Here is a 57,671-nt window from a genome sequence, read left to right as displayed (position 1 = left end):
ATGCTGGTGATGTGATTTATGCAGCTACATTAGCTGTAAAATTTGGTCTAACGGTGGAAGATTTGCGGGAATGCCTTGCACCATATTTAACGATGGCAGAGGGATTGAAATTGGTTGCCTTAACATTTGATAAAGATGTTAAAAAATTATCTTGTTGTGCTAGTTAAAGCTCCTTTTCATAAACATATAGGATTTTTGATTATTCTAACTGTACTTGAGCAAATTTACAATGAAGCAGAAAAAGAGATACGAACCGATTCCTTGGTTAGAATAGAATGTACCATCAAATTCCCCAATCAAGGACAAGGAGGGAAGATGGAAAATTGGAAGGGAATTTTTTATGGGAACAGAAGCTCTCCAACTGATTGGAGAGACGTTTACTTGATAAACACTCCAAATTAAAACATTTTCATTAGCATCATTGTCGATTTCTATTAGAATCGAAACAGTATGATGGAAATCATATGAACAAAAGGAGTATATAAACATGGATTCAACTGTTTCAAAGAAAGTAACGATGATTTCATATATCATTAGCATTACATTCATTATCGCGATGATTACGGCTTCGGTGATGTTGAAAGATCACGAAATTATTTTGCCGGAAGTTGCGGCAATGGCGATTGCCATGTGGGTGTACCGAGAAGCAGGATGGATCAGGCAACCATCGAAAATTTTTCTTGCGCCGTCCATCACGGCAGTGATCGGTTTCGCAGTGAATCAACTACACATTTCTTATTTAGGAAAAGTAAGCCTTACCCTTATACTTTTAATGCTCTTTTTACGTATCATTCAATCAAATTTGGGACCGTCCATTGCAACGGGCTTACTGCCAGTGGTGACAAATGCAAATGAATGGTCATTTATTATATCCGTTTTTATTTTTACCTTTATATTGATGCTTGGAGTTCTCAAATTTGGATTGAATAAAGGACTTGAAAAGAAAGTGAAGATACAGTACAAGTACATGCTGGTATTCTTAGTGCTGATTTTCGTGTGGATGGGTTTATGCTGGCTCGCTGGCTACCCACTGGCAGTGATCCCGCCGATTCTCGTTGTTGTGTATGAGTCACTTCAGAAGCCGATGTACAACGGAAAAATGGCTTTTAAACAAGGGCTTGTATTGACCATATCTGCGACTGTCGGAACGCTGTTGTACTTTGCTATTGATTCGTGGATATTGGTCACCCTGTTAGATATGATTTTAATGCTTATTCTGTTACGTATTGTTGGCATCCGTGTCCCGGCTGTGTACGCCTTTCCACTGCTCCCGTTTGTCTTTCCTGATCATATCGTAGCCATGTTGCCGCTAGGTTCGTTGATTACATGTGTATTCTTGTTTACTTCGGTGTTAGCATATAAAAAGATGGAGATGAAGCGAAGTAGAAAGGTAATGCAAATGTAAAGGAGATAAAAGAATTCATGTACTCGAAGAGAGGACCTATTTTCTATTCTTCGTAGGCATCTCGTTTATCCGCATAAAAAGATTTGGTGACTAGGTTATAAAGTTAAACGTCATGTTTTAGGCTATCGGAACGGAAAACCACCGATAGCCTTTCTATTAGCGTTAAAACCTATTGAATTTATATAAATTTAATCAAAAATTATTCAATAAAAAATAATTGTAATTTATGTTGATAATTTGACTGTTATTTTGTACAGAACCCGTTACTTTAAAGAACGAGTTCCTTTTGTATCGATACAGATTTAAACAGAAAATAATTGAATAGATGTACGTTACTCTGATTCAAAATAGGAATAAAAAATTACACATAGAAAATCATACATTAAGTAAGATATCATTTGCATTTTATACCCAATACCGGTATAATGTATTCGAAGACAACTGTTATAAACAAATGAGGTGGTAGCAATGAATCAATATGAAGATGACAATATAAATGCCAAAATGGTTCCGCGAACCGAAGAAGAGATCGAAAGCATCGTCAAGCGCTTGAAGCGTATTGAAGGGCAAGTACGCGGGGTACAAAAGATGGTCGAGGACAATCGGTACTGTATTGATATTTTAGTGCAAATTTCCGCGATTCAAGCTGCGTTAAACAAAGTCGGGTTGAATTTGCTGGAACGCCATGCCAATCATTGCGTTTCCAAGGCGATCCGCGAAGGCAGCGGAGAAGAATCCATCCGGGAATTGATGGATGTGATTAAGCAATTCTCAAAGTAAAGGAGAGGAATGCTTTATGAGTGAGCAAAAGCTCGTTACACTTAGAGTGACCGGCATGACATGCGCCGCTTGCTCCAATCGTATAGAGAAAGCGTTGAACAAGATGGATGGAGTAGAAGCCAATGTCAATTTAGCCATGGAAAAAGCAACGATTAAATATGATCCATCGAAACAAAGTGTAGCCGATATCCAAACGAAAATTGAGAATTTGGGGTATGGTGTCGCGACAGAAAAAGTGACGCTAGATATTGAAGGGATGACATGCGCGGCATGTGCGACACGGATTGAAAAAGGGTTAAATCGTATGGAAGGTGTTACGAGCGCTACTGTAAACTTGGCGACAAACAGTGCCGTTGTAGAATACAATGAAGGCATTGCATCTGTAGAAGATATTTTAGAGAAAATCAAAAAGCTTGGGTACAAGGGGCAGATACGAAACGAAGAACAAGATCATGTGGGGCGGAGAGAAGAGCTGCTTAAACAAAAACAACGGCAGCTTGCCATTTCTATTATCTTATCACTGCCTTTGCTTTATACGATGATTGCTCATATGCCGTTTGATATAGGCTTACCGATGCCGCACATGTTGATGAATCCGTGGTTCCAGCTTCTTTTGGCTACACCCGTTCAGTTCTACATCGGCGGTCCCTTCTATGTAGGGGCGTACCGGGCATTACGAAACAAGAGTGCGAACATGGATGTACTAGTGGCGCTTGGAACATCGGCAGCTTACTTTTACAGCTTGTACGAAGCTTTCAAAACATTAGGAAATCCCGAATATATGCCAAGATTGTATTTTGAAACGAGTGCTGTGCTGATTACGCTTGTACTTGTCGGAAAATACTTTGAATCAGTAGCGAAAGGAAGAACAACAGAAGCCATCTCTAAACTGTTGAGCCTGCAGGCAAAAGAAGCTACTGTCATCCGCGATGGGGAAGAAATAAAAGTTCCGCTCGAGGAAGTAGTGATTGGTGATACCATTCTCGTCAAGCCGGGAGAAAAAATCCCGGTAGACGGAACGGTCATCGCCGGAGTATCCTCCGTGGATGAATCAATGATTACCGGTGAATCCATTCCGGTTGATAAGAAGGAAGGCGATTCTGTCATCGGAGCAACCATTAATAAAAATGGTGTACTCACCATTCGGGCAGAAAAGGTTGGGAAAGATACCGCACTTGCCAATATCATTAAAATCGTAGAAGAGGCACAAGGCTCGAAAGCGCCTATTCAGCGTATGGCTGATGTCATTTCAGGTATTTTCGTACCAATTGTTGTAGGAATTGCTGTCATTGCATTCATTACATGGTACTTCTTTGTGGCGCCAGGCGACTTACCGAAGGCGCTTGAGGTGGCCATCGCGGTTCTTGTCATTGCGTGTCCTTGTGCGCTTGGTCTTGCCACACCGACATCCATTATGGTCGGTACAGGCAAAGGTGCAGAAAAGGGGATCCTCTTTAAAGGAGGTGAGTACCTAGAGGGAACGCATAAAATCAATGCAGTATTACTGGATAAAACAGGAACAGTGACAAAAGGAAAACCAGAAGTAACCGATGTACTTAAGTTCCGTGAAGACATGCTCGATTATGCCGTTTCTGCCGAGAGTGCTTCGGAACATCCGTTGGCTCATGCCATTGTGGAATATGGGAAGAAACGATCGATTTTGGTTAAGCCACTGGAGCATTTCTCCGCCATTACCGGTCATGGAATTGAAGCTGTCATTGATGGCAAAAATGTCCTTGTTGGAACGCGAAAACTTATGAAGGAACGCTCTGTAGAGATTGCCATGCATGAAGATAAAATGATAGAACTTGAAAAACAAGGAAAAACTGCCATGCTAGTTGCCATTGATGGGCAGCTTGCCGGCATCATCGCTGTCGCGGATACGGTAAAAGAAAGCTCCAAAGAAGCTATTCAAACATTAAAACAAATGGGTATCGAAGTGTACATGGTAACGGGAGACAACAAACGTACAGCGGAAGCCATTGCAAAGCAAGTGGATGTGGATCGCGTCTATGCAGAAGTACTTCCTGAAGAAAAAGCGAATATCGTTGAAGAACTGCAAAAACAAGGAAAACGAGTGGCGATGGTCGGTGATGGAATTAATGACGCTCCAGCTCTTGCGAAAGCGGATATTGGCATGGCCATCGGCACAGGAGCGGATGTCGCCATCGAAACGGCCGATGTTACCTTGGTCGGCGGAGATTTAGCTCATATCCCGAGAGCGATTGAGTTAAGCCGTAAAACAATGAAAAACATTCGACAAAACCTGTTCTGGGCTTTGTTCTATAATACCATTGGCATTCCTGTAGCCGCTGCTGGATTATTGGAGCCTTGGATTGCCGGAGCGGCAATGGCATTCAGTTCTGTATCAGTTGTGACCAACGCGCTTCGTTTGAAACGCGTGAAAATATAAAAAATGAAAATAAATGAAGGAGGAATAAAAAATGGCGATTACATTACAAGTAGAAGGAATGACTTGCGGACACTGCAAAATGGCGGTGACAAACGCTCTTAAAAAGTTAGACGGGGTAAGAAATGTAGAAGTACATTTACAAGAAGGCACTGTGGATGTAGATTATGATGAAACAAAGGTAAGTGTAGAAAAACTCAAAGAAGCGATTGAAGAGCAAGGTTACGATGTGAAGTAACATACATGGATTTATACTCCCTGATATGATCCCCTCCAAGTAGAATTGGAGGGGGTCTTTTTTATAGTGTGGGAAGGGCAACTTAATTGCTTATACCAAATCTGCTATATGAACTTCTCCACCGGGCTTTAAAATTCGAAATTTCCTATGGAATGTAGATTTTTTCTTTGTGGAATCAAGATGGTAGTCGAAAGTACGTGTTCGAATGTTGCGAAATCGAAGAGAAGAGTTGTGAAGAATCCTTGAATAAAGATTTATGTTGTTTGTACTTTCGTTTTTTGTCTAACTATTTCTATATTTTAAGATTTTCAACAAGTTCATAAAGCGTTTGTTGAGGATACAATCGGTAGCAAAGAAATGTATACACACAAAAGAATATAATATCAGCATCTATCTCCATATTTTCTTCAAAATTTTTTAATAAGATTAATCATTGTAAAAATCAACGAAAAATAGTGATAGAAGGTGTACGACTTCTTTAATCAAATTATTAATATTTTGAGTCAGCCTTTTATGATACGGCTCATCGTTTCGAAGGAATACCAGTTTTATTTGCGTTTTTGTTGGGGATAGCCTTTTACATTACTTAGGAGATCATTTTTTGCGCTCATATGTTGGAACAATTGTTAATTTATATAGTTTTACCACCTTTACTGCTGTTAGGTTTGCCAAATCGAATGATGGTATCAATTCTTCATTTAGGATTAAGATACAAATGGATCAATTTTTTAAAATAACCGTTGATCCCGTTACTTTTATTTAATGTGTTGTTTTCGTTTTATCAAGTCCCATTCATATTTAATACAATCTCATATTTAATACAATCGTTTCACATAATATCTTGCATAACTTAACCCATATTATATTAACCATCTCCGCATTGTTCATGTGGATCCCTTTAATTCCGGTCACTAAGGAATTAGATTGTTTATCAAATATCCAAAAAATTTACTATATTTTACATCAGGAATGTTACTGACTACAGCTTGTGCCTTAATTATTTTTGCGAATGAACCGTTTTATACCGTCTATTACGACGCACCACAATTGTTTAAAACACTTTCACCGCTTGTGGATCAACAAGCAGGTGGAGTTATCATGAAAGTGGTTCAAGAAATCGTATATGGGACGATGATTGAATGTGTTTTCTTTAACTGAAAAAATGAGAGGTTAAAGGACAAACAATTGACCGGATCATTTATTAACAAATTATAACAGGGATTGTGATATAAGGATGAAGAAAGAAAGAGTATTAATCGTTGATGATGAATGGAACATGAGGCATTTACTAAAAATCAATCTTTCTCCATATTTTCACTTAACTGAAGCGGCAAGTGGACAAGAAGCATTAACCTTATTGACAAAAGGAAGAATCGACGTAGTGATTTTAGACATCATGATGCCCGATATGGATGGATGGGAGGTATGCAAAAAGATAAGGGAAATGAGTCAAGTGCCCATCCTTATGCTTACGGCACGTGGTGATGTAAAAGATAAAGTACAAGGATTTGATGTTGGAGCCGATGATTATCTTGTAAAGCCTTTTGAACCCGAAGAATTAGTGGCAAGGGTTAAAGCACTAATAAGACGTTCAGCTGCTTCTTCCAATCCTATTCAAACGGAAGGAATCATTAAGATTGCAGATTTAAAAATCGATCAAAATGAAAGACAAGTTTTTGTAAACGATCGTCCATTAGAATTGACACCAAAAGAATTTGATATTCTCTTGCTATTAGTGTTAAACCCAAAAACGATATTTACAAGGGATATGTTACTAGATCGGGTATGGGGAGTTCATGACGTTTTAGATATTCGTACAGTTGATACCCATGTGAAAAATATAAGGGAAAAGTTTAGAAAAAACGGGCTTTCCTTTAATCCGATTAAAACGGTTTGGGGAATGGGCTATAAATTCCAAGCTCCTGAAGAAGACCAATGAAATGGAATAGTATCGTTGTAAAATTAGGGGCAAGTATTCTAGTCATTGTGTTAACCATTTTGCTTCCACTTGGTTTTATTATCAATGAAATATTTTCTGGCTTTTATTACAGTAAAATGAAAGATCAAATTTACGATTTATCCAATCGTTATGCGAATTCCATCACATCGTTAGAGGATAAAAATATCCTCCGTATGTTTGAATTACTTGCCGATATGATAGATCAGGAAATTGTAATCGTAGACGAACAAGGTATCGTTGTTGCAAACTCTGGGATCCCAAGCTTATCGAAAGGAGAAAGAATCGATGCAAATGACATTTCTCTTTTAAGGAGAAATTCCGTCATTGAAAAGGAATATTACGATGAAATCTTAGATAAACGTTTTCTAAGCGTTGGAAGACCTATTTTTGCACAAAATCGCTTTATCGGCGGAATTTTTGTATTGGCTTCCATCGATGAGATACATCAATCAATTCATCTAATAAGGAATTTAATTGTTTGGGCTGGCATTGGTGCCATTCTTTTAGCCCTTGGCTTTACCTTTATTGTATCACGCAAGTTAGCCAATCCACTTTTAGAAATGGAAAGAGCAACCCGCAAAATGGCTGAAGGTGATTTAAATACAAAAGTTTTGGTTGAAACAAAAGACGAAATTGGCTCCCTAGCCAAGGCGATTAATGATTTAGCCGTTGAATTATACAGGTACCGGTCAAACCAGCGGGAATTTTTTGCAAACATTTCCCATGAATTGCGAACTCCTCTTACGTATTTAGAAGGGTATGCGAGAGCATTAAAAAACCAACAGTATCAAACAGAGGATGAAAAAGAAATGTATATACAAATTATCGAGCAAGAAGCCAATAGAATGTCCAAGCTAGTCAATGACTTGTTTGAACTGGCAAAGATGGAGGAAGGAAAGTTACCATTACATTTGGAGGAAATTGATCTGATTGAAGTGATTGAAAATGCCGTATTAAAAACAAAAGTGAAAGCAAAGGAGAAAGGGTTACAGTTATATTTTCATAAAATTTATCAATTGCCGAGTATTTATGCGGATGGTTTAAGAATGGAGCAAATTGTCATTAATTTAATCGAAAACGCCATTCGTTATACAGAAAAAGGGTTTATAAAAATAGAATTGTCTTATGATCAAGACAAAGTAAAGATTTTGATTGAAGATACGGGGATAGGGATACCGAAAGAAGATCTTCCATTTTTATTTGAACGATTTTATCGTGTGGAAAAATCAAGATCAAGAGAATTCGGGGGTACCGGGCTTGGACTGGCAATCGTCAAACAACTTGTGAAACTGCAAAATGGGACTATACATGTAAGTAGTGAAGTGGGAAGAGGGACAAGCTTTGAACTTACATTCCCGATTTATAAGGGGGATGCCCAATGAAAAAATTTGAAATCATTGTGCCTGTTTTGTTGATCATGGCTGGATTGTTATGTTTGACGATGTCCGGTTCGTTCATGTTCCGGCCGGAATTAAGGGTATATATGAAAACGTTTGTTCAAATTTGTCTATGGATGGGAGTTCCCATTCTTCTTGCGGGAATTTTCTATCTTTTACTTTATAAGAAAAGGGGAGAATAGGATTGAAGTTAAAACTTTTTACTTTTTTGATCTCAGCATTATTTATGATTCCGGTTGGTGTATTCGCGCATGGTACTGAAGAAGAACACCAACGGGAGATGTTGACCGCTACTTTGTTAAATTATAGCTTTATTGTGTCGTCGATTTTGTTGGGGTTAGGAATCATTTTATTTTTCCTAATCAGAAATCAATTAAAAACTGTTAATGTGAAAAAACAAGAAGGACGCTTAAAACGGGACAAGCTGCAAAGATGGTTAAAATTAAGCCGATGGGTATCAGTTTTAGCTTTACTAGCCTTAGCTGTTTCTGGAGTATTTGCATTAACAAATGGGACAGGAGAAGAAGAGGACATTGATTTTATGCATATTCACGGGTTAGGTTTTACGAATGATGGGACTGAAATTTATGTACCGGCGCATGATGGATTGAAGGTCTATAAAAACGGTAAGTGGAAAATTCCAGAAGGAGAAAAACATGATTATATGGGATTCTCTATGGTTGATAACGGGTTTTACAGCAGTGGACATCCAGCTCCGGGTTCTTCTATGAAAAATCCATTCGGTGTAGTGAAAAGTACAGATATGGGGAAAAACCTACAAACGCTTGATTTATATAGATTCAGATTAATTTTCCGACATAACTATCTGTCCAATGCGTTGGAGCACTTTTTCTGGAAATTGAGTGAGATGCTCCAAGAACGAAACAATCGATTCCCGCAACTCTTTTCGATTGGCATGTAACGGGCGCTTGGCCCGGCAATGCGGACACTTTTTCAGAAGAGGGAAGTCGTTTTCTTTTCCACGCTCTGCATACGTTTGGACGTCAATGCCAAAGTCATGAAATTGAATCACGTCCTCCTCCCCCTCCTATGAACCGATGGATTTTCTCTTCCGAAATAATTCACAAAAAATTTAGCACATTCTTTCAGAAAAGGGGAGAGGGCTTTCTGAAGGAATGTGCAAAAAAATGGCTCTTTTGTTCCGAAATAAAGTGATAATTTACACCAGAGACCATGAAGTTTTATCCGGCCCCTTTTAGCATTCAGCAAACCCAAGACTGGATTAAACGAAATCAAGATAGATATCGGAATGATGGTTATGGATTATGGGCTGTTTGTTTGAAGGAAACGAATGAATTGATCGGTGATTGTGGTCTTGTTAAACAAAAAATAAATGACAATATAGAAGTGGAGATTGGATACCACATTAATAAACAATATTGGTCACAGGGGTTCGCAACAGAAGCTGCCAAAGCGTGCAAGGAATATGCGTTTGATACATTGGGTTTAAGTAAGCTGATCAGTATTATTGATCCAAGAAATGTTCCATCCATTCGTGTGGCAGAGAAGATTGGTTTTACTAAGGAAAAAGAAGTATTTATTTTCGGTAAGAACCATTATATATACTCGGGAGTTAAAGAAAGTAACGAAGAGTTATTGAACGAATGGTGCGATAGTTAAATAAAATATGTACAAAAACGCTACCTTACATCATAAGGTGGCTTTTTCATTTGGTCGAAAATCAACCATTAACGATAATAGAGCCTTTTAGAAAAGGGATAATAGCATGGATTGTTGAATTCTGTAAGATAGGGGGGATATATGTTACAAAAGGTGTCGCTGACAGGAAAAAGAATATCTCTTCGGACACCAACGCAGGATGATTTGCCAATTCTATATAATCTGATATATGGTGTGGAGAATCCAGAATAGAAAAAGTATGATGCTCCTTATTATCCGCTTGAATTTTGTACCTTTGAAAAGTTTTCTAAGAGAATGGAAGAAAGAATGAATGTTACGGATGTACCAAGTCAAATGATTATTGAACATCAAGGTCAAATTATAGGTATGGTTAGCTATTATTGGGAGGATAAGCGTACACGATGGCTTGAAATGGGAATCGTCATCTATTCTCCTGAGCATTGGAATGGTGGATTTGGAACGGAAGCATTATCTTTATGGATTGACTATCTCTTTGAAAATCTAACCATCGAGAGAGTAGGGCTTACAACTTGGTCTGGAAATCCACGAATGATCAGATGCGCGGGAAAATTGGGAATGCGATTAGAAGGGAGAATGAGAAAATGCCGCTACTATAATGGCGAATACTATGATTCGATTCGGATGGGTATTCTTCGTGAGGAATGGGATGAGTTTAAAAAGAATAATCCTTTATTCACCCCCCATGGAAGAACAAGTTAACTTCTATCATCTGTGGTGCCACGGAAGTGATGAATGAGTAGATTTTTGTATAATTTTGGTAGACAAAAATTAATTTAAGGAGAGAATGAAATGTTAATCGGCCATATCAAGGAAATTGTCCGTTACCCTGTGAAATCTTTCCATGGAGAGCGTGTACAAAAAACTAAAGTAATGGAATATGGTTTGTATGGCGACCGTAGTCATGCTTTTTTAGATGAAACAAGATCAGGGAAGTTTTTAACAATAACACAATTCCCAGAAATGGTTCGATATAAAGCAAGATTTGTTGGGGAAGAGTTAATGGAAGAATACCCCGGAGTCGAAATAACGACACCTGAAGGTAAGGTTGTTGATTGGGGGGATGAAGACCTAATTAGAGAAATAGAAAACAAATCGAAACGGAAAGTTTCTCTTGTAAAATATACTCCCTCTTATGTACCTTTAGGGGCAATTGAAGAAGAACACATTCAATTGGTAACGGATGCTTCTTTGCTTAAATTAAAAGAAATATGGGGAAAAGAGGTCAATTATCAACGTTTTCGCCCTAATTTACTTATATCATTAAAAGAGAAAGTCCCATTTATTGAAGAAACGTGGTTTGGCAGAAGGATTAAAATAGGACGAGAAGTGGAGATTCAATTAAAAAGACATTGTGAACGGTGTATGATTATTACTGTTAATCCTGATAATGCAGAACAAGATTCGTCTTTGCTTAAAACTCTTGTACAACAAAGAAATAATCATTTTGGCGTTTATGCTTCTGTTATAAAAACAGGTGAAGTTCATGTAGGCGATGAAGTCTTTCTTCTTGAATGATATTTTGCTAAATCATCATCAAACCAAATGTCAACTCTACTAAGCTCCCGTGGAAGGATAGAACTTCTTGCATAATCTGTGGGGAAGCTCGCTTTATGGCTGGATAACAGGACAGATTGAAGAAGAGTATATTAAGTAAAAGGGCTAAGATTTTGGGGAGGATATTTAATGGAAATTGCAATTGTAGCTTTTGATGATTTTACCGATATTGATGTGTTTTTGCCTTGGGATTTATTAAATCGTGTTAAAGAACCTGAATGGACCGTCAAAATTGTAAAGTTCAAGGATTTTATGAAAAATTGGGTTTTAAAACGAATGAATTAATATTCATGGAAAAGTGGATTTAGTCATCTTTTGTGAAAGTATGTTTATTCCGCTAATGGGGTTCTGTAGTTGAATAGTGGCAATGACTTTAAAAGTTTGAGGAAAAATTCTACAAGCTTTTTTGCAAGATGAGAAAATATAAAAAATGTTCTTGTTCAACTTCCATGAAAGAAAGAATTAACTTCCATCATCTGTGGAGAAGCTTGCTTCATGGTTGGCTAACGAGTTAGTTGAAGAATAGTACTAAATTTGCCTTTATGATAGTCATACTTTTACAAATGAAGGGGGATTAAGATGGAAATTCGTTCAGTGAAAGGGTCAGACTACTATGTAATATCTCCACTAATCAATGAGTGGTGGGGCGGAAGACAAATGTCTGATAAGTTGCCAAAATTATTCTTCGACCATTTTAAAAATACAAGTTTCATTGCCGAAAAAGATGGAAAAATCGTTGGATTTTTGATAGGTTTTCTATCCCAAACATATCCAGAAGAAGCATATATACACTTCGTTGGGGTTCATCCAGATTATAGGAAACACGGTATCGGAAAACGGCTTTACAATGAATTTTTTAATATTGTTAAAAAGAATGGTCGGAATATCGTCCGTTGTGTAACTTCACCAGTGAACAAAGTTTCCATTGCATTTCATACGAAAATGGGATTTGAAATTGAAAAAAACGGAGATAAAAAAGTAGACGGAGTTTCTGTATATACTGATTATGATGGACCAAATCAAGATAGAGTTTTATTTGTGAAGAGGTTAATTTAATGATGAGCTTGTTCAACTAACGGTTGGCGATAGTTGAACAGGACATACAAAAAAAGACCGATTGATTTCGGTCTTTTTCTGTGGTCTAAAAATCAACATTGAAATTGAACAGAGACATTTATTAAAAGATAACACTCTAATGATTTCACTTTTCACTAAACGCAATCTGTATACCAATCAGCCCTAATAACAAACCTTTTACAATGTTCATTCGCTTCGCTATGAACGAATTGGTAAGCAGGACATGGCGCAGTTTCTCTGAAAACACGCTGACAGCGATAAAAATCACTAAAGCCTGAACCAGAAAAATAATCCCCAAAATAAACATCTGCAACGTAATGTGTCCCATCGATTTATTCACAAATTGAGGCAACAATGCCAAAAAGAACAAAGATACTTTTGGATTAAGCAGATTCATGAGAATTCCTTTTTTATACAATGATAGATACTTTAAAGGCTTGTTATGGTTAAAAGCAAAGCCTGTTTCTTTTTCCTTGAATGATTGCCATGATAAATACAGCAAATACGCCGCACCCGTATATTTTATGACGGTAAAAGCCAGAGCGGATTGATAAATGATTGTGGAAATCCCAAGCGTTGCAGCCGTGATATGTACAATAAGACCTGAACAAAGTCCCAGTGCCGTGGCGATTCCCGCTTTTTTGTTCTGTGAAATGCTTTGAGCAATCACAAACAAAATATCTGGTCCGGGCATTAACGTCAGCAATATCGCCACTCCTAAAAAAGACATGGTTAGTGCAAAATCCATTTACAACACCTCTCTTGGATGGAATGGACACCATTCTTTGCTTCCTTTTCCTTCATTTGTCTTCCTGATTTATTTCGAGGGAAACCGCTTCATTCCTTCTTAATGGGCGATAAAAAATATAAATTGGTGTTTATCGGAATTAAACATCGCTATCAAGCATGCATAGGCGCATCCGCATTTGTTAACATGTGAGGGGCAATTTCTCCTTCTTTAAAGGTTCTGTTGAGGAATGATGTTGATTTTCTTGTTAATCTATGGTGAAGATCGTTTGGTATAACACAAGATTAATGTTTTTAATCAAAGAGCCATTTTATGTGTGCTAAATTATGTATATTTGGTATATTATTTACAGAGCTTGGTTCAGATTAGTTAAGAAAGGTGAGTGAAGATGAGTAAAGTTGAGTCAGTTAACAAGTGGGATCTAAATCACATTGTCTTTATTGGTAGGACTTGGGATGAATACATGCGAATGTTTGGCCTTACCAAAGAAGATTTAGTGGGGCGTAAGATTCTTGATTGCCCTGCTGGGGCATGTTCCTTTACGGCAGTATCCAATCAACTTGGAATGGATGTTACAGCATGTGATATTGCTTATTATCTTCCTATTAAACAATTAGAGCAAAAAGGTTTACAAGATATTGAAACCACCATGTCTAACATGGAAAGGGCTGATATTCAAAAAAATTTTTTGTGGGATTATTTTAAATCAGTTGATGAGTTAAAACAGATAAGAACACAAGCAATGAATCAATGTATCTCAGACATGAAACGGAATAAGAATCGTTATATTCCTGCCGTTTTACCGACCTTACCGTTTGATGATAAGCAGTTTGACTTGACACTTTCAGCAAATTTTCTATTTCTTTATGAAGATAAACTGGACTATGAATTTCATTTACAGACTATAAAAGAACTTATGCGTGTAACCAAAGATGAAATAAGGATTTTTCCTACAACTAACTTTGCTTGTGAGAGATATAAATACTTGGATGAACTAATCCGTGATATACGCAATTTAGGATGGATTACAGAAGAAATTAAAGTTCCTTATGAATTTCAAAAGAACACCAATACTATGTTAAAAATTATGAGGTGAAAATAACTAAAAGGGGGTGTCCTGAAAGGGATTGCTTTTGGGACACCCTCAGTTTTATACTTTACAAAATCAACATTAAACATTGACAGAGACACTCATGCTAATTTTTTGGTACAACGATGCATTAAAATAAGCTGTTTCGTCCATACTATCAGGTTCATATCTTTGTATACCGTTTATTTTCAGGGTAGCCTTTCATTAAGAAAGAAACTCCCAGCAATCCTGAAAAGACCCACTAGGGGTTTCTTTTGTATATCCAAGTCTCAGCGAAATTTCATTGTTTATTTTTGACACCGATTGAGTATAAAGGTGATCCATATTATGTTTTTGTCAAATTTCGAGATAGTCTTTATTTCATTTGATTTTTCATGTTTTTTCTCGCTTGCCCGCGCTTTCTTTTGATGACACAATCCTCCATTGTCCCAATAAGGTCACTAATATTAGACAACCGGCAGCAAACGGAAGTCGGGAAGGTGCCAATCCGGCTAGCATCACCATCCCCCCAAGTGTGGAACCTATCGCACTACCTAAATAATTAGCGGAACTGTTTAACGCAACGACAGCTGCGCCGTGATCAGGTTGTAAGCGAAGTAGTTCATGTTGTTGCGGAGCTTGCGAGGCCCAACCCATCGCCCCCCATAGAATGAAAGGAAGGAATGATAGTATCGAAAATGAAAGTACTAATGGTAAGCTGAACATGGCTAAAGCCATTATGGCTAAAATGCCAGCCATAAGCAAGTCTGGTCGCCCCATTCGGTCAATTAAAGTGCCAATGGAAAAGCTCCCGACTACGCCACCAATGCCCCATGCCCAAAGATAAGGTGTAACGATAGGAATGTCTGCCAGATTATCCAAAATGGTTGCGATATATGTATAGAGACCCAAGCTGGCAATGCTGGTCATAAAAGTGATGCCAACAATTGCTGCCACCCGTCCATTGGTCATCATGGCAACACGTTGACGTAGTGATGGTGGCGCCGAAACTGGAAAACTTGGAAACCATATGACAATTCCTATCATGGCGATAAGACCTAGTGCGGTGATGAACCAGAGAGTTGCGTGCCAATCTAGATGTTCAGCAATGATCAATCCAAGTGGAACCCCTACGACCGTTCCCGTACTCATACCGCCCAGCGTCCTATTTCCACTTTACAAAACCTACTGTAATATGTCTAATATATATTAATCTAATATTAATCTAATATATATTTATAATCATATTAATATATAATAAGTATTAATAAGTTTAAAAAGGAGAGGCAACGCGTTGGAACTACGTCATTTGAAATATTTCATAACAGTGGCTGAAGAATTACATTTTGGTATTATGATACAGTGATGAATGGTTGTTATCAGGCAGGATTCTATCCAAAGGTAGTACAAGAAACACAAGAATTACCTACTGTCATCTCTCTTGTTTCAGCAGGAATGGGCGTAGCTCTTGTACCAGCTTCGATGCAATATGTATTCAAAAATAAAGTTGTTTATCGTGACATTCAGAATAATCCATTTACCACTACGACGGCCCTTGCTTGGAAAAGTGACAATCTATCACCAACTGTACATGCGTTTATTGATCTAATGAAAAAATCTGTCATTCCACTCTTTAACCAGCATGATTGGAATGATCTCTTTTAGGTCAAGCAAACCGTTAAATGTGGGGGACACCAACATGAGTAAAGCGAGAACTCATTGGTGAACCATACAGAGTTTGAGTTCCATTTTAAGTCCAAATAATTGTATAAACATGAAAAGACTGATCTGGCATCAAAAATTTCAAAGAGGACAAATATAATTTCTATCTTTAGCTCAGTAAGTGCCTATATAATTCCTAGAAGAGAGTTAAATAATGTAGAGGAACAAGAACTTATCTTAAATCAAAGTTAACACACATTGAGAAAGAAACAGTAAGGTAAAAAAGAATTGATACTTCTGCCACAAAAGGAATCAAAAAGAGACATCATTCTTAATATTTTCATTCTTCTGATGGTGCCGTATAGATGCGGCATGGTTGTCTCTCATGGAAGAACGAATGAACTTCCATCATCTGTAGTGCCGCGAAATGCAGCATGGGTGGCTATGATTCAAAAAGTTATTATCAACAAAAAGGTGGGGGTAATAGTGTTAGACAAGAAAAAAGTAGGAAATATATTAGGTGTCACGTCTTTGTTTCCTGTAATCATAAGTATCATTATTTTCTATGTTGAAAGAGGTCCAGATGCTGATGTTTATTTCGTGATCACAATTTATGGCATCTTATCAATTATTGGTATTTTATTCGCTGTGTTCTCGTGGTTGATGACGAAACGTTTCTTTCTGCCAATTATCAGCTTGATAGGAAATGGAGCGGTTTTGGCCATTGCTTTTCTTTTGCTATTGGCAATGGGGATTAGTGAACCATAAAAAAAATATTCTTATTCAAAGATTCTGCCCGTAGTTGCAATCTTTCTTTTTCTCCTGTAAATACACAAAAGTAGGTGGCATATAAAAATGGAAATGAGTAAGTTTATACTTCTTGGCGATATATTGATTATGAAAGTAAAGATTGATGGCGTTGATTATACATTTAGCATTAGGTGGAAAGCACCGAAGAAACCTTATGATGAAACTTGGGAACTTGTATCATATGCGAAAAATTCGACTGGTGAAAAAGATTTAAGTGAAGAACAAATTAAGAAGTTTATGGATACAGTTAATCCTAAAATGAATTGGAATATAGCAGATTTTCAAAAGTAAACTTCTTGAACTAACGGGTGTTTAGTTTAGTAAAAGATAAAAAGAGCATACATATTATACATGACTAATATGTACGTTCCTTTATTTTTTAAGGCTTTTTATAATTTAGGTCTTGATAAGCAATGGGTTCTTTTTTATTTGCTAAATTATCAACATTATTGTTTAACAGAGCTTAAATTTTAAATTAAGTCTTAAATATTATAAGTGAGCCACAAATGTAAATAAGTTTAGATTGAAAAATAGACATAAGTAAGCTTAAAACTCTGCAAAACATGCTTACTCCCTCGAATACGCTCCTCTTTTCATACGAATCAAAATCCTCTTCATTTGATCGCTTCACTAATAAAAAATAACCTTATCCAGTGTTCAAGAAGGGCTATCATAAAAGTCTAGCGATAACCGCTTTATATAGTAATTAAAGTATGTATAGATGCTGTTTCAACATGATGTCCGATGATTTTTCCAATTCATGCATATGTTTCATAAAAAAATTTGGAAAAACAGAAACATTTTTGTTTTTTATGCGTCTTTTATAGCGGAAGGAGGGTGGAAACCATTGCCAATAAATTTGAATTGGATATACTTATGCGCTTGTATTCAAAATCCCTTTTTCGCTATCTGTACAGATTAACCAATGATTATCATTTGGCAGAGGATCTTCTGCAGGAAACATTTTATAAGGCTTATTTACATGTAAGCGGCATAAGCGACATAGCACAAATAAAGTCATGGCTTTACCGGATCGCTTATCATACCTTCATCGACCACTGCAGAAAAGCAAAAAAGATACAGGTTGTACAAGTGGATGATTTCTTTGCGTTGTTAAAGCTAGATCCATTATTAGAAACGGAAAATGCGTTTTTGCAAAAATATGAGCTGGAGTTGATTTATAAACATTTGTCCAACATGAAAGAACTGCAACAAAAAGCCATTATGCTCGTCGATTTAAAAGGATTTAGCTACAAAGAAGCGGCGGAGCTGTTAAACGTAAAACTCCCTTATTTAAAAAGCCTTGTGTTTCGGGGCAGGCGGGAATTAGAAAAACGATTACGCAATGAGGTGAAGGGATGAGAAAAGACGAGTTAAAACAATTATTGCAGAAATATCAAAATGGCACACTAAGCAAAGAGGAAGAGCAGAAAATAGAGGAGCTTCTAGAAAGTTTTGACGTATACCATGAATTTCTCCATGAAACCCTTCATGATGAAGGCATGAAGGAAGCCGATCTTACAAAAATGATGAAAAAGGCCCAACAAAAATTCTTTTTTAGAAATACGCTGCTTGTTGTATCGTTTATACTCACGATTGTTCCCTTATTGACTATGTTTACTTTTGTTTATTACGGCTGGGGGCGGGATCATAACAGAGGGAACGAATTGATTGAAACCATTCAAACGGTGAGTGAAATGATGTCTCCAAATGTGTATGTAGATTACGATACGGTGGATGTTGAGATCAAGCCCTTTACCATGACTGTCACGGCCGACAAATATAAATGGATGGATGATAAAAGAAGTTATCTAGGCAAGGATACTTACAAACTATTTTTCAATGATGTGTTTGCTAAAGAATCGAATTATCGAGCGATTGGGTATTCACTTCATCACATTGGAATCAACTTTATTCATCCGAAAGCCAAATACTTTTTACCTGACGAACGAAGAAAAATTGAATCTCTCCCAAGCGATTGGCCGGTTGAAATCTATATTTCCCTGAATCAGTCCTATTCCTTAAAAGAAATAAATGAAAAATTCAAAGGATATCATATGACATGGCTTGCGTTGGACACAGGTGTAGAGGAACAGATGAGGAATGATTTAGATTTCATCCAAACACCGGCAATTGGCTTTCCGTACAAAAAAGTGCATGTAGATTCTGTATTCCATCGCTCGTTTACTGATTACGAAGAAGTAGTCAAAGGGCTCGAGCTATTGAGCAAAAACGAAAAATGGGCAACACAACTAACGGAATACAAAGACTTAAAGATGGCCGAGCGGCTAAAATGGATAAAAAAACATAAGGAATTGAAGATTTATGGAATCGCTATGACAGGAACCGCCAAAGATGTTTTGTCTCTAGAAAAGATGAAGGAAGTCAACGTAATTCGATTAGGTCAGATTAATTTGCCGTAGCAAAAGGAGGGAATAGTCGAAAATGATGATGGTAAGAATCAATATGCTAAATACATTGGTGGCTATATTTTTGCTTATTTTGTTAAATGTACAAATTATAGCGGAAATCCCTGTTTTTGATATCAGTTACATTTGGATTTCAGTGTTCGGAATGCTTATATGCTTGCTTGGCCTCCTAAAAGAAGATCGATTCTACTCCTATTTAGGCGGCATCCTTCACTTCATCCTAATCGTTTCCTGTATGGGAATGATTTGGTTTGGTATAGGTATTAACTACAAGCCGTAACTTTACTGCAGCAAAAGCGAAAAGGACAGTCCAAATAAGGCTGTCCTTTTTCAATATAGGAACGTGTTGCAAAAGACATAGATGCATACATATAAAACAAATACCAAATATCCCAAATTTATCTTGATATATTTTATTAGAACATTTAGATTATTCTGATTATTCTATGGATACAAAAGTGAAATTAAATTCGTTAATCGAGCGAAAGCAACCGTGTTGATATTCATAATGGGGAAAGGTGCTTGAAATGACAAGTTTAAATGAAATGGTTGTAGTTTTGAAAGGGTTTATTTTACACGAAGGAAAAGTATTAATTGTACAACGCGCTAATGATGACGAAGTGGGCGGCGGAACGTGGGAGTTAGTCGGAGGGCAAATACACTTTGGAGAAGATTTAGAAGCGGCGCTGTTGCGCGAAATCCAAGAAGAAGTCGGATTGGATGTGACGGTGGAGCGGATTTTATATGCGACGACGTTTCAAACGCACGCAACGCGGCAAGTCGTCATTCTTACATACTTATGCAAAAGCGATCATCATGAAGTTGTTCTTTCGGAAGAGCATATCGATTATTGCTGGTCGATTAAAGAGAGAGTGCGTGAACTGCTGCCTCCGGCCATTCTTCACGACTTTGAAAGAAATGACGTGTTTTCGTTGGAAGAATGGGTATAGAGTAGAGATGGAAGATAGCTAAATGAGTTCAGTTCATGCCCGCGCTATCCAAACAAGATGGTTTGACGGATTGATAAAAGATCAGGTGCTTTTTGTCGGGTCACAATCTCAACTTCCAACACACAAACCATATCTACCAATTGCTTAATAAAATATTAATCGGGAGCTGATTCAGATGAGGGCATCACAGGAATTTATAAAGAAATTAGAAGAATTGTATCAAATCTATGAGAATGAGGTAAAAGAAAAATGGAAAGAAGGTCTGTTAGCTGATGACACGGCAAAAACATATCTGTGTCATTCGAGAAACTTTGTAAAATGGTGCCGAAATGAATTTGTTCCAGGTGGAAGAAACGAAAAGAAATAGTTGCAGTCACCATTGAAGTTGAAAAAGATTTCATTGCATCTGATGATGAACAATTTGATGAATAGTAAAATGGGAAGCTTCAGTTAATACAAGCTAAATTAGTATCTGCATATATCTCTATAAAATTTAGGTGAATCGTAATCTGATGTTGGATAACGAATATACGTTTCTGTAATATCGTTGAGCTGTACAGAGTAACCATGTTGAATTTAAGAAGTTCTCCAAACGGCGGAAAAGCCTCATTATCGGGATCGGGATTAAACTTGAGCAACTGTTACCCAGCCTGATTCTGCCTGCTACCTGGCTGAGCTACCGAATCGAACCCTAGGAAACAGATCGGGAGAAAGAGTGGCAAGCCATTCTGGAGCATAAGGAATAAAGCGGCGTGATGAGACAGTACTTGCACTTTACTGTCTCTTTTTTGTTTTGCGATTTATTTCCATTCATTAATTAAAGTGGGGAAGGGATTATTACGAATATTTTAATTTATATAGACAATAGGAACGTTTGTTCTTATAATATATTTTAAATAAATATGGAAGGGGTTTTAAAGATGACAAGAAAAAATATAAAACGAACGTTGGAGATAGACGAAATTATAAAACTTTATCTTGAAGGTGCTAGTACCACCGAAATTGCAAAGCTTTCCAATGTGTCCCCAAGATATATAAGAATGATTTTGTCTGATCATAATATTGAAAAAAGGCCGTTTGGTAGTTGGAAGCGTAAGTATAAGTTAAATGAAGATTATTTCAAGACTTGGTCTAAAAATATGGCTTATATCTTAGGTTTTTTTATAGCGGACGGTTTTGTCTCCAATGATTTTCAAACGATCGGATTCGCTCAAAAAGAAAAATATATTTTAGAACAAATCAGAGACGAATTAGGGTCTAATCAACCACTTTATCAAAATAAGCAAACCGGCGTTTATATGTTATATCTCAATAGCAAAGTTATGAAAAACGATTTAATGGAGATACATGGTATCACACCAAATAAATCACTGGATATAAAATTTCCGTATGTTCCAGAAGTGTATTTAAATCATTTTATAAGAGGCTATTTTGACGGTGATGGAAATATTTATTCTCGTGGCTATTTAGTCAGTTTTGTTGGCGGTTCTCTCGATTTCATGACGGTATTAGAACATCATCTAAAAGCGCGAGGATTTGACGTGTACTTAACCAAAAAAGAAAAACATATTCGTTTATATATGAGCGGCAGAAAAACGATTAAGGAATTTTATGACTGGATTTATCACGATAAAGGATTATATTTAAAACGCAAATTTGAAGCGTTCCCAGATAAAAATATGGATGCAGAAACATTGCAAAATGCGAAATTAAAAAGAACAAAACAAGCTGTTGCAGCAAGAAAAAAAGCTTTTATCGATGAATATCGAAAAAGCTATTGCGTTCATCAAGCATGTGAAACAGTTGGAATTACATTAGGAACTTATTTTAGATGGTTGAAACAAGACAAACAATTTAGCGAAGAATTTTATCAAATAAAGAAAGAGTAGTGGTAATCAAACGCCACTCATATATTTTTTACATTTTAGTAGACATAATATAAATTATAGGCAGTTATAAAACGATTTGTTTCAAATTCAAGTAAACTTGTTATATTGAGACGAAACAAAAAATAATGGTTCGACCTAAACATTTTACGTCATACACATTCATTACCATAACCATATAAAAAAACAACCATATAAAAAAACCATATATAAAAATTGTCAAACAAACAAAGGAGTGTAATTCATTTGAAGATACGCCCGTATTTAATTACGAGAAGTCTGGTACCGGAAAATCAAGAAACACCGATTCACTTTTTCACTTTTTACGTCATGTGTTATTTGAAGATCGGTAATTTTTTTCGCCGCAACCATTTTCCATATCCATCTTCAGCCCATCAGCCCCTAATGATCGGTGGCTTGGTATAATCTTCCTTTTTTCTTTCTCTTGATCAGCTAAAAAGAATGCCTTCAACAACGTTGATCGTCCCTTTGGAATGTGCTGGAAATCAACGGGCGAAGTTTACCCCTCCTACCTTCGGCGAACAGTGGGAATCGGGAGCGATAAGTCAAGGAAAATGGAGACTGGAATTCCGCTAAAAGACATATTAACATTAGCGAAAATCCACAGGAAGGCAAAGGAAGTAATATTTATCGGGGCAGATGCCGGAACAAGGGATGATATGAACGGTCTTTTTTACTATGCAAGAAGCTTGCCGCTTCATAAAGCAATGCACCCAGATACGATCATCGCTTATGAGTATAATGGCTCCCCCCTTCCTTTAAAACGCGGATTCCCGTTTCGCCTCATTGTTCCGCAATGGTATGCGATGGCATCGGTAAAATGGCTAAAATACATCATCGTAACGGATCAACCTTTTACAGGGCCATTTCAATCCATTGATTATGTTTATTATCCCCATCCAAACAATGATGAAGGAAAAATGCCTATAACAACAATGAACGTAAACTCATTGATTCAATTTCCGCTTCCATACTCTCTCCATCGGGTTGGAACGATTTCGGTTACGGGAATCGCCTGGACTGGAGAAGGTGTGATCCAAAAAGTAGAAGTCAGTGTAGATAACGGATAAACATGGAACAGAGCGACGTTAAAACGTTTAAAGGAGCGATATGCATGGGTGCAATGGGAGTGGAGATGGAAAGTTCACAAGAAAGGAGAATATACGATTTTAGCAAAAGCGACGGATTCTAGCGGCCGTACACAGCCTTTCACACCGATGTGGAACCGCAAAGGATATGGGTATAATGCGATCCAAAAGGTGCACATAAAAATCGAATAAATAAAACATGCAGCGGTTACTTTTTGATTGATTAATGATTAATGACCGCTGCATGTTACCCCTTACCATATTTGGAGAAAGACATGGTACCATCCTTCCATGTTAGTTACGTCAGTTATGCGATATCGATGTGGCGATAGCGTACGCCTTTGTATTGAACACGGATCGGTACTCCTTTTTCTCTCTTATATTTCTCCATTAACATTTTCACTTTTGAAAAGGCTTCCATCATCCCGGACGCCAAAATCGTTTCTTCCCACACAACTGGTTTTGCCTGTTCCGTATGATCTGTATAAAAAGAAAAGATGTACTGTTTCATACTTTTCACCTCCCTGATTATAAATTATAATCAAAATCTGTCCTAGTTAAACATTTAAACTGTTACAATTATGTTAACATTTTATAAAGATTACGAAAGCATTTTTCCCAAAGGTGATTGCGGATCAACGAGTTTTTCTACATCGTATACGGAAATCGGAAAATATGGGAACCCGAATGCGTAAGCCGTTAATTCATACAATTGATAAAATAGCACAAGCGCTTTATCAGCAATGTAGAAATCTTGTTCCGGTGAGATGCTTTTGAAAGAAGGATTTAAAAGAAGAATGCCTCTCTCTTTAATTTGAGTCGACACCATCGTAGACAGTACTTTCACGTAATCGCTGTTGTCTAAAAATAATTCAGAAAGCGAATATTTTTTTCCTGTCATAATATTAAATGTTAATCCTTTCATAAGTGTAAGTCCATGGGCACCGCCGGAATAAGCGTAATTGATAATGGTTAAGCTTAAAACGCCTTTTTCATTTGTTTTCAGCTCAAAGTGTCCCGTAATTTCAGTCAGCGGATTTTCGTAAAACCCTTGTGTCATAAGAAGCTGTTGAACAGCCGATCGTATCTCATAGTTTATTTTTCTCTCTGCTTCTTTATTTGACAATCCGTATATAACCGGATAATAAAGTTTAAGTCGTTTTTGCTTTATATATTCCGTATGAATGTTAACCGGCAGTTTGATCATATTTTTCTTCCTCCCTTCCCCTTTACGATATTCGCTCATGGTTAAAACGTGCATTTTGGTTAAGGGAGGAAACAAATAAGTAGCATAAAAAACCGATACCGTTATTTGGTACCGGCTTTTTGTTTGTATTGTTGCAGGGCATTGATATACTCATCTTTGATCTTTTCTTTTTCTATACATAGCTGTTGCTGCAAAAAGTCAATCACCGCTTGATCGTCCGCCAGTCCCGCTGCGAATTGACGTTTTATAAACCGTTCCGCCTCTTCTTGGCTCGAAAACGATTGTACTTCCTGTTCTTGATGATAAACGCCCCATTTGTCATCGCTTGGATGAAAGAAAAACCATTGTCCTTGATGATTCGTAAAAAAGAACCCTTCTGTTTGATCTTTTGTATTGAGCTGGTTTTGTTCCACATCATGATATACCGGCGGAAGCGAGAACACATCGACGACAAAAAGCGGGAATGTTGTTTCATTAACAAAGCATCCGGATGCTTTCGGATGGCCTCCTCCGCCGAACTGTTTCGCAAACTCCGCAACATTCACGTTGTCGTGAATCGTTCGAAACCCAATATGTTTCGTGCCGAGATTAACCATGGCGATTAAATCTAAATGAGGACAACGTTTGGATAATGCATTACCTAGTTCAGACATATGTTGTTCGGCAAAAACAATACCGACACAATAATCATCAAACCAGCGCTGGACAAGTTGTTTTTGTTTCATTCGGATGTAGCGCTGAATTTTCTTTTCTTCCATATCCAAAATAAGTTCTTCCGTTTCGGTTAAAGCAAATGGACCTCCTTCTGTTAACCGTTCACTCATGCGATCCCAAAATTCGTCCAGGCCTAAAATCGTCAGCAAATCATTTAGCCGCTTTGCCCGCGTGTTGTCTGTTTCTTCCCATTCCCATGTATCGTATTGGCGGACAAGCTCTACAAATTCATCGAGCGTTTCGTTTCGTTCCAGTTTTTGTTCACGGATTAAATATTCATAAAATAGCGAGGTTGCGCACGTTTTTTTGCCTTGTTCATCCGTTGGCTGCACCCACCCCCACGGATACTTATTAAAATGGAGGGCAGTGACATGGTGGTCGATAACTTGAACGTGTTTTCCTGCTTCAAATCGTTCCGCCAGTTTTTTCTCCACCTCTTCACTGACCGCCAGATCGGTAATAAATACACTTGCTTCGTTATGCTGTTCATCTTCAATAAATTGTTTCACTCGTTCATCTAAGTTACGGTAGGAACAAAATGATATGTTTACTTCTTTAAACGCAATTTTCGCCAACAGTCCGCACCCAATTCCGTCTAAATCGCTGTCCGTAAACAATTTGATCATCGCCAATCCATCCTTTTCTTTATAAACTTTTATACAATAGTTTTTTCAATAGCGGGAATAAGAAATCTGGAAGTTGCTCCACGTTTGGAACAACAATGCTATGTTTTCCATAAATATTTCGAATCGTCTCTCTCTGTCCTTCATCAATTTCACCATTGGCCAAAAAGACGTTAATCACTTCGATATGATGTTTGCGCGCTTCTAACACCGCTTCATGCGTATCGATAATACCGTTTTGTTCATAACCAAACGCCGCTGGTTCTCCGTCGGAAAACACCAATAAAAATTTTTGTTTTTCCGGCCGCTTTAAAAGTTGTTCCGTTATGATGCGAATCGCAAATCCGTCGCGATTATCTTCCTGGGCCTCCAGCTGCATAATCGCAGGGCCGCTTTCTTTTTTATGTGATTGTGCAAATGAAATTACCGTTTGAAAATAGTTTGGCTGCTTCGTTTCCGTCACCTCATTTGGATCTTCCCAAAATCCAACGATCTGATGGGGCACAAGCAACGATTTTAATGCTTCATGGAACAAAATAATACCGCGTTTCGTTTCTTCCATTTTGTCATACATCGACGCTGAACAATCGACTAGCAGCGTAAAAACGGCATCAATACGAGAAGATGGCTGATGTTTTTTATAAAACAAGCGCGGCTGTTCGTCTGTCCATAGACGAAGCAGTTTTTTATGCAGCCGGCCAAAATGTAAATCGGTGCGTGGAAGTGTCTTTTTATGTTCTAATGTTTTTTCCATCATTTGTTTTAATTTTTTTTGATATGGTAAAATATCGATTTTCTTTTGTTCATATTGTGCTATTTGTTCAGACGAAGGAGAAGTTGGAAAAAGAAAAATTGCTTCAGCATACCGGTTATCTTTCCCGTAGCGATCCCCTTTACCTGCTTGTTTGCTTTCCCGTTTCTGTTCATAGGCATTTAGCTTCCTATAATCGTTTCGATTCGATTTTCGCGCAGATCCTTGCACCATCGCAAGTGCCTGATCCCCGTCTTCGCCTTCACGCGCTCCATCTCCCAATAAATCGGTTCGCGAGCCTTGTTCAAGTTCAAAACGCAAGAAACTTTTCGTCATGTCACTCGTTTCACGGTGCCACGTTGGCAGTTCTTGATCATGGACATCTTCGTCCCCACATTTTTCTTTATCCAAGATGTCACAGTTATTGAGCGGGTCGATCCGTTTTAAGTCTTCTAGCGTCAGTCCCATCTCTTCATTATAACTTTGTTCTGGTAAATAAAAATACGTGTTTAACATATCATTTTCCAATACGTCATCGAATGCTTCTGTAATCATCCACGTGATACGGGCCACTTCTTTCGTCGAAGCAGCGTCAAAAAATTGGGGAAGCGTCTGGCGAAGCCAAGGCATCATTCGGTCAATTGGCTCATGAATAACTGGAACGTCCTCTAGCGGCGAATCGGATGTTAATAACAAATAGATAACAGAAAATAATGCATCCGTATATACGCTTCTTGTCAAATTGGCGTTCGTTTGACTGTAAAAATAACGGCGGTACACATCGCGGCGGATGCGAAACCATTTTTTCGTGCCAGGACGCTCTTTTTTACAAATTTCCTCAAGACGCAAATCTTCTGCTAGTGTAAATAGTTGCTTTGCAAAACTAGGGATCGATATGTTTTTCGTTTTGTTAAGAAATGCGGTGACTTCAGAAAAATCAGTATGAAAAAGCGTTCCGACGGCTCGTAAACAGACATCGCTTTTTAATCCGTTTTCTTTTTCTTCTTTCGGTCGATTGTCCCAAAAATGACTGACATATAATTTTCGGTTTGGAAAGTCAACATAAGACTGAAAGCCGAACTCTACTTCCCAATCGCTATGTTTCGCTAACGTTTTCGCTAAATCGGACAGCTGCATAAACAAAAAGGAATCAATCTTTTTATCGTTAAATTGGATAAATCGCTCCATATTGGATCCCTCATTCTTCGAACAACGTTTCCGCGATGTTGCGCACCGCTGCTTTTTCACGGTCATCTTCCAGTTTTTCCACAATGCCGCGTTCAATGGCCCGAAGCGGCGGCAAATATACAGCTAAATCACAAGTATCGATCAGCGCCCGAATCGAAGCAGCTTCTTCGGAAATTTGCCCATTTTTTACTTGTGCAATTAAATCAGCGGATAACGTGACGAAGCGGTCGATGAGTGTTTCGTCTGTTAATGTAGTTTGTGACAACAATACGGATTTTAATGTATCTCCTTGAATATACGGAACATCGATGACAACAAAACGGTTTTTTAACGCTTCGTTGAGCGGGACGGTGCCAACATATCCCTCGTTAATCGCAGCGATCACGCCAAATGTTTCTTTCGCTTTAACGACTTCTCCGGTAAACGGATTAGTAATCATTTTTCGATAGTCTAAGACACCGTTTAAAATCGGCAGTGTTTCTGGTTTAGCCATATTAATTTCGTCAATATATAATAAATGTCCTTTTGTCATCGCCTGAATGACAGGACCTGGGATAAACTCGATTTCTGCTTTTCCATCGCGATTTTGAATCGTTTTAAAGCCAAGCAGCGCTTCGGCATCTAAGTCAACAGAACAGTTCACACTATGCATCGGCTGTCCGAATATGGATGATAACGTTTCCGCCAGCTTCGTTTTTCCGGATCCCGTTGGTCCTTTCAATAAGACGTTTTTCCCAAGCGCAAGCGCAATGATAGCATCATATAGAATCGACTCATCGGAAGCGGTGTAACCGCCTTTTCCAATGAGATAGGCGTCTTCATCATTCGAAAATAGTTGGTTGCGATATTGAATAATTTCTTCAACTTTCTCTGGAAGTTTCACTATTTGTCGTCCTTTCTTTCTTTATTTTGCATTACGGTTACTATTCTACTGAATGTCCTGTTTTCACGCAAAAAAGAGGCATTTGTAACTATAAAAATATTATGTAAATTAAAAAATGCAAAGAAAAATGGAGAGCCACCATCCTTTTATAATTATGATGCTCCCCGTCAGCTAAAATTATCTTCAATCGCCTTGCGAATGAGCGCTTGGCAGCGATCTAATTCCGCTTTTAATTGCCGTTTGTACAGCTTTGCTTTTTCATATCCGCCATCCGCAAACCGATAATAGACAACTTCTTGATATTTCATTCCTTCTTTTTTCTGTTTCACTTGTTTTAGAATTCCATCTTCAATAAGGTCATGTAACGCTTTATATACTTCTGAGTGATTCGGTCTGTAGCCATATGGCTTAAACTCCTGGCGCAGCAAGTCTAATATTTTTAATCCGTATAAACGTTCTTGTTCGGTTAATGTGATTAAATATAGTTTTAAAAACGCACGCTGTTTTAACAGAAAACCGCTTGGCGTTCTTTTTTCCCCCATGTTTCTCCCTTCTTTCTTCTTTTTCTTTATTATAACAATTCCACTTATTGTATGGAAATCCTTTTTATTTTCGATTTTTTATTTAGAACATAGATTTATTAGTTTATTTAACGGAAAAGGAGGCGTCCCTGCCTCCTCTTTTTTTTTGATCATACCTACTTAATAAAAGACAATCGTTTTGTTTCCATGAATGATGACACGATCTTCCAAATGCCATTTTAAGGCTCTGGCAAGCACGGTTTTTTCAATAATTCTTCCCATTCGTTTTAAATCATCGGGATGGTGGCGATGGTCAACACGGGCAACGTCTTGTTCGATGATCGGACCTTCATCTAAATCATCGGTTACGTAATGCGAAGTTGCGCCAATTAGTTTCACGCCTCGCTCATACGCCCGTTCGTACGGTCTTGCTCCGATGAACGCTGGTAAAAAGGAATGATGAATGTTAATAATTCTTCCCGGAAATTCGGCGACAAATGCTGGGGATAAAATTTGCATATAACGGGCGAGCACAATCGTATCCACTTCATATTTTTTTAGCAGCTCGATTTGCTTTTGCTCGGCTTCCGCTTTCGTTTCTTTCGTAACAGGAATATGGAAATATGGAATGCCAACCGATTCTACTGTGCTTCTGAGATGTTCATGATTGCTTATCACAAGCGCAATATCGGCAATTAATTCACCCGCTTGCCACTGCCATAATAATTCTAGTAAACAATGTTCTGCCTTGGAAACAAATATAGCAATTCGTTTGACATCATTATGTAAGCGAAGGCGCCAATCCATATGAAACGACTCGGCGATCGGCTGAAAAGCGGATTCAATTTCTTGCTTTCGCAACGCGATATTCGGACAATCAAATTCGATTCTTAAGAAAAAGGTGCCACCTTCCGGATCGGTGGAATATTGACTAGATTCGACAATATTTGCGCCTTGTTCGTACAAAAACGATGTTACAGACGCGACGATACCCGGTTTATCCGGACATGAAATTAACAAACGAGCACGATTTTCATAGTTTTGTAGAAATGATTGCCATCGATGTTCGCGAAATGTATGCATGTGACTATCTTCCCCCTATACTATTCATTTAACCTTCATCATATAAAAAAACGGTCGGAATGCCAACCGTTTTTTTATTTATTTTCCTTATCGTCCGCTTCAAATAAGGATAAATATTCCCCATATCCTTCTTTTTCTAAATCTTCTTTTGGAATAAAGCGTAATGCGGCAGAATTAATACAATAACGAAGACCGGTTGGCTCCGGACCGTCGTTAAAGACATGGCCCAGGTGAGAATCGGCTTTACGGCTCCGTACTTCCGTACGTATCATCCCATGACTTAAATCGAGCTCCGTTTTAATATTTTCTGGATGAAGTGGCTTTGTAAAGCTTGGCCAGCCACATCCTGCGTCAAATTGATCTTTCGTGCTAAAGAGCGGTTCCCCGGAAACAATATCTACATATATTCCTTCCCGTTTGTTATTCCAATATGGATTGTCAAACGGCGGTTCCGTCCCGTTTCGCTGCGTCACTTCAAATTGAAGAGGAGTCAGCTTTTTTCGCAACATTTCCTCTCGTTCTTTATCCCGCCAGTGTTCTTTCAAAAACGCATCGCGTCCTGAAGCGATATAATACATTTTATAGTGAAGAGGTCTTTTCTTATGATAGTTTTGATGATATTCTTCAGCCGGGTAAAATGTCGATGCAGGCAATATTTTTGTGACAATCGGTTTGGAGAAACGTCCGCTTTCTTCTAATTCCCGTTTTGATTTTTCAGCGAGTAGGCGCTGTTTTTCGTTATGATAAAAAATCGCTGTCCGATACGATTCGCCACGGTCATGAAACTGTCCGCCGTCATCGGTCGGATCGATTTGGCGCCAGTAAATATCTAAAAGTTTTTCATATGGAAATACGTCAGGGTCAAACGTAATTTGTACTGCTTCGTAATGCCCTGTTGTTTGTGAACATACTTCCTCATACGTTGGGTTTTCTTTATGGCCGCCTGTGTACCCGGATATGATGCTGATAATTCCAGGCTGTTCTTCAAATGGCGAAACCATGCACCAAAAACAGCCGCCCGCGAATGTTGCTAATTCATATCCCATCCGTTACTTTCCCTCCTTTTTATTTATCATATCAAAAAAGACACCTTCCTCCAAACGGAAAGGTGTCTACTGCGTATTCAATCATTACTTCGTTAAATCGCCGGCTGGGCCAAAAAATTCGTAATGAATATTTTCGTCGGAAACGCCCCATTCTTTTAACGCATGATAGACCGTTTTCATAAATGGAATCGGCCCACAGAAATAAAAATCTGCTTCTTTATTCGAGACAACGGATTGTATCCAAGATAAATCAATGAACCCTTCTTTTCCGAAATAAGGATGTTTTCGGTCTTCTTCTGAAGGAGACTGATAGCAAACATGATACGAAAATGCTGGATGTTCCGCTAAGCGGCGCAAATCTTGATCGAACGCATGGACGTTTCCATTGATCGCCGCGTGAATAAACGTTACTTGGCGATTAGGTTGACGCGAAACTGCCGTACTTGCCATGCTCATCAGTGGCGTAATTCCGACACCACCGCTAATGAGTACAATCGGTGTTTCTTTGGCCATATCGAGCGTGAAAACACCAAATGGCGCGCTTAACTCAAGCACATCGCCTTCTTGAATATGATCATGCAAGTAATTCGAAACGATGCCGGCTGGTTTGTCTGCTGTTGCCGCTTCTCTTTTCACACTAATGCGATAGTAGCCTTTTCCTGGCGCATCGGATAAGCTGTATTGGCGAATGTGGGTATATTGATCCCCTGGAATAGAGACTCTGACACTGACATATTGTCCTGGCAAATACTCGCTAATTTCTCCTCCATCTTCAGGGACGAAATAAAACGATGTAATGACATCGCTTTCTTTTACTTTTTTCTGTACGATAAAGCGGCGGAAATCTTTCCATCCTCCACGTTTGGATGCGGCTTCTTCATACAATTGCGCTTCTACTTTGATAAATACATCTGCGATTATCTCATATGCTTCGGCCCATGCATTGATAATTTCGTCTGTCGCCGCCTCTTTAAGCACCTCTTTAATCGCAAGCAGCAAATGTTTTCCAACAATCGGATAATGCTCTGGTTTGATCCCTAAGCTGCAATGTTTATGAGCGATTTGTTGGACAAGCGGCATAATCACTTCAAGCTGATCAATATATTTCGCTGCGTTGTAAACAGCTTGTGCAAGCGCCCGTTGTTGTCGTCCTTGTTTTTGGTTAGCATGGTTAAAAATATTGAGCAGCTCTGGATGATTTGAGAACATGGTTTTATAAAACCACTTCGTAATTTGCTCCCCATGTTGTTCAAGTACTGGAACCGTTGATTTGATAATTTCAATCGTTTTTTGGCTTAATGATTTCGTTGTCGCATTCATTTCTCATGTCCCCCAAAAAAAGATGTATTTTAAATACATGTTTATTGAATCATAGTTGTTTTTTTAAAGCAATATTTCAAATACATTTTTAACAAATTGTTCACAATTTTTTTTTGAGGGATGGATTATGATAGAATAGTACTAAAGAAGCTAATTTTAAAGGTGTGAAACAAATGCAGCTGACAAACTATACCGAATATGCTTTGCGTGTTCTTCTCTTTTTAGGAACGCTCGATCCTGAAGAAAAAACCAATATTAAAGAAATTTCCAAGACATTTTCTATTTCAGAAAACCATTTAAGTAAGATCGTATATGAACTTGGAAAATTAGGCTATATTGAAACGATACGCGGACGAAACGGTGGAATTCGGCTAGCCAGAAAACCAGAAGAGATTCGAATTGGATCAGTCGTCCGCAACACGGAAGAAAATTTGTCGCTCGTTGAATGTTTTGCCGGACATGGCGAATGTTTTGCCGGACATGGCAATCATTGCGTCCTTACCCCTGTTTGCCAGTTAAAGCGTGTGCTTCACGAAGCACTAGGATCGTTTTTGCAAGTGCTAGATTCATACACATTAGCGGATTTGCTCAGCAATAAACAACACTTACAGATGATTTTCCGCAAAGAAAAACAATAAAGGAGCTCCCTCAAACAAAGAACAGCTCCATTCATATTTTTTTAAAACAAAGACATACTAGAATCAAAAATGATTTGTTTGTCACATTTCGTAAAATATATTAATATTAGAAAGGCATGAGAAAAACAAACAAGAATTAAAAGGAGGCCACAATGAAACACGTACAAAATGTATTACCACCTTATGTAAAAGTCCAAAACGGTGAACTCTGGTTAACAGAAGATGACCGCGAAAATTTAAAAATTAGCTATCGCATTAAAGACATTATTTTCTCCGAACGTTCTGATTTCCAACATGTCATGATTTTAGATTCTTACGATTTCGGACGTATGCTTGTACTCGATGGAGTCGTGCAAACGACATCGATTGACGGCCACATTTATAACGAAATGATTTCTCACGTACCGCTTCAATTCCATCCATCGGCAAAAAAAGTGCTTATTATTGGCGGCGGAGACTGCGGTGCGGCTAGAGAAGTAGCGAAATATAAACATGTCGAAGAAATTCATATGGTTGAAATTGATGAAAAAGTAGTGCAATCTTGCAAAGCGCATTTACAAGAAGTTTCCGGAAACTTATCCGATCCGCGAGTACAGTTTATTTATGATGATGGGGTTGCTTTTGTAAAAGAACGTGAAAGTGAATATGATGTGATTATTATCGACTCGTCTGACCCGGTTGGTCCGGCTGAAGCGCTCTTTTCACGCGACTTTTATGCCAATGTCCGCCGTGCTTTAAAAGATGATGGATTAATGGTTTGCCAAAGTCAATCGCCAATTTTCCATTTAGACATTTTACGCCAAACATATGCAAATATTTGCGAATTATTCCCGCATGTCCAAGTATACACAGCGACTGTTCCTACATATCCAGGCGGATTGTGGAGCTTTACCATCGGTTCAACGAAACCTCTTTCACTTCCGGAAAATACAACCATTCCATCAGATACGAAATATGTTAACGAAGGAATATTAAAACAATGCTTCCAACTTCCTCAATTCTTGAAAAAGGCGCTTGAAAAGTAAGGAAAGAGCAGTCGCTAGACTGCTCTTTATTGTAAAGCGCGCCCTGACACGATCGAAACCGTAATATCATCGGCGGGCGGATTATGTAATCCGGCGCGGACATCCCGGTAATGCCGCTGCAATGGATTCTCAGCAAATAAACTTTTTCCTCCGACGATGCGCATGGCCAAATCAACGACATCGACAGCGGTATTGGTTGCAATATATTTTACGGCTGCTAATTCTTCTTTCATTTGTGCCCGCTTCTCTGGATAACGGTCCCATTGATCGGCAATGGAATACATAAAATGCCGGGCCGCCATCAAATGGATATCCATTTGCGCGATTTTTCTCCGCACTTCCGGTACTTCCGCAATCGGGTGAGAAAGACTATTTGGCTGATACGTTTTTGCGAATGCGATCGCCTCATTGCGCGCGGCGATGGCGATTCCTAAATAACACGCAGGAATGTGTAAAAGCCACCCTTGAGCATGACTTTTTGCTTTTGGCAAACTAAGCATTTCGACAAGTGCTTCTTCTTCCACTTCCACATTTTCTAAAATAACATCATCGCTTCGTGTCGCTCTCATGCCGAGCGTATCCCACGTTTTTTCAATTTTTAACCCCGCCGCTGTTTTCGGAATCAGAAAGTTTCCGACTTCTCCTGTTTCTTGAATAGTTGCGGATACGATAAAGTAATCAAGCGCCGGAGCTAGCGAAGTGAACGTTTTTCGGCCGGAAATCACCCAGCGGCCGCTGCGGTGTTCCGCGGTTGTTTCCGGTTTTCCGCTGCGCGCTGGACTTCCGGTCGCTTCTTCGGAATGAGCGCTATTTAGTAAAATTTGCTTTTCCACGACTTCTCGGCAAATTCGTTCAAAAACAGATAGCGGCCATTTTTTCGTCTCTGCAAGGTTCATGATAATGCCTAAATGCCAGCCGAGCGATAGCGCCGTCGCGCCGTCCCCTTGGGCGATCGTTTCCTGAATGAGCAAAAATTCGTAAAGGGAAATTTCTTCCCCGCCATATGATTTAGGAACAGTAAGAGAAAGAAAGCGCGCCTCTTTTAAGTCATCGAAATTTTCAAACGGAAATTCGGCATGTTCATCATGCCATCTAGCGCGCTTTTGAAATCGCTCAGCAAGATTCCGTGCCCGTTCGTACAAGTTTCGCTCCCGCTCTGTGCGAAGAAATAAATGATATAGTTCGTTCATAAGTCTCCCCTTCTTTTTCCGTTATGGTTTTATTGTACACGTTATAAAGCGGGGATGGAAACAATATGCAATTAAAGAATGAATAAGTGACGAACATCACGGTCATCATGACGGTGGTAAAATTCATTTTTCGTATGGTCATATATATACTCTTGCTTCCACTTGTCTTCGTGACGCACAATATGGCGGATCGCCCGGATGATATGGTATATATCTTCATTTGTCATGATTGGATGAACTGAAATACGAACCCATCCTGGCTTGATTAGTAAGTTTCCCTGTTCGACTTGCATCAAAATGTTTTTCGACTGCTCTTTGTCAATTCCAAGTAAATAATGGCCGTATGGACCAGCGCATGAACAGCCGCCGCGCACTTGGATGCCAAAGCGGTCGTTCAAAAGCTTTACGACTAAATTATAATGCATTCCTTCAATAATAAATGATACGATGCCAAGCCGGTCTTCCCGGTGCCCTTCTAAAATATGAACGCGCGGTATTTGCTTTAAATGGGACAAAAGAAGTGTTGTTAATTCTTTTTCCCGCTTCAAGATGCGTTCAACACCCATTTTTTCTTTTAATTTAATGGCCAGCGCTGCTTTTATCGTTTGTAAAATCGGCGGTGTTCCCCCGTCTTCCCGAGTTTCAATGTCTTTAATATATTTATAGTTCCCCCACGGATCGGTCCATATGACTGTCCCTCCTCCAGGATGATCAGGGATGCGGTTTTGATACAACCGCGCATCAAAAATAAGTACACCAGCGCTTCCAGGTCCTCCTAAAAACTTATGCGGTGAAAAATAAATACCGTCTAATTTTTCTAGCGGGTCATCAGGATGCATGTTGATGGTGACGTATGGAGCGGAGGCAGCAAAATCAACAAAGCAAATTCCTTCATGTTCGTGTATCATTTTTGCTAACTGATGATACGGCGTTTGAATACCTGTTACATTGGAACATGCGGTAAAAGCGCCGATTTTCAGCTGGCGATGCGCGTATGTTTGCAATAATTGCTGGAAATGCTCCAAATCCACATCCCCATTTGCAGTCGGGCGAATCATAACCACTTCTCCAATGGTTTCTGCCCATGATAATAAATTAGAATGATGTTCCATATGTGTGACGAAAATAACCGGACGCTTCTCATCGGGAAGCTTAAGATGGGACTTCCACTGTTCCGGCACCCTTAAGCCAAGCAGCCGCTGTAGTTTATTTACCGCGCTAGTCATCCCCGCTCCTTCCATAATAATGACATCATGTTCATCCGCATGGACATGGCGTTTAATCAATTCTTTTGCATATTGGTATGCCAATGTCATTTTTGTGCTCGTCACGTTTGATTCGGTATGCGTATTGGCAACAAATGGGCCAAGTTCTTCTGTTATTTTTCGTTCAATCGGCGCATACAAACGGCCGCTTGCTGTCCAATCAGCATAAATCATTTTCTGTTGTCCAAATGGAGTGGAAAATGTCACATTCGTCCCAATGGTTGCTTCACGAAACGGTTGAAAATACGTTTCCAACTCTCCGCGGCATGTAAATGTCGTCTCACCGATGGTTGCTTTTATCTCCACGAACATCCTCCTTTCCTTTAGTATATTCATACAGTATGTAGCCGCGAAAAATTGGTCAATAAAAAAAGCTGCCTAGTCTTGCTAGACAGCCTCATTGGTTATTCCTTTTTCGCTGCTTGTTTCGATTCGGGAATTGTGTATTGTTCCAGCTGCTTTCTTAAATCATCTGGGATCGGCTCACTTTTTTGCGTTTCAAAGTTAAAGTAAACAACCGTTGATTCACCTAGCGCAATTAACGTTCCTGTTTTTTCGTCTAAAATACGATGAACAAGTTGGAAACTTTTATTTCCGATCTTTGAAACGTTTGTTTCGATTTTTAATCGTTGGCCGAAAAACGCTTGATTGATGAAATCACATTTTGTCGAGGCAAGAATAAACCGCCATTCTTTTATATCACTTCCATACCCTAACTCTTCAAACATGCGAATGCGTGCTTCTTCGAGATAAATAAAATAGCTTGTATTGCTGACGTGCCCAAGCGCATCCGTTTCACAAAAACGAATGTTTACGGTCGTTGTATGAGTTGCCATAAAACTCCCCCCTAATTTCTATTGACTAGTCAGTATGTTGCTTTTATCATAGCTATATTTTTTGATTGATTCAACTATTTTTTTGTTTTGTTTGATTATTTAGCACATAGTTTTATTTATTAATAATAGGCAGTGATAGTCGAATATGCTGAAATGCTTTTAATAAAAAACGCAACGACATCGATGGAAGCGTCGATCGATGTCGTTACGAGAAAAAGATCGGTGCAATTAGATAGGCAATCACCGACAATATTCCACACAATAGTGAAATACGTAATTTATATTTCGCATAACTCATTAAATCTAAATCCATAATTGACGCGGTTGTAATAGTTGTATCGCCTAACGGAGATGCGAAAGCACCAAACGTTCCGCTTGCAAATACCGCTCCGATCGTCATCGCTAGCGGCGCTCCTGTCGCTGCCGCTAACGTTACGCCAAGCGGCATAAAAATCCCCCACGTTCCCCATGATGTGCCGATAAAATAAGAAACAAACGAACCGATGACAAATACAGCAGCGGGAACGACTTCTTTCGGAAGCCATGTCCCAAATGTCGATGAAATGTAAGTGGCAAACCCTAATTCATCTGCGGTCAGCGACACTGCCCAAACGAGAAGAAGCATTCCAATCGGTGCCATTAATTGATTGCCGCCGTCAAAAAAATGATAAATCAGTTCATATAACGGCTGGCGCCTGATAAGATAAAATACGGCCGTTGCAATGATCGTCACAAACAATGCCATTAACATCGCCAGCGTCGCATCGGCTCGTGAAAACGCATCGAAAAAAGTAACAGCCCCATTTTTTGTCCCACTGTACCAAAAGAAAAAAAACGTCAGCACAAGCACAAGAAAAAGCGGAAAAAACAAATGAAGCGGTTCCCCTGTTACTAATGCCAACTCTTTCCGCAGCCCCAATTGGTGAAACTGATTTGTTTTTTCTTTTTCTCTCTTTTTCTCATTTCTTCCAATCCTCACATTCATAAATGTGGTCATCAATCCAACAAAAAGCGCGATAATGGCGAAAAAGTTGTACGGTAAGCTTGCTAAAAAAAGATGATAAGCTGATTTATGGATTCCATTTTGCTCGAGCGCCCCCGCTACTACCGACATCATAAACCCTACAAACGCCGTCGCGGCGGGAAGAAGAACGATAATTGGTTCTGTTGACACATCAATCATATACGCCATTCTCCGTCGGTCAATACGAAATTTCCCAAGGATGGATTTCATCACAGGACTGAGCAACATAATACGAAACATCGGCGTAAAAAAAGTAAACGGTACGGTAAGCCATATAAATAACAGTAGCCTTCGCTTCGAATGAAGCTTTTCGCCAATCCATTGCACAAATCCTTTAATTCCGCCTGTAATTTGAATCATGCCAATTAATGAACCAAATAAATATAAAAACGCAACTACTTTCATGTGCTCTAAATCACTGATCGCTTTTAAAAGCGTGGCTACCGCTCGCTCGATTGTGTCAAGGACACTTCTTTCCAAACAAAACGCACCAATGATTAATCCAATGACAAGCCCAGGAAGAATCTCTTTGAGCCAAATTGCAAGCGGAATGATAACTAGAAACGGCAATAAAGACAACCACGTTCCTTCCATCCAATTCACCACCTTCGTCGTTACAAGGATAGCCATAATGATGAAAAATTATTATCGTTTAATGTTGATTATTTAGCACATAGTTTTATTAGATATAAATATAAAAAAGAAACGAACACTTGCGAGATGGCAAGTGTTCGCTTACTTCCTTCTTGCAAAATCAACAAAACGAAATTTATCAAGGCGATGGCGCGACTCCGTATATTGAAATAACGTGGCGTCATCTAAATAGACGAAATTTTTTACAACCACAACATGGTCATAGCCGTTTAAATCTAAATATTTTCGATCCTCGTCATTGACTTTATCGACAAACATTTCTTTTTTCGCAAAACTGATTTTCAGTTTTAACTGTTTCTCCAAATATTCATAAATCGAATCTTCACATATTTCCCGCGTCAACGTCGGAACATATTTTTTATGAAAAAAATCTTTGTCTAAAATGATTCGTTCTCCCTCAATTTCACGGGAACGAATGACTTTCCATATTTCATCTTTGCTTGTCGCGTGCAAATGCCGCTTTAAATATGGATCTGGTTTAATTACTTCCAACTCATTTACGATCGTTTTTACAGGCTGTTTCATGTTTTGGGCCAATTCTTTAAAACTCACTAGCCCAGATACCGGAAAATCGTATTTGCCAACATCCAAAACGATCGAGCCTTTTCCTTTCATTTTTTGGATATAACCATGTTCGGATAGTAAATTGAGTGCTTTGCGAATCGTCTCTCTCGATGTGTTATATCGTTCGGCAAGTTCGTTTTCTGACGGCAGTTTATCGTACGGTTTCCAATGTCCTTGACGAATTTTTTCCACAAGATCGTGATAAATGGATAAATATTTATTTTCATACATTTCGCTCACCGACATGTATTGTATCACGATTTGGTCAAGTAATAAACAATCGATTCGTACGGGCGAAGCGATATTGTCCGAAAATCGCTTGATGAATCATCATAGTTAGAAAGCAATATTTCGCTCGAATAGCCGCTTACATCGACGTCATCAGGCAATATGAACGTCGTTTCTCTTCCGTAAAAATTATTCACAACAAGCAGTTTTTCATTTTCTCCATTTCGCAAATAAGCGAAAATATCTGGATGATCTTCAAGCAACAGCTGATAATCTCCAGTTGTAATAATGTCATATTGCTTGCGAAGTTGAATAAGCCGTTGATAATGATAGAAAACTGATGTCGGATCTTCCAGCGCTTTTTTCACGTTAATTTGTTTATAGTTCGGGGCAACGCGAATCCAAGGCGTGCCTGTCGTAAATCCGGCATGTTCGCTGTCGTCCCATTGCATCGGCGTCCGCGAATTGTCGCGCGATTTCCGTTTTAAAATTTCAAGCACTTCTTGTTCACTTTTTCCTCGTTCTTGCAAAATGCGGTACATATTGAGCGACTCAACATCGCGGTAATCATCAATCCGCTCGAATTTCGGGTCGGTCATGCCAATTTCTTCTCCTTGGTAAATATATGGCGTCCCTTGCATCATATGAATGACCGTTGCCAGCATTTTCGCTGACTCTTTATGATATTTTCCATCATCGCCGTACCGCGATACAATCCGCGGCTGGTCATGGTTGCACCAAAAGAGCGCATTCCAGCCGCCGCCTTTATGCATCTTGACTTGCCATTCCGATAAAATTCGCTTTAGTGCAAGAAAATCAAAATCGGCGACCGCCCATTTTTCCCCGTTCGGATAGTCGACCTTTAAATGATGGAAATTAAACGTCATATTTAACTCACGGCGATTAGGATTTGTATATTTGATGCAATGGTCAATCGTTGTGGATGACATTTCCCCGACCGTCATAATATCGTATTTCGAAAATACTTCCCGGTTCATCTCTTGCAAAAATTCATGAATGCGCGGTCCGTCGGTGTAAAACTTGCGGCCGTCGCCCGGCGGCACCGAACCGTCATCGTCAAGAAATCGTTGATCTTTCGATAGCAAGTTAATAACATCTAAACGGAACCCGTCCACTCCTTTTTGGAACCAAAAATGCATCATGTCATAAATACGGCGGCGCATCTCTTCGTTTTCCCAGTTTAAATCCGCTTGTGTCACGTCAAATAAATGCAAATAATATTGCCCTGTTTTCTCATCGTACTCCCATGCCGAACCGCCAAACTTCGACTGCCAGTTCGTTGGAGCACTTCCGTCCGGCTTTGGATCCCGCCAAATGTAAAAATCACGATACGGATTATCTTTCGATGTACGTGCCTGCTTAAACCATTCATGCTCCGTAGACGTATGATTGACAACCATATCCATGATCAACTTCATGCCGCGCCGATGCACTTCTTCTAACAATCGATCAAAATCTTCCATCGTGCCATATTCATCATGAATTTGAAAATAGTCACTAATATCATAACCATTGTCACGCTGCGGTGACTTGTAAATCGGCGTCAGCCAAATCACATCCACACCAAGCAGTTTCAAATAATCGAGCTTTTCGATAATTCCTTGCAAATCACCGATTCCATCACCGTTTGTATCCTTAAAGCTTTTTGGATAAATTTGATATACGACTGCTTTTTTCCACCATGGCTGTTGTTTCATTGTCGCTATCACCTCGTTCTATTATAGATAAAAGATAAAAACGATACCATTGGCGAACGTTCACCAATGGCATGTTATATTGATTATTTAGAACATAGTTTTATAATTACATATCCGTTATCGATTTTCTTTACGGAACTTGCTGAATACAAACGTTAAGGCAAACGGTACGATAATGGCGATTGCCATTCCGATAAAGAATGGTGCCCACTTTTGCGGTACGATCGATAAAAAACCTGGCAAACCGCCAACGCCAATCGATGGAGCGATGACTTTATTTAGTGTAATAAACATTCCGGCAATCGCCGCACCCGTCATCGCCGAAATGAACGGATAACGGAAACGCAAGTTTACCCCAAACATCGCCGGTTCGGTAATGCCAAGATAAGCAGATACTGCGGAGGTGAAAGAAAGACCTTTTAACTTTTCATCCTTTGCAGCAAACATCATTGCTAATGCCGCAGAACCTTGGGCAACGTTTGACATGACAAGGATCGGCCATAAGAACGTACCACCTGTGCTTGCAATCAACTGCAAATCGACCGGTAAAAACGTATGATGCATTCCCGTAACAACGAGCGGTGCGTATAATGCCCCATACAAAAAGCCGCCAATCGCTGGAACGTTATCAAAAATGCTGACAAATACATTTGTAATCGCATTTCCGATCGCAAACGTAATCGGTCCAATTGCAATAAATGCTAAAAAGCCCGTAATTAATAACGCAAGCGGTGCAACAAGCAACAATTGAAATGCATCCGGTATACGTTTACGTAAAAATTGCTCGATTTTCGCAAGTACATAAGACGCTACAAGCACCGGCAGCACTTGGCCTTGATATCCGACTTTTTGCACTTCAAATCCGAATAAATTCCAAATAGGAATTTCCCCTTTTTCTTTCGCTGCTCCCCATCCCCATGCATTTAACAAATCAGGATGGACAAGCATCAAACCGAGGACAATTCCCAAAAGCGGGCTTCCGCCAAACTTTGTCACTGCCGACCATCCGATTAAGCCAGGCAAGAAGACGAACGCCGTATTTGCAATAAGGTTAATCATGCTAGCAAGATCTGCCCATTCTTTGTGCACTTCGACAAACGATTTGCCTTCATAAAAAATACCCGGACCCGTTAAGATGTTGTTAATCCCCATCAACAAACCAGCTGTCACAATCGCCGGCAAAATCGGGATAAAGATATCTGCTAATGTTTTAATAGCGCGTTGCAGCGGATTTAACTTCGCTTCTGCCGCATCTTTAATCTCTTGTTTTGTCGCTCTTCCAATGCCGGTCATTTCCACCATTTCGTTATATACTTTATCGACAAGCCCTTGTCCGATAACTACTTGAAATTGACCGTTCGCGGAAAATGAACCTTTTACAATATCAATGCTTTCTAATTTCTCTTTATCGACTTTCCCCTCATCTTTCAACGCAAAACGCAAACGCGTGACACAATGGGTGGCGGCAACAATATTTTCTTTTCCACCAATTGCTTCGACAATTTTAGCAACCGATTGTTCATATGCCCCCATAAGGAAACCTCCCCGATCTTTTTTCTAAAAAACGAAATTCATTTAACCGCTTTCAGGAATCGTTTTCAAAAAAAACTTGTATATACAAGTCAATTTTATTCTAACCTGTATATACAAGTTCGTCAACATTTATTTTCGACATTTTTTGTTACTTTTTCTCTAACTATCACTTCTTTTGTTATATTTTGTAAATTAGCAGGAAAATAAATGATTGATTTGGAAATAAATATATAGCGATTTTGATAGAGAAAGGATGAACAAAACAAGATGAAATCATACACACTAAAGGAAGCGGCAAAAAAAGTGAAAGTCGCTCCGCGAGTCTTAAAAGAATGGGAAAAAGAATTTGCACAATACATTACAATTCCGCGGACAAAACAGGGGGCACGCATTTATAATGATGCATTACTGGAGCAATTTGCAAAAATTAAACAATGGTTTGCTGAGGAAAAAACGAAACAAGAGATCATTCAATATTTACAGGCAGAACAACAGAAACAAAATGTTGGATTGGAAACAACGGTAATGGAAGGAGAGGTGATTGATATTCCGCGCCCTTTACGCCATGATACTTATTACATAGCCGAACAAGTGGCGAGGACAATGAAAGAGGAAATCGTTGGCGAGCTCAAAAAAGAAACGACGGAAGTGTTAGAGCAAGCAATGAAAGAAATGAAGTTATACGTGGACGAAATTCGCGAAAACTCCGTATCTACCAAACAAGAAATCCATGACTCACTAACGCAATATACAAAAACATTGCAGCAAGAAACGGAAGAAATTCATGAACATCTCGAAAACGTCGTTACATTTTTACAGGAAGAAAAAGCGAAGCGGGAACAAGAACGAAAGCTCTATGAAGAACAAATCATGGAGCGCGAAAAAGCGTTTCGCGAGCTCGTTGTTTCCTTCCGCCAAGCAGCGGCTAACACTGACACGAAGCGTTCGAATAAGTGGTGGAAATTTTGGTAAAACAAAACTCGGCATATTTGCCGAGTTGTTTTTTGACTTATTCCATCTCCTCTTTTCCTAACATGTTAGATGGTTGTTTCCATATATCCATGATGGCCCCCGCTTCATCACTATCGATGATAAAGGAGCCATTGCTGTAACGATCTGCAGTGCGCAGCGAAGCGGTGGAAATCGTCTCGGTTACGCCCGTCTCGGTGCGAATAAACAATACATCATCGTCCCCTTCCGTTAAAACAGAAGCGACGATGCGGTGCGGATTTGTTTTTAACTCACGAAGCATGACAACTCCACGTTTAGCGCGTGATGTTTTTTCAAATTCACTTAACGGCATTTTTTTCACGGCTCCCCGTTGTGTCGCGATCACTAAATACATGTGTTCTTCTTTCCCGATTGGATGAGCGGAAACAACATAATCTCCTTCTTTTAAATTAATTCCTTTCACACCAGCAGCGCGCACGCCAACCGTGCTTATTTCCGCTTCATCAAACCATAATCCGTATCCTTGATTCGTTACAAGCAATAGGCTTTGTTGTCCATCCGTCACATAGACGTGTATGACTTCATCATCTTCTTTTACATTCATCGCGACAAGCGGGCGCGTATACCGCTGGACTTTATATTGCGCCAGCTCCGTTCGTTTCACCATGCCTCGTTTGGTGACAAAAATAAGGCTTAATGAGTCATCAAACTGTTTGACAGGAACAGCGGCAATAATTTCATCATTCCGATCGAGCGGGATCAAATTGGAAATATGCTGACCGACATCTTTCCAACGAATATCTGGCAGTTCATAAACAGGACAGTACAAGTAATTTCCTTGGCGAGTAAACAACAACAACACATCGGTCGTGTTCATTTCCATTTGCGAAAGCAGCCGGTCAGATTCTTTCATGCCGAAGTCCTGACCGTTCGAAGCACTGTATGAACGGTAGCTCGTTCGTTTCACATATCCTTCTTTCGTCACCGTGACAATCACGTCTTCTGCTGGAATCATCACTTCCAAATTAATTTTAATTTCTTCAATTTCATCTTCAATTACCGTTCTTCGTTCATCGGCATATTGCTTCTTCATCGCTTTTAATTCTTTTTTAATCACCGCAAGCAATTTCTTTTCATCATTTAAAATAGCGGTCAGTTCTTGAATCGTTTTTTCCAACTGTTCCGCTTCTTGTTTTAATGCGGTAATATCTGTGTTCGTTAATCGATATAGTTGCAGCGATACAATCGCTTCCGCTTGTGCTTCGGTGAACTCATATTTCGCCATTAAGTTGTCTTTGGCGTCGCGCTTATCACGGGAAGCACGAATGGTCGCGATCACTTCATCTAAAATCGATAAAGCTTTCATTAAGCCTTCGACAATATGCTGGCGCTCATGCGCTTTTTTCAACTCATATTGCGAGCGGTTCGTCACGACCTCTTTTCGATGCTCAATGTATGCGTCCAACAGTTCTGGAAGGCTTAGCAGTTTCGGATGACGTTTATGAATGGCGACCATATTAAAATTGTACGGTACTTGCAAATCGGTATTTTTATATAAATAATTTAAAATTCCCTCCGCATCGGCATCTTTTTTTAGTTCAATCACAATGCGTAGTCCGGTGCGGTCCGTTTCATCGCGAACATCGGAAATGCCGTCTAGCTTTTTATCGAAACGAAGCTCATCTATTTTTTTGACGAGATTCGCTTTATTTACTTCATACGGAAGCTCCGTGATGATAATTTGCTTTTTCCCGCCTTTTGCTTGTTCAATCACCGCTTTTCCGCGAATAATAATTTTTCCTTTTCCCGTTTCATACGCTTTTTTAATGCCGTCTTTCCCTTGAATAATGCCGCCAGTTGGGAAATCAGGGCCGTGCAGCACCGTCATCAGCTCATCGACGGTGCAGTTCGGCTTGTCGATGCGCATAATCACCGCATCAATCACTTCACCTAAATGGTGCGGCGGAATTTCGGTTGCATATCCCGCCGAAATGCCGGTAGAGCCGTTGACTAATAAATTCGGAAACATCGCCGGCAGCACGACCGGCTCTTTCGTCGTATCATCAAAGTTCGGGACAAAATCGACGGTCTGTTTTTCAATATCACGCAGCAATTCCGAGGCAATCGCCGACAAGCGCGCTTCGGTATACCGCATCGCTGCTGGCGGATCGCCGTCAATGCTTCCGTTATTTCCATGCATTTCAATTAATACATTGCGCAGCTTCCAATCTTGGCTCATCCGCACCATCGCATCATAGACGGACGAATCTCCGTGCGGATGAAAATTTCCGATGACGTTCCCGACCGTTTTTGCCGCTTTGCGAAACGGTTTGTCCGCCGTATTTCCATCGATGTACATCGCATATAAAATGCGGCGCTGCACCGGCTTTAACCCATCCCGAACATCGGGAAGCGCGCGCTCTTGAATAATATATTTACTATAGCGGCCAAAGCGGTCGCCAAGCACATCCTCAAGCGCCAAATCTAGCAACCTTTCTGCCATCAATAATCCCCTCCTGCAACAAATACATGCTCATTGTCTAAAATATTTGGGTCGTCTTCTAATCCGAATGCGACGTTTGCTTCAATCCATTTTCTGCGCGGTTCGACTTTATCGCCCATCAATGTTGTTACGCGGCGCTCCGCCCGGGCCGCATCTTCAATCCGCACGCGAATAAGCGTGCGTGTTTCTGGATTCATGGTCGTTTCCCATAATTGATCGGCGTTCATTTCGCCAAGCCCTTTATAGCGCTGTATGGTATAACCTTTGCCGAACTTTTTCACGATTTCTTTTAATTGTTCATCCGTCCACGCGTATTCGATGATTTCTTTTTTTCCTGTACCTTTGCTAATTTTATATAGCGGCGGCAGGGCAATATATACTTTTCCCGCTTCGATGAGCGGCCGCATGTGCCGATAAAAAAACGTTAAAAGCAACACTTGAATGTGCGCGCCGTCCGTGTCCGCGTCCGTCATAATAATCACTTTGTCATAGTTAATGTCATCAAGCGAAAAATCCGGTCCGACTCCCCCGCCGATCGCGTGGATAATCGTATTGATTTCTTCGTTTTTCAAAATGTCGGCAAGCTTCGCTTTTTCTGTGTTAATCACTTTTCCGCGCAGCGGCAATACCGCTTGAAAACGGCGGTCGCGCCCTTGTTTCGCCGAACCGCCTGCCGAATCCCCTTCGACTAAATATAATTCGTTTTTCTTCGGATTGCGCGATTGCGCCGGCGTCAATTTTCCGCTTAATACCGTTTCCTTTCCTTTTCGCTTCTTCCCGCTTCTCGCTTCCTCGCGCGCTTTTCGAGCCGCTTCCCGCGCTTGATATGCCCGAATGGCTTTTTTGATCAGCATCGTGCTAATATCAGGGTTTTCTTGCAAAAAGTATGTTAAATGTTCCGATACGACCGCATCAACGGCTGAACGGGCTTCGCTTGTTCCTAGTTTTCCTTTCGTCTGCCCTTCAAACTGCAACAGGTGTTCCGGAATTCTTACCGATATGATGGCGGACAACCCTTCGCGAATATCCGATCCTTCCAAGTTTTTATCTTTTTCTTTTAACAGCCCCATCTTACGCGCATATTCATTAAACACGCGCGTCATCGCCGTTTTGGCGCCCGCTTCATGCGTGCCGCCGTCTTTGGTGCGCACGTTGTTCACGAACGAAAGCACGTTTTCCGAATAGCCGTCGTTAAATTGGAAAGCAAATTCGACTTCAATGCCGTTTTGCTCCCCTTCAAAATAAACGACAGGATGGAGAACATCTTTGTCTTCATTTAAATATTCAACAAACGCCTCAATCCCGTTTTCATAATAAAACATATCGCGCATGCCGGTCCGCTCATCGATGAGCTCGATCTTTAGCCCTTTTAACAAAAACGCAGATTCGCGCAAACGTTCGCTTAACGTTTCGTAGTTAAACGTTGTCGTGCTGAAAATGGTCGGATCTGGCTTAAATTGAATGATTGTGCCTGTTTTGTTGGTTGTCCCGATTTTTTCTAGTGTTGTAACCGGTTTTCCTCCGTGCTCGAAACGTTGTTGATAGATAAAACCGTCACGATGGATCGTCACCACAAGCCATTCCGACAAAGCGTTGACGACCGATGCGCCGACTCCGTGCAAGCCGCCGCTCGTCTTATACCCGCCTTGCCCGAATTTGCCGCCGGCATGTAAAACCGTTAAAATCACTTCCGGCGTCGGCTTGCCAAGCTTATGCATTCCCGTCGGCATGCCTCGCCCTTCGTCAAGTACGGTAATGCTGTTATCTTTATGTATTTTTACGAGAATATAATTTCCGTACCCCGCTAACGCTTCATCGACGGAGTTGTCGACAATTTCATAGACAAGATGATGCAGACCGCGGCTGTCGGTGCTGCCGATATACATTCCCGGCCGCCTCCGCACCGCTTCGAGTCCTTCTAATACTTGAATCGCATCATCGTTATATTCATATACGGATTGTTTTGTCACATGCATTCCCCTTTCAACAAAAACAAGAACATTTGTTTCTGTTTTATTGTAACATAAAATTCGTCAGCGTCTACGCTTATTTTACCGTTTCCGACAAAATTCCCTCTAAAAATGGAAATGACCATCTAAAAAGATGGTCGATTCCGTTTAATGTTGTTTCGTTAGCGCGTGTTCTACTTTAATGCAGCGATCCATCACGACCGTATATCCTTTTTCTTTTAAAAATTCATAAGCTTCTTCATTGACGACGCCAAGCTGCGCCCAAAATACATCGGCATCAATTTGCACAAATTCGCGGGCGATTTCCGGTAAATGCTCGGAACGGCGAAATACATTGACAATATCGACATGCCCGTCAATATCGGTTAATTTCTTTACTGCTTTAATGCCTTCCCATTCCTCGATCATCGGGTTGACGGGAATAATTTCATAGCCGGCATCTTTCATCGCTTTCGCCACCATGTATGACTCCCGTTCCGGATTGTTTGATAATCCAACAACAGCGATGCGTTTTGCTTTTTGCAAAATTTCTCGGATTTCTTCTCGACTTGGATTTGTAATTGGCATAAGCACTCTCTCCTTTGTTTAATCTTTGTCGTACTATTTCTTCATGAATAAACAGAATCCTGCTAGCGGTTACAAAAAGATCATTCAAACAACTGCTCGGCAACGGATTCCACATCCGTCGTCGGTTGTTGGCAGGCAAAATTTTCGCACACATACACGGTCGTTTCCTCCCCAAGCGGTTCATACTCTGCCGCAAACGGAGCGATGTCTGCCACATCAGCCGGGTGTTCCGCCGCCAACAGAAAAACGTCCGGCGCAAATGTGTGCTGCCATTGCTGAATCAAATACTCTCGTTTTTCATCGCCTTGTTTTCCAAACAAAACGACTTCGACGGTTTGAGCCTCAAGAAGCGACAATCCTTGCAAGAAAAACGTATGACCGCTTTCGTACGTTTCGACTTGACGCTGGAAGACTTTATACATCGTTTCTGCTTTTTCCAATAGCGCAAAATCACCTGTCAGCTTTGCTAGACGAATCAGTTGCACCGCGGCAACACTATTTCCCGATGGCAACGCGCCATCGTAAATTTCTTTTTCCCGAATGATGAGCGCCTCCGCGTCGCTTCCAGTCATAAAAAACGCACCGTGCTCTTCGTCCCAAAACAAGTCGATCATTTGCTCCGTACATGCTTTCGCTTTTTGCAAATATGATAACTCCAGCGTCGCCTCATACATTTCGATATACGCCCAAATAAGATAGGCATAGTCGTCGATAATGCCAAGATGCTTCGCTTCCCCATCGCGATAGCGCACCATCAGCCGACCGTCTTGAAAAAGGTTGGTTTCGATAAATGAAAGCGCCTGCTTTGCCATCTGTAAATAGTCGCGGCGTTCATATACTTTTGCTGCTTTCGCCAGCGCGGCAATCATTAACGCATTCCAAGTTGTTAATATTTTATCATCCACATGCGGATAAACACGCAGCGAACGATCGGCAAACAACTTCTGTCTCGCTTCTTTGAGTTTTTCGCAGAGCTCTTCTTCCGTCAGACGATATCGTCTTGCGATGCGGTCCATTCTCGTATGAATGAGATTTGGCACGTTTTTTCCTTCAAAATTTCCTTCTTCAGTAATATCATACACATCACAATACAATTCGCCAAGTTCAGTGCCGAGCACGTTCATCACTTCATCGGGTGTCCATACGTAATATTTTCCTTCCACCCCTTCCGAATCGGCGTCAATTGCTGAATAGAAAGCACCGTCATCAGAAGTCATTTCCCGCTTGACAAATTCAATGATTTGTTCCGCAATTTCCTTATATCGTTCATTTTTCGTTAATTGATACGCTTCCGTATATGTGATGACTAAAAGCGCGTTATCATACAACATTTTCTCAAAGTGCGGCACAAGCCACATCGCATCGGTCGAATAGCGGGCAAACCCGTAGCCGATATGGTCATAAATGCCGCCGTTGGCCATGCCGTTTAACGTTTTTTCCACCATCATCAGCGCACGCTCATCCCGTTTCCATTGGTAATAACGCATTAAAAACATGAGCATGTGCGGAATTGGAAATTTTGGCGCACCGCCAAAACCTCCATATACTGCATCAAAACTATTCGAAAGCTGCCGATATGCCTTTTCGATCGCCTCGAGAGACAGCCGCTCCGTTCCCGAAGCGTGCGCGGACTGTTCGAGCTCTTTTGTTATTTGTTCGGCAACCCTCGTAATTTCGCTTGGATTTTCCTTATATTTGTCATATAGCTGTGTCAATACGTCAATAAAACCAGGACGGCCGTACCGGCTGTGTTTTGGAAAATACGTTCCCGCGTAAAACGGCTTCCCCTCCGGCGTCAAAAACACGCTAAGCGGCCAGCCGCCATGCCCCGTTAGCATTTGGCAGACGCGCATATAAATGGAATCAATATCCGGACGTTCCTCGCGATCCACTTTAATGGATATGTATTTTTCGTTTAAGATCGCGGCAACTTCTTCATCTTCAAAGCTCTCATGCGCCATTACATGGCACCAGTGGCAAGTAGATTAATACTCCAATTCTTCTGCGTATTTCTATTCCAAGCCCCCTATTAGAGGGCTAGGAATAACCGATGGACAGGAATACAGGCTTACCTTCCCTTTTTGCTTTTTGAAACGCTTCTGGCGACCATTCCAACCAATTCACAGGATTTGTTTCATGTTGCTTCAAGTAAGGACTTTTCGACATGACTAACCAATTGTATTTTTCGTTATAACGTTCGCGTTCAAGATATTCCTTCACTATGTAACACTCCCTTTTATCAAATGTTAGAACACTTCTTCCATCTTCGCTTGAACGGTTGTCCATAAGACGTATAAAAATATTTGCTAGGAATTTATGTTCTTTTTTATTTTACCATATTGTTCCTAATTCGATACTTAAAAATAAGGTACCAAAAAAGATGGTACCGTCAAGAATTTTGTGTAATGTAATGGGGTAGGGTTTCTCTGAAATGGATTTGAATTGATAGGGGACTGATTTTCTCCACACAGGAGACTGAATATTCAGTCTCCTGTGTGGACAGAGGAAACCCCCTTTCTTTGCTTATTTGTTTATTTACAATATTTGGTTAATTGTAGCATTCTTCAAACATTCGCTCGAGGGCTTCCTGTGCTTCGGCAAATCCTCTTAACTTTCGCCCTGCCCATTTCTCATTAAGATCCTGGATGGTCAAATACACGACTTTTTCCGCGGCTTCTAAACTATTCAAACTGTTCATCGGTTTTAGGCGTTTCCGAATCTCCTTGATCGTTCGTTCGATGGCATTGGTCGTGTAAATCACACTTCGAATACTGCTTGGATAATCCATAAATGTAAGGAGGACATCCAACTCATTGGCCCAAGATTGAACTTCTCTCGGGTATTTACCAGACCATTTCGACTCAAACTGTTGAAACATTTGTAACGCCATCTCCTTATTCGGCGCGCGATAAATCAGTTTGAGATTCTCTGCCACTTCAAATTGATCTTTTTTCCGAACACGGCTGAGGGTGTTGCGGACTTTGTGCACGACACAGCGCTGCACATCGGCTTTCGGATACACCGCCTTAAAGGCTTCCTCCAACCCCGGTAGTCCATCGAATACGCCCAGAAGCACTTCTTTTACGCCCCTGTTGTATAGTTGTTGAAGAATCTCCTGCCATACATAGGCGCTTTCCTGTCCTCCCACAAAGAAATCAAGAATTTCGCGATATCCTTCTTCATTCACCCCTAACGCCACATAAATGGCTTCTTTCTCCACGGTTTCGCGACGAAGTTTTACGTATAAACCATCCAAATATAAGACAGAATAACGCTTGTGCAGTGGACGAGTGTGCCATTTCTCGATGCCCTCTTTCACGACATCGGTAATACGGCTGATCGTTGCAGGAGAATAGGCATTTCCTAGAATTCGTTCGATAAACTTGCCAATTTCCCGTGTGCTCATGCCACTTTGATACATCCTAATGATGGCTTCCTCCAGCCAGCCGGTGTGGCGTTGATAAGGGGCAAACAACTATGTTTGAAATTCCCCGTTTCGGTCTCTTGGCACCAAAAGACCCTCAATCCGGCCATATTGTGTATCTAGATTTCGTTGATAGTAGCCGCTTCTCATATTGAATGTGTCCGCCTGTTCGATTTCGAGGAAATGTTTGATTTCTTCCCGCATAATCAGCTCTAATTTTTCCTTCACAAACTGACGAATGACACTTTCCAGTTGATTTGCCCAGTCGACATTCGGTATACTTCTTTTAGACATAGGTAGGGTACTCCTTTCTCTAAGATTTTTGGTCCAATCAGAGAATACCCTACCTTTTTTCTTTTGTTCTAGCAAAATGCGTTACACAAACTTTTATACATCATCTAATGTGCTAGTTTATATCATCATTTTTAACCTCAATTTTTGTAAGATATCTTTTTCAACATGATATACCCCTTGACCATTAGTATAGTTTAATTCATGTTCTAATTTGTTTATCAAACTTTTTGCTCCTTTAACATCTCCCTTTAAATACTTAATTATGGCAAGGGAACGGTTATAGGCATATGAATCTAATTTTGATACTCCTTTAAATAATTTATCTATTTCTTCTAAGTTTTCCTCACTGTTTCCATATAAAAATTTATAGAGTATGTATAAACTGTTAAAATTCCCTTTGATAAATTTATTTTCCTTTGTAAGCGGTTCATTTATGATTGGTTGTATACTTAAAAAAATCTGTTCAACATTCCCAGCGTCAAAATAATAATAAAAAAGAAATGTATAGATCATATGATTTTCAATTGAATTTTTCCCTTTAATTATTTCTTTACACTTTTCAATCAACTCTTTATCCCATTCAATTGGTCTTTTTGAACTAAACATCTCACTAAGTATTTGAAATTTTAAAATATGTAAAAACGCTTGTTCCTTGTCTTTAAATAATAAAAATATATTTCCTCCATCGTTTGCTTCCCCTTTTATAATTGGAAATGAGGTAGCTATAAATATAACAATGTTTAAAAGAGAACACCATAGCATAAAATCGTTTTTATAAATCTTCCCAATCATGAAAAATATAAGAAATGCTATAAAACTAAAAAAAGGGCCTCCAAACAAAAACAATCCCCATTTTGCTTTTATTTTAGAAAAAGTTTCAACAGTAGGGGTCACAAAAGAAACTCCACCGAAATAAATCCAATGTTTATTTTCACGTATTTTTAATTTTCCTTGCACTTTTTCAATTAAAAAGGGACCAAAAGTAAAAAAATGAAAATTAAACTTACATAATACCCCAAAGATCACATGCCCTAATTCGTGCAAAAAAATAGCAATAATCAAACAGATACCCAAAATCCATATATCGAAAATAGTCGATGCTAATGATGGAAATAATTTAGTAACTATTAAGGAAATAAAGAATATAATTAGAAGTAAAATACTAGGTCTATAAATTATATTTTGCATTGAAATCCTTCCTAACCATATTTCTTATAGATAAATCCAGATATTCTAGGAAGAGGCGGGATCCCAACCGAGTTCGGCGGGTATACGGATTAAGATCGTTTGTTTTAGTTCTTGTTGTTGTTTTTTCATTAAGAACGGAACCCGTCCCAGTGGGCTTTTTCGGTCCAACAGAAGATTGAATAAGGAAACATAAAAAACGACGGTTTGGCGGCACAGGTTGAGCATGGCAGCAACATCTTTGCCCAAATATCCTTCCATCACGAGACGAACCGCCATGACACGTTGACCAGCGAGGCCTTTTTGATTTTTCATTCTTCTTGGCAAAGTTTTCGTGATGTCCATCCACGGTCATTCGTAATGGTGAGTCGTCTCATCCTGGGTTTGTTCCTTTTCCGATCGAGTGCTTAGGAGCAGTATGATCAAGATGAGAGAAGTTTATCCAAGCGTTAACTTTGTAAGGTGCATCAGCCTTGTTGACCCCAGTTGCAAGGAGATACTTCGACAGAATTCGTTTTCATCCTTTCGATGGTGACGAATTTTTTGTTATGGGGGTATATGTTAATTTTGTAATTAAATATAAAAAATCGAGCGATGAACCAAAATATTTATCATTATAACTAATATACCCTAAAAAGAAGAAAGACACCAACTTCCTTGAGTCAGTCAAGATTTTGTGGGAACTTTTTTGGTTCGCTGAAAACAGGTGTAAGTCATAGATTGGCGAACCATTTTTTTGAATTTTATCCGTAAGCGCTTTCGAACTCTCATCCCTTGCCATGACAGCGCTGTTCAGTTCCACAAGCAACCCCTCTTCATCCTGCTTCACCAGCTTTTGCCGAATCGCCTGCCACCGTGGATGGCCCGAGAGGCATTGGCGCAATTCACGCGCCACGTGGAATCGATCCAATTGAAAGCAGACCCGTCCCTTGAAATACTCCCGGCACGCGGTAATCCATGGAGCGCCGTCCCCGTTGATGACAAGAAGATCCCGGCAAGGATCATAGGCATATTCATTTATCAAAAATTCCTCGAAGCCTTCCCACACCTCCCCCTTGCCCTCATGGACGTAATGGCGCTGATTCACGAATTCGATCCGGGAGCCGTTGCGCTTCCATCCTTCGTGAACGGTCAGGATTTTGTCTTCCTTGGCCCGTTTTCCCTTCCCTTGGCGGGAAACAAACAGTCCATCGGCCTCCACCAACAGCACCCGTCCATATCGCTGGTCCACCGGGCAGTGCAGCGGAACTTCGGCCTCGAGCACCAACTGGCGGATCGCCTCATGGCTCATCACCGGATACCCGACCATCTGGGCAAGCGTACGAGCCGCTTTGCGATAGGAAGAGCACTCCACCGCCAATCCCACCGCTGTTTCTTCTAGACAAGGGCTGATTGACTGCGATCCATCAAACGCGAGAAAGGAATCCAGCAAAAATGTGTAACGGTTTTGTTCTCGGTCTAAATAGTAGTTTCGCTCAAAGGTGACTTCGCCAAACAGGGTTTGAATCGTGGTGCGTCGTTTGTCTTTCAAGTGGTATCGGCGCTTATCTCGATTCTCTGCCAATTGCCGGTCGATGTCCTCCAACAGAGCCGTAAACAGCTCGGCGAAGGCGTTTTGCAAGGCTCGAAACAAAGCAAGTTCGATCTCTTTCCATGTCAACGAATTTGTGGTAAGATGTTGTTGAATATTCATAGGACTCTCTCCTCCTGTTTGTAGTGTGGTCAATGAACATCTTACCAGGGAGAGAGTCCTTTTTTCATGTTTCCTGCTTGGGATCCTACCGCGCTTCGCTTGGTGGCCCCGATGAGGGGGGTGCGAACCTACGTTCCCAACCCCTCATCGGGGAACTTCTAAGAATTTTTCCCACAAACATTTTACTCACACGGCTGAGAAGAGCAAAAGTTTCATTTCAGTTCAGTGCCCCATCGGAATGTGTTATCTTGTCATGTGTGACTAAGAAATGCTTTCGGATCTTTAGCAAAGCGGTCTCGACAGCCCGGGCAACAGAAACCATAGATAGTGCCATCGAGTTCCAAACGGAATTGGGTTTTCTTTAAATCTACGGTCATGCCGCAAACCGGATCCACCACTATTTGAGATACTGTGGTATGATCGTCGCTTGCGGACAGTGCTTCGGTCTCCGAGATCCCCTTTTCTGGTTGTCCTTCCCACTGCACATTCAAATCTCGGCGACGGCGTTCCACGATTTGAGCAAGGATGCTAAGGGCAATCTCTTGTGCTCCTACAGCACCAATATCTAACCCCGCAGGAGCCGTGATAAAGTCAATAAATTCCTTTGGCGCCCCAGCCGCTTCCAATCCGCTGCTTACAGTCGCCCAACGCTTCGGACTGGTGACCAACCCCAAATACCGTAATTTACAATGGACAAGTGCCAACAGGCCTTCACTATCATACAAACCCATCGTAGCCACGACACCATAAGCCGTTGTATTGTTGAAAGCAGCAAGTTGACTGCGTAATATCTCCAGCGGTTCTCCCGAACTGCTATCCTCCGCTTTTTCCAATGCGATCCGGCGTGGCACAAAAGCGAATCGGGGTGCCATTTCTTCAAGAGCATGCGCAATCGGGGAATCCCCTACAATAATCAACAAAGGATCAACATGTTTTGGTTCTAAAAAAAGTTCAACTGTTCCTTCAGATGCACAAGTCATTGGAAGGACTGTAACTCCTTCCTCCACATGGGCCGGTGGCTGCGGGGTTACAAGCAAAAGTCTTTTTTCTCCAGTTCGAAGACACTCCTGTGCTTGATTGATAACTAATTCCCTCGTACAATGCCCACCTACAAAACCTATCATTTTTCCGTCCGCTGTCACAATCGCCTTATCACCAACTGCCGCCGAACTTGGCCGCACACGGCGGACAACTGTCACCATGACATACGGTTCAACTCGTTCATCCATGCCCTTTGCTGTTTCCCAAACAAGGTCCATTTTTATGACCCGGCAGCGTTATAACGCCACCGGGCTTTCCCCTCCTTAATCGATGTTAATCTCAGCATGCTAGGTACTGAATCATTCGTTAATACCGTGTTCTCTTAAAATTTTCCATATCTTCCATGGATAAAGCGGCATGTCAATATGCTCTACGCCAAGTGGTGACAGAGCATCCACCACCGCATTGACAAACGCGGCTGGAGAACCGACATTCGGCGACTCTCCAACGCCTTTCGCGCCAATCGGATGATGCGGAGACGGTGTCACCGTCCGATCTGTTTCCCAATGTGGCGTGTCAAGAGCCGTCGGGACTAAATAGTCCATCCAGTTTGGCGCCAGACAGTTGCCGTTCGAATCGTACGGGATATCTTGCATGAACGCAATAGCAAACCCTTCCGTTAGTCCTCCGTGCACCTGTCCCTCAACGATCATTGGGTTGATCACGTTGCCGCAATCGTCAACAGCCAAGAACCGTCGCACTTTGACAGCACCCGTTCCCTTGTCGATATCGACCACCGCAATATAGGCCCCGTGAGGGAAAGTGAGGTTCGGAGGATCATAGTAGTAAGTCGCTTCCAAACCAGGCTCCACGCCATCAGGCACATCCGTATAGGCAGCAAAAGCCACATCTTTCATCGTCACCG

53 protein-coding genes and 8 pseudogenes (2 of these 61 running past the window's edge) are annotated in these 57,671 nt (G+C 40.2%); 31 read left to right on the top strand and 30 right to left on the bottom strand.

Going from position 1 to position 57,671, the window contains the following annotated elements:
* The 11 genes and pseudogenes from merA to B9L23_RS20450 form a co-directional block, all read left to right on the top strand.
* Positions 1 to 167, top strand: the 3' portion of a protein-coding gene (gene merA, locus B9L23_RS10725; protein ID WP_089098306.1) for a mercury(II) reductase. The gene continues 1,483 nt to the left of window position 1, outside the view; the window shows 167 of its 1,650 coding nt (coding positions 1,484-1,650); the start codon falls outside the window, past its left edge; it ends in the stop codon at positions 165 to 167.
* Positions 168 to 487: 320 nt separating this feature from the next.
* The gene (locus B9L23_RS10715) at positions 488 to 1,405 is read left to right on the top strand and encodes a hypothetical protein (RefSeq protein WP_063389316.1); all 918 of its coding nucleotides are present in this window, start codon (positions 488 to 490) and stop codon (positions 1,403 to 1,405) included.
* Between the two features lie 468 nt (positions 1,406 to 1,873).
* Positions 1,874 to 2,185 carry a metal-sensing transcriptional repressor gene (locus B9L23_RS10710; protein ID WP_042411649.1) on the top strand — a complete coding sequence of 104 codons (312 nt, stop codon included), beginning with the start codon at positions 1,874 to 1,876 and terminating at the stop codon, positions 2,183 to 2,185.
* A gap of 16 nt (positions 2,186 to 2,201) precedes the next feature.
* Positions 2,202 to 4,598, top strand: coding sequence for a heavy metal translocating P-type ATPase (locus tag B9L23_RS10705; protein WP_042411647.1), 2,397 nt, complete (start codon positions 2,202 to 2,204; stop codon positions 4,596 to 4,598).
* A 31-nt stretch (positions 4,599 to 4,629) separates the two neighbouring features.
* The gene (gene copZ, locus B9L23_RS10700; protein WP_042411645.1) at positions 4,630 to 4,833 is read left to right on the top strand and encodes a copper chaperone CopZ; all 204 of its coding nucleotides are present in this window, start codon (positions 4,630 to 4,632) and stop codon (positions 4,831 to 4,833) included.
* Between the two features lie 593 nt (positions 4,834 to 5,426).
* Positions 5,427 to 5,570 carry a hypothetical protein gene (locus tag B9L23_RS21725; protein ID WP_425439790.1) on the top strand — a complete coding sequence of 48 codons (144 nt, stop codon included), beginning with the start codon at positions 5,427 to 5,429 and terminating at the stop codon, positions 5,568 to 5,570.
* Positions 5,571 to 5,802: 232 nt separating this feature from the next.
* Positions 5,803 to 5,985, top strand: a pseudogene (locus B9L23_RS10695) (cytochrome c oxidase assembly protein); the annotation flags it as partial.
* A gap of 82 nt (positions 5,986 to 6,067) precedes the next feature.
* On the top strand, positions 6,068 to 6,772 hold the full coding sequence (locus tag B9L23_RS10690) for a response regulator transcription factor (RefSeq protein ID WP_042411642.1): 705 nt from the start codon (positions 6,068 to 6,070) through the stop codon (positions 6,770 to 6,772).
* Positions 6,773 to 6,819: 47 nt separating this feature from the next.
* On the top strand, positions 6,820 to 8,175 hold the full coding sequence (locus B9L23_RS10685) for a sensor histidine kinase (protein ID WP_169712560.1): 1,356 nt from the start codon (positions 6,820 to 6,822) through the stop codon (positions 8,173 to 8,175).
* Positions 8,172 to 8,372 (top strand): hypothetical protein, encoded by a 201-nt coding sequence (locus tag B9L23_RS10680; RefSeq protein WP_042411639.1) that lies wholly within the window; start codon positions 8,172 to 8,174, stop codon positions 8,370 to 8,372. The genes B9L23_RS10685 and B9L23_RS10680 overlap by 4 nt, the downstream gene beginning before the upstream one ends.
* Positions 8,373 to 8,374: 2 nt before the next feature.
* The gene (locus B9L23_RS20450) at positions 8,375 to 9,112 is read left to right on the top strand and encodes a hypothetical protein (RefSeq protein WP_169712559.1); all 738 of its coding nucleotides are present in this window, start codon (positions 8,375 to 8,377) and stop codon (positions 9,110 to 9,112) included.
* Here the strand turns inward: B9L23_RS20450 and B9L23_RS21720 are convergent.
* Positions 9,107 to 9,223: pseudogene (locus B9L23_RS21720) on the bottom strand (DUF6431 domain-containing protein); the annotation flags it as partial. The gene B9L23_RS20450 and the pseudogene B9L23_RS21720 sit on opposite strands and share 6 nt — an antisense overlap.
* A gap of 152 nt (positions 9,224 to 9,375) precedes the next feature.
* On the opposite strand from B9L23_RS21720, the pseudogene B9L23_RS10670 reads away from it, so the two are divergent.
* The 5 genes and pseudogenes from B9L23_RS10670 to B9L23_RS10645 form a co-directional block, all read left to right on the top strand.
* Positions 9,376 to 9,831 (top strand): annotated as a pseudogene (locus B9L23_RS10670) (GNAT family N-acetyltransferase); the annotation flags it as partial.
* A 141-nt stretch (positions 9,832 to 9,972) separates the two neighbouring features.
* A pseudogene (locus B9L23_RS10665) lies at positions 9,973 to 10,572 on the top strand (GNAT family N-acetyltransferase).
* 90 nt (positions 10,573 to 10,662) lie between these two features.
* Positions 10,663 to 11,388 (top strand): MOSC domain-containing protein, encoded by a 726-nt coding sequence (locus tag B9L23_RS10660; protein WP_089097626.1) that lies wholly within the window; start codon positions 10,663 to 10,665, stop codon positions 11,386 to 11,388.
* 168 nt (positions 11,389 to 11,556) lie between these two features.
* A pseudogene (locus B9L23_RS10655) lies at positions 11,557 to 11,664 on the top strand (ThiJ/PfpI family protein); the annotation flags it as partial.
* 342 nt (positions 11,665 to 12,006) lie between these two features.
* Positions 12,007 to 12,483 carry a GNAT family N-acetyltransferase gene (locus B9L23_RS10645; RefSeq protein WP_089097625.1) on the top strand — a complete coding sequence of 159 codons (477 nt, stop codon included), beginning with the start codon at positions 12,007 to 12,009 and terminating at the stop codon, positions 12,481 to 12,483.
* Positions 12,484 to 12,628: 145 nt separating this feature from the next.
* Here B9L23_RS10645 and B9L23_RS10640 read toward each other — a convergent pair whose 3' ends face one another.
* On the bottom strand, positions 12,629 to 13,252 hold the full coding sequence (locus tag B9L23_RS10640; RefSeq protein WP_089097624.1) for a LysE family translocator: 624 nt from the start codon (positions 13,250 to 13,252) through the stop codon (positions 12,629 to 12,631).
* Between the two features lie 388 nt (positions 13,253 to 13,640).
* On the opposite strand from B9L23_RS10640, the gene B9L23_RS10635 reads away from it, so the two are divergent.
* Complete coding sequence (locus B9L23_RS10635) at positions 13,641 to 14,348, top strand: hypothetical protein (RefSeq protein WP_011231211.1); 708 nt, start codon at positions 13,641 to 13,643, stop codon at positions 14,346 to 14,348.
* Positions 14,349 to 14,714: 366 nt separating this feature from the next.
* On the opposite strand, the gene B9L23_RS10630 is transcribed toward B9L23_RS10635, so the two are convergent.
* Positions 14,715 to 15,437 (bottom strand): MFS transporter, encoded by a 723-nt coding sequence (locus B9L23_RS10630; protein ID WP_245842392.1) that lies wholly within the window; start codon positions 15,435 to 15,437, stop codon positions 14,715 to 14,717.
* 249 nt (positions 15,438 to 15,686) lie between these two features.
* On the opposite strand from B9L23_RS10630, the gene B9L23_RS10625 reads away from it, so the two are divergent.
* The 11 genes and pseudogenes from B9L23_RS10625 (at position 15,687) to B9L23_RS21040 (ending at position 23,359) form a co-directional block, all read left to right on the top strand.
* On the top strand, positions 15,687 to 15,986 hold the full coding sequence (locus B9L23_RS10625) for a LysR family substrate-binding domain-containing protein (RefSeq protein ID WP_281255486.1): 300 nt from the start codon (positions 15,687 to 15,689) through the stop codon (positions 15,984 to 15,986).
* Positions 15,987 to 16,271: 285 nt separating this feature from the next.
* The gene (locus B9L23_RS21050) at positions 16,272 to 16,751 is read left to right on the top strand and encodes a hypothetical protein (protein WP_231847821.1); all 480 of its coding nucleotides are present in this window, start codon (positions 16,272 to 16,274) and stop codon (positions 16,749 to 16,751) included.
* An 87-nt stretch (positions 16,752 to 16,838) separates the two neighbouring features.
* On the top strand, positions 16,839 to 17,084 hold the full coding sequence (locus tag B9L23_RS10615; RefSeq protein ID WP_020755374.1) for a hypothetical protein: 246 nt from the start codon (positions 16,839 to 16,841) through the stop codon (positions 17,082 to 17,084).
* Positions 17,085 to 17,630: 546 nt separating this feature from the next.
* On the top strand, positions 17,631 to 18,155 hold the full coding sequence (locus tag B9L23_RS10610) for a sigma-70 family RNA polymerase sigma factor (RefSeq protein WP_245842390.1): 525 nt from the start codon (positions 17,631 to 17,633) through the stop codon (positions 18,153 to 18,155).
* On the top strand, positions 18,152 to 19,216 hold the full coding sequence (locus B9L23_RS10605; protein ID WP_089097623.1) for an anti-sigma factor: 1,065 nt from the start codon (positions 18,152 to 18,154) through the stop codon (positions 19,214 to 19,216). The genes B9L23_RS10610 and B9L23_RS10605 overlap by 4 nt, the downstream gene beginning before the upstream one ends.
* A gap of 22 nt (positions 19,217 to 19,238) precedes the next feature.
* Positions 19,239 to 19,502: a hypothetical protein gene (locus B9L23_RS10600; protein WP_089097622.1), complete on the top strand. Its 264-nt coding sequence runs from the start codon at positions 19,239 to 19,241 to the stop codon at positions 19,500 to 19,502.
* Between the two features lie 247 nt (positions 19,503 to 19,749).
* Complete coding sequence (locus tag B9L23_RS10595; protein ID WP_089097621.1) at positions 19,750 to 20,172, top strand: NUDIX hydrolase; 423 nt, start codon at positions 19,750 to 19,752, stop codon at positions 20,170 to 20,172.
* 175 nt (positions 20,173 to 20,347) lie between these two features.
* On the top strand, positions 20,348 to 20,539 hold the full coding sequence (locus tag B9L23_RS10590) for a hypothetical protein (protein WP_020755372.1): 192 nt from the start codon (positions 20,348 to 20,350) through the stop codon (positions 20,537 to 20,539).
* Positions 20,540 to 21,092: 553 nt separating this feature from the next.
* Positions 21,093 to 22,061, top strand: coding sequence for a helix-turn-helix domain-containing protein (locus tag B9L23_RS10585; RefSeq protein WP_169712558.1), 969 nt, complete (start codon positions 21,093 to 21,095; stop codon positions 22,059 to 22,061).
* Positions 22,062 to 22,520: 459 nt separating this feature from the next.
* Positions 22,521 to 22,655, top strand: a complete 135-nt coding sequence (locus B9L23_RS21045; RefSeq protein ID WP_083767438.1) for a molybdopterin-dependent oxidoreductase — start codon at positions 22,521 to 22,523, stop codon at positions 22,653 to 22,655.
* Positions 22,634 to 23,359 (top strand): annotated as a pseudogene (locus B9L23_RS21040) (molybdopterin-dependent oxidoreductase). Before B9L23_RS21045 ends, B9L23_RS21040 begins: the two are co-directional and overlap by 22 nt.
* A 115-nt stretch (positions 23,360 to 23,474) precedes the next feature.
* Here B9L23_RS21040 and B9L23_RS10575 read toward each other — a convergent pair.
* The 9 genes from B9L23_RS10575 to hmpA form a co-directional block, all read right to left on the bottom strand.
* Complete coding sequence (locus B9L23_RS10575) at positions 23,475 to 23,678, bottom strand: hypothetical protein (RefSeq protein WP_015863880.1); 204 nt, start codon at positions 23,676 to 23,678, stop codon at positions 23,475 to 23,477.
* A gap of 90 nt (positions 23,679 to 23,768) precedes the next feature.
* Positions 23,769 to 24,374 (bottom strand): DUF3298 and DUF4163 domain-containing protein, encoded by a 606-nt coding sequence (locus B9L23_RS10570; protein ID WP_062754025.1) that lies wholly within the window; start codon positions 24,372 to 24,374, stop codon positions 23,769 to 23,771.
* A 101-nt stretch (positions 24,375 to 24,475) separates the two neighbouring features.
* Entirely contained in the window at positions 24,476 to 25,714 is a 1,239-nt protein-coding gene (locus B9L23_RS10565; RefSeq protein ID WP_062754027.1) for a DHH family phosphoesterase, read from the bottom strand.
* A gap of 19 nt (positions 25,715 to 25,733) precedes the next feature.
* Positions 25,734 to 27,650, bottom strand: coding sequence for a vWA domain-containing protein (locus B9L23_RS10560; protein ID WP_089097620.1), 1,917 nt, complete (start codon positions 27,648 to 27,650; stop codon positions 25,734 to 25,736).
* A 10-nt stretch (positions 27,651 to 27,660) separates the two neighbouring features.
* Entirely contained in the window at positions 27,661 to 28,533 is an 873-nt protein-coding gene (locus tag B9L23_RS10555; protein ID WP_081189519.1) for an ATP-binding protein, read from the bottom strand.
* A gap of 167 nt (positions 28,534 to 28,700) precedes the next feature.
* Positions 28,701 to 29,075, bottom strand: a complete 375-nt coding sequence (locus tag B9L23_RS10550; RefSeq protein ID WP_015863876.1) for a replication termination protein — start codon at positions 29,073 to 29,075, stop codon at positions 28,701 to 28,703.
* 159 nt (positions 29,076 to 29,234) lie between these two features.
* The gene (gene purU, locus B9L23_RS10545; RefSeq protein ID WP_062677921.1) at positions 29,235 to 30,137 is read right to left on the bottom strand and encodes a formyltetrahydrofolate deformylase; all 903 of its coding nucleotides are present in this window, start codon (positions 30,135 to 30,137) and stop codon (positions 29,235 to 29,237) included.
* 74 nt (positions 30,138 to 30,211) lie between these two features.
* A complete protein-coding gene (gene msrB / locus B9L23_RS10540) occupies positions 30,212 to 31,183 on the bottom strand; it encodes a peptide-methionine (R)-S-oxide reductase MsrB (protein ID WP_015863874.1) in 972 nt (323 codons plus the stop codon).
* Positions 31,184 to 31,267: 84 nt separating this feature from the next.
* On the bottom strand, positions 31,268 to 32,503 hold the full coding sequence (hmpA, locus tag B9L23_RS10535; RefSeq protein ID WP_062677922.1) for an NO-inducible flavohemoprotein: 1,236 nt from the start codon (positions 32,501 to 32,503) through the stop codon (positions 31,268 to 31,270).
* A gap of 173 nt (positions 32,504 to 32,676) precedes the next feature.
* Between hmpA and B9L23_RS10530 the strand changes: the two genes are divergently transcribed.
* Together B9L23_RS10530 and speE are read left to right on the top strand one after the other, a co-directional pair.
* On the top strand, positions 32,677 to 33,141 hold the full coding sequence (locus B9L23_RS10530; RefSeq protein ID WP_089097619.1) for an Rrf2 family transcriptional regulator: 465 nt from the start codon (positions 32,677 to 32,679) through the stop codon (positions 33,139 to 33,141).
* 152 nt (positions 33,142 to 33,293) lie between these two features.
* Positions 33,294 to 34,166, top strand: coding sequence for a polyamine aminopropyltransferase (speE, locus tag B9L23_RS10525; protein WP_015863872.1), 873 nt, complete (start codon positions 33,294 to 33,296; stop codon positions 34,164 to 34,166).
* A gap of 26 nt (positions 34,167 to 34,192) precedes the next feature.
* Here the strand turns inward: speE and B9L23_RS10520 are convergent, their stop codons facing one another.
* From B9L23_RS10520 to treP, 7 genes are all read right to left on the bottom strand, one after another.
* Complete coding sequence (locus B9L23_RS10520; RefSeq protein ID WP_089097618.1) at positions 34,193 to 35,356, bottom strand: acyl-CoA dehydrogenase family protein; 1,164 nt, start codon at positions 35,354 to 35,356, stop codon at positions 34,193 to 34,195.
* 71 nt (positions 35,357 to 35,427) lie between these two features.
* The gene (locus B9L23_RS10515) at positions 35,428 to 36,927 is read right to left on the bottom strand and encodes an aminotransferase class V-fold PLP-dependent enzyme (RefSeq protein ID WP_089097617.1); all 1,500 of its coding nucleotides are present in this window, start codon (positions 36,925 to 36,927) and stop codon (positions 35,428 to 35,430) included.
* A 98-nt stretch (positions 36,928 to 37,025) separates the two neighbouring features.
* Entirely contained in the window at positions 37,026 to 37,457 is a 432-nt protein-coding gene (locus B9L23_RS10510; protein WP_062754040.1) for an acyl-CoA thioesterase, read from the bottom strand.
* A gap of 205 nt (positions 37,458 to 37,662) precedes the next feature.
* Positions 37,663 to 39,075 carry a Na+/H+ antiporter NhaC family protein gene (locus B9L23_RS10505; protein ID WP_089097616.1) on the bottom strand — a complete coding sequence of 471 codons (1,413 nt, stop codon included), beginning with the start codon at positions 39,073 to 39,075 and terminating at the stop codon, positions 37,663 to 37,665.
* A gap of 141 nt (positions 39,076 to 39,216) precedes the next feature.
* Positions 39,217 to 39,930, bottom strand: a complete 714-nt coding sequence (gene treR, locus B9L23_RS10500; RefSeq protein ID WP_062754044.1) for a trehalose operon repressor — start codon at positions 39,928 to 39,930, stop codon at positions 39,217 to 39,219.
* Between the two features lie 23 nt (positions 39,931 to 39,953).
* Positions 39,954 to 41,645, bottom strand: a complete 1,692-nt coding sequence (gene treC, locus B9L23_RS10495) for an alpha,alpha-phosphotrehalase (protein ID WP_089097615.1) — start codon at positions 41,643 to 41,645, stop codon at positions 39,954 to 39,956.
* A gap of 117 nt (positions 41,646 to 41,762) precedes the next feature.
* Positions 41,763 to 43,178: a PTS system trehalose-specific EIIBC component gene (gene treP / locus B9L23_RS10490; protein ID WP_015863865.1), complete on the bottom strand. Its 1,416-nt coding sequence runs from the start codon at positions 43,176 to 43,178 to the stop codon at positions 41,763 to 41,765.
* Between the two features lie 267 nt (positions 43,179 to 43,445).
* On the opposite strand from treP, the gene B9L23_RS10485 reads away from it, so the two are divergent.
* Positions 43,446 to 44,150: a MerR family transcriptional regulator gene (locus B9L23_RS10485; RefSeq protein ID WP_089097614.1), complete on the top strand. Its 705-nt coding sequence runs from the start codon at positions 43,446 to 43,448 to the stop codon at positions 44,148 to 44,150.
* Positions 44,151 to 44,187: 37 nt separating this feature from the next.
* On the opposite strand, the gene parC is transcribed toward B9L23_RS10485, so the two are convergent.
* From parC to B9L23_RS10435, 11 genes and pseudogenes are all read right to left on the bottom strand, one after another.
* On the bottom strand, positions 44,188 to 46,632 hold the full coding sequence (gene parC / locus B9L23_RS10480) for a DNA topoisomerase IV subunit A (RefSeq protein WP_089097613.1): 2,445 nt from the start codon (positions 46,630 to 46,632) through the stop codon (positions 44,188 to 44,190).
* Positions 46,632 to 48,608 carry a DNA topoisomerase IV subunit B gene (gene parE, locus B9L23_RS10475; protein ID WP_211278810.1) on the bottom strand — a complete coding sequence of 659 codons (1,977 nt, stop codon included), beginning with the start codon at positions 48,606 to 48,608 and terminating at the stop codon, positions 46,632 to 46,634. The genes parC and parE overlap by 1 nt, the downstream gene beginning before the upstream one ends.
* A 141-nt stretch (positions 48,609 to 48,749) precedes the next feature.
* A complete protein-coding gene (locus tag B9L23_RS10470; RefSeq protein WP_015863861.1) occupies positions 48,750 to 49,169 on the bottom strand; it encodes a CoA-binding protein in 420 nt (139 codons plus the stop codon).
* 80 nt (positions 49,170 to 49,249) lie between these two features.
* Positions 49,250 to 51,130, bottom strand: a complete 1,881-nt coding sequence (locus B9L23_RS10465) for a thioredoxin domain-containing protein (RefSeq protein ID WP_169712557.1) — start codon at positions 51,128 to 51,130, stop codon at positions 49,250 to 49,252.
* A gap of 76 nt (positions 51,131 to 51,206) precedes the next feature.
* Positions 51,207 to 51,389 carry a DUF255 domain-containing protein gene (locus B9L23_RS21375; protein WP_035502040.1) on the bottom strand — a complete coding sequence of 61 codons (183 nt, stop codon included), beginning with the start codon at positions 51,387 to 51,389 and terminating at the stop codon, positions 51,207 to 51,209.
* A 328-nt stretch (positions 51,390 to 51,717) separates the two neighbouring features.
* Positions 51,718 to 52,887, bottom strand: a pseudogene (locus B9L23_RS10460) (IS256 family transposase).
* Between the two features lie 117 nt (positions 52,888 to 53,004).
* A complete protein-coding gene (locus B9L23_RS10455; protein ID WP_089097611.1) occupies positions 53,005 to 54,075 on the bottom strand; it encodes a M50 family metallopeptidase in 1,071 nt (356 codons plus the stop codon).
* 45 nt (positions 54,076 to 54,120) lie between these two features.
* Positions 54,121 to 54,417 carry a COG3415 family protein gene (locus B9L23_RS10450; RefSeq protein WP_425439784.1) on the bottom strand — a complete coding sequence of 99 codons (297 nt, stop codon included), beginning with the start codon at positions 54,415 to 54,417 and terminating at the stop codon, positions 54,121 to 54,123.
* A 412-nt stretch (positions 54,418 to 54,829) separates the two neighbouring features.
* Positions 54,830 to 55,765: pseudogene (locus B9L23_RS10445) on the bottom strand (ISLre2 family transposase); the annotation flags it as partial.
* Between the two features lie 251 nt (positions 55,766 to 56,016).
* Complete coding sequence (locus B9L23_RS10440) at positions 56,017 to 57,024, bottom strand: XdhC family protein (protein ID WP_081189875.1); 1,008 nt, start codon at positions 57,022 to 57,024, stop codon at positions 56,017 to 56,019.
* An 81-nt stretch (positions 57,025 to 57,105) separates the two neighbouring features.
* Positions 57,106 to 57,671, bottom strand: the end of a protein-coding gene (locus B9L23_RS10435) for an aerobic carbon-monoxide dehydrogenase large subunit (protein WP_245842475.1). Its footprint extends 1,672 nt past the window's final position; only the last 566 of its 2,238 coding nucleotides appear in the window; the start codon falls outside the window, past its right edge; the stop codon is at positions 57,106 to 57,108.

The sequence above is a fragment of the Parageobacillus galactosidasius genome (assembly GCF_002217735.1).
Lineage (GTDB): Bacteria > Bacillota > Bacilli > Bacillales > Anoxybacillaceae > Parageobacillus_B > Parageobacillus_B toebii.
The sequence above is the reverse complement of the archived record's forward strand: the minus strand, read 5'-3'. Positions and strand labels throughout refer to the sequence as shown.

Coding starts and splice junctions, on each gene's coding strand:
- B9L23_RS10715 (WP_063389316.1), top strand. CDS start 488: ATGGATTCAACTGTTTCAAAGAAAGTAACGATGATTTCATATATCATT.
- B9L23_RS10710 (WP_042411649.1), top strand. CDS start 1,874: ATGAATCAATATGAAGATGACAATATAAATGCCAAAATGGTTCCGCGA.
- B9L23_RS10705 (WP_042411647.1), top strand. CDS start 2,202: ATGAGTGAGCAAAAGCTCGTTACACTTAGAGTGACCGGCATGACATGC.
- copZ (WP_042411645.1), top strand. CDS start 4,630: ATGGCGATTACATTACAAGTAGAAGGAATGACTTGCGGACACTGCAAA.
- B9L23_RS10690 (WP_042411642.1), top strand. CDS start 6,068: ATGAAGAAAGAAAGAGTATTAATCGTTGATGATGAATGGAACATGAGG.
- B9L23_RS10680 (WP_042411639.1), top strand. CDS start 8,172: ATGAAAAAATTTGAAATCATTGTGCCTGTTTTGTTGATCATGGCTGGA.
- B9L23_RS10660 (WP_089097626.1), top strand. CDS start 10,663: ATGTTAATCGGCCATATCAAGGAAATTGTCCGTTACCCTGTGAAATCT.
- B9L23_RS10645 (WP_089097625.1), top strand. CDS start 12,007: ATGGAAATTCGTTCAGTGAAAGGGTCAGACTACTATGTAATATCTCCA.
- B9L23_RS10640 (WP_089097624.1), bottom strand. CDS start 13,252: ATGGATTTTGCACTAACCATGTCTTTTTTAGGAGTGGCGATATTGCTG.
- B9L23_RS10635 (WP_011231211.1), top strand. CDS start 13,641: ATGAGTAAAGTTGAGTCAGTTAACAAGTGGGATCTAAATCACATTGTC.
- B9L23_RS10625 (WP_281255486.1), top strand. CDS start 15,687: ATGAATGGTTGTTATCAGGCAGGATTCTATCCAAAGGTAGTACAAGAA.
- B9L23_RS10615 (WP_020755374.1), top strand. CDS start 16,839: ATGGAAATGAGTAAGTTTATACTTCTTGGCGATATATTGATTATGAAA.
- B9L23_RS10605 (WP_089097623.1), top strand. CDS start 18,152: ATGAGAAAAGACGAGTTAAAACAATTATTGCAGAAATATCAAAATGGC.
- B9L23_RS10600 (WP_089097622.1), top strand. CDS start 19,239: ATGATGATGGTAAGAATCAATATGCTAAATACATTGGTGGCTATATTT.
- B9L23_RS10595 (WP_089097621.1), top strand. CDS start 19,750: ATGACAAGTTTAAATGAAATGGTTGTAGTTTTGAAAGGGTTTATTTTA.
- B9L23_RS10590 (WP_020755372.1), top strand. CDS start 20,348: ATGAGGGCATCACAGGAATTTATAAAGAAATTAGAAGAATTGTATCAA.
- B9L23_RS10585 (WP_169712558.1), top strand. CDS start 21,093: ATGACAAGAAAAAATATAAAACGAACGTTGGAGATAGACGAAATTATA.
- B9L23_RS21045 (WP_083767438.1), top strand. CDS start 22,521: ATGCCTTCAACAACGTTGATCGTCCCTTTGGAATGTGCTGGAAATCAA.
- B9L23_RS10575 (WP_015863880.1), bottom strand. CDS start 23,678: ATGAAACAGTACATCTTTTCTTTTTATACAGATCATACGGAACAGGCA.
- B9L23_RS10570 (WP_062754025.1), bottom strand. CDS start 24,374: ATGATCAAACTGCCGGTTAACATTCATACGGAATATATAAAGCAAAAA.
- B9L23_RS10565 (WP_062754027.1), bottom strand. CDS start 25,714: ATGATCAAATTGTTTACGGACAGCGATTTAGACGGAATTGGGTGCGGA.
- B9L23_RS10560 (WP_089097620.1), bottom strand. CDS start 27,650: ATGGAGCGATTTATCCAATTTAACGATAAAAAGATTGATTCCTTTTTG.
- B9L23_RS10550 (WP_015863876.1), bottom strand. CDS start 29,075: ATGGGGGAAAAAAGAACGCCAAGCGGTTTTCTGTTAAAACAGCGTGCG.
- purU (WP_062677921.1), bottom strand. CDS start 30,137: ATGCATACATTTCGCGAACATCGATGGCAATCATTTCTACAAAACTAT.
- msrB (WP_015863874.1), bottom strand. CDS start 31,183: ATGGGATATGAATTAGCAACATTCGCGGGCGGCTGTTTTTGGTGCATG.
- hmpA (WP_062677922.1), bottom strand. CDS start 32,503: ATGAATGCGACAACGAAATCATTAAGCCAAAAAACGATTGAAATTATC.
- B9L23_RS10530 (WP_089097619.1), top strand. CDS start 32,677: ATGCAGCTGACAAACTATACCGAATATGCTTTGCGTGTTCTTCTCTTT.
- speE (WP_015863872.1), top strand. CDS start 33,294: ATGAAACACGTACAAAATGTATTACCACCTTATGTAAAAGTCCAAAAC.
- B9L23_RS10520 (WP_089097618.1), bottom strand. CDS start 35,356: ATGAACGAACTATATCATTTATTTCTTCGCACAGAGCGGGAGCGAAAC.
- B9L23_RS10510 (WP_062754040.1), bottom strand. CDS start 37,457: ATGGCAACTCATACAACGACCGTAAACATTCGTTTTTGTGAAACGGAT.
- B9L23_RS10505 (WP_089097616.1), bottom strand. CDS start 39,075: ATGGAAGGAACGTGGTTGTCTTTATTGCCGTTTCTAGTTATCATTCCG.
- treR (WP_062754044.1), bottom strand. CDS start 39,930: ATGTATGAAAATAAATATTTATCCATTTATCACGATCTTGTGGAAAAA.
- treC (WP_089097615.1), bottom strand. CDS start 41,645: ATGAAACAACAGCCATGGTGGAAAAAAGCAGTCGTATATCAAATTTAT.
- treP (WP_015863865.1), bottom strand. CDS start 43,178: ATGGGGGCATATGAACAATCGGTTGCTAAAATTGTCGAAGCAATTGGT.
- B9L23_RS10485 (WP_089097614.1), top strand. CDS start 43,446: ATGAAATCATACACACTAAAGGAAGCGGCAAAAAAAGTGAAAGTCGCT.
- parC (WP_089097613.1), bottom strand. CDS start 46,632: ATGGCAGAAAGGTTGCTAGATTTGGCGCTTGAGGATGTGCTTGGCGAC.
- parE (WP_211278810.1), bottom strand. CDS start 48,608: ATGCATGTGACAAAACAATCCGTATATGAATATAACGATGATGCGATT.
- B9L23_RS10470 (WP_015863861.1), bottom strand. CDS start 49,169: ATGCCAATTACAAATCCAAGTCGAGAAGAAATCCGAGAAATTTTGCAA.
- B9L23_RS10465 (WP_169712557.1), bottom strand. CDS start 51,130: ATGGCGCATGAGAGCTTTGAAGATGAAGAAGTTGCCGCGATCTTAAAC.
- B9L23_RS10455 (WP_089097611.1), bottom strand. CDS start 54,075: ATGCAAAATATAATTTATAGACCTAGTATTTTACTTCTAATTATATTC.
- B9L23_RS10450 (WP_425439784.1), bottom strand. CDS start 54,417: ATGGACATCACGAAAACTTTGCCAAGAAGAATGAAAAATCAAAAAGGC.
- B9L23_RS10440 (WP_081189875.1), bottom strand. CDS start 57,024: ATGGACCTTGTTTGGGAAACAGCAAAGGGCATGGATGAACGAGTTGAA.